At 60.9% G+C, this 57,671-nt stretch carries 47 protein-coding genes and 2 pseudogenes (2 of these 49 only partly in view); 15 read left to right on the forward strand and 34 right to left on the reverse strand.

The genetic code is table 11. From position 1 onward, the window contains the following. Positions 1-292, reverse strand: partial view of a helicase-related protein gene (locus tag QWJ46_RS08310; RefSeq protein ID WP_302750510.1) — the beginning only. It extends 2,888 nt beyond the left edge of the window; 292 of the gene's 3,180 nt are visible here — the first part of the coding sequence; its start codon is at positions 290-292; its stop codon lies beyond the left edge, outside the window. A 792-nt stretch (positions 293-1,084) separates the two neighbouring features. On the opposite strand from QWJ46_RS08310, the gene QWJ46_RS08315 reads away from it, so the two are divergent. The 3 genes from QWJ46_RS08315 (at position 1,085) to QWJ46_RS08325 (ending at position 1,873) form a co-directional block, all read left to right on the forward strand. Beyond that, a complete protein-coding gene (locus QWJ46_RS08315) occupies positions 1,085-1,240 on the forward strand; it encodes a DUF3309 family protein (RefSeq protein ID WP_003543790.1) in 156 nt (51 codons plus the stop codon). Between the two features lie 26 nt (positions 1,241-1,266). Continuing rightward, positions 1,267-1,527 (forward strand): glycine zipper domain-containing protein, encoded by a 261-nt coding sequence (locus QWJ46_RS08320; RefSeq protein ID WP_003543792.1) that lies wholly within the window; start codon positions 1,267-1,269, stop codon positions 1,525-1,527. 187 nt (positions 1,528-1,714) lie between these two features. Next, positions 1,715-1,873 (forward strand): hypothetical protein, encoded by a 159-nt coding sequence (locus tag QWJ46_RS08325; RefSeq protein ID WP_302750519.1) that lies wholly within the window; start codon positions 1,715-1,717, stop codon positions 1,871-1,873. Positions 1,874-1,942: 69 nt separating this feature from the next. Here QWJ46_RS08325 and QWJ46_RS08330 read toward each other — a convergent pair whose 3' ends face one another. Together QWJ46_RS08330 and QWJ46_RS08335 are read right to left on the reverse strand one after the other, a co-directional pair. Further along, a complete protein-coding gene (locus tag QWJ46_RS08330; RefSeq protein ID WP_184454615.1) occupies positions 1,943-2,668 on the reverse strand; it encodes a beta-ketoacyl-ACP reductase in 726 nt (241 codons plus the stop codon). A gap of 69 nt (positions 2,669-2,737) precedes the next feature. Continuing rightward, positions 2,738-3,919 carry an acetyl-CoA C-acetyltransferase gene (locus tag QWJ46_RS08335; protein WP_302750521.1) on the reverse strand — a complete coding sequence of 394 codons (1,182 nt, stop codon included), beginning with the start codon at positions 3,917-3,919 and terminating at the stop codon, positions 2,738-2,740. Positions 3,920-4,157: 238 nt separating this feature from the next. Here QWJ46_RS08335 and phaR point away from each other — a divergent pair, with 238 nt between their 5' ends. After that, positions 4,158-4,733, forward strand: coding sequence for a polyhydroxyalkanoate synthesis repressor PhaR (gene phaR, locus QWJ46_RS08340; protein WP_064805627.1), 576 nt, complete (start codon positions 4,158-4,160; stop codon positions 4,731-4,733). Here the strand turns inward: phaR and QWJ46_RS08345 are convergent. The 5 genes from QWJ46_RS08345 to mtgA form a co-directional block, all read right to left on the reverse strand. After that, complete coding sequence (locus QWJ46_RS08345) at positions 4,728-5,135, reverse strand: hypothetical protein (protein WP_184454619.1); 408 nt, start codon at positions 5,133-5,135, stop codon at positions 4,728-4,730. The two genes, phaR and QWJ46_RS08345, sit on opposite strands and share 6 nt — an antisense overlap. A gap of 141 nt (positions 5,136-5,276) precedes the next feature. Further along, positions 5,277-5,462 carry a 50S ribosomal protein L32 gene (gene rpmF, locus QWJ46_RS08350; protein WP_003543812.1) on the reverse strand — a complete coding sequence of 62 codons (186 nt, stop codon included), beginning with the start codon at positions 5,460-5,462 and terminating at the stop codon, positions 5,277-5,279. A gap of 156 nt (positions 5,463-5,618) precedes the next feature. Continuing rightward, entirely contained in the window at positions 5,619-6,266 is a 648-nt protein-coding gene (locus tag QWJ46_RS08355; RefSeq protein WP_302750620.1) for a glutathione S-transferase family protein, read from the reverse strand. A gap of 13 nt (positions 6,267-6,279) precedes the next feature. Next, positions 6,280-7,002 (reverse strand): DUF1868 domain-containing protein, encoded by a 723-nt coding sequence (locus QWJ46_RS08360; RefSeq protein ID WP_184454623.1) that lies wholly within the window; start codon positions 7,000-7,002, stop codon positions 6,280-6,282. Positions 7,003-7,098: 96 nt separating this feature from the next. Next, entirely contained in the window at positions 7,099-7,836 is a 738-nt protein-coding gene (gene mtgA / locus QWJ46_RS08365) for a monofunctional biosynthetic peptidoglycan transglycosylase (protein ID WP_184454625.1), read from the reverse strand. Positions 7,837-7,970: 134 nt separating this feature from the next. Between mtgA and QWJ46_RS08370 the strand changes: the two genes are divergently transcribed. Continuing rightward, positions 7,971-8,885 carry a polyprenyl synthetase family protein gene (locus QWJ46_RS08370; protein ID WP_184454627.1) on the forward strand — a complete coding sequence of 305 codons (915 nt, stop codon included), beginning with the start codon at positions 7,971-7,973 and terminating at the stop codon, positions 8,883-8,885. Between the two features lie 9 nt (positions 8,886-8,894). On the opposite strand, the gene hisC is transcribed toward QWJ46_RS08370, so the two are convergent. The 5 genes from hisC to QWJ46_RS08395 form a co-directional block, all read right to left on the reverse strand. Beyond that, positions 8,895-9,956, reverse strand: coding sequence for a histidinol-phosphate transaminase (gene hisC / locus QWJ46_RS08375; protein ID WP_302750622.1), 1,062 nt, complete (start codon positions 9,954-9,956; stop codon positions 8,895-8,897). 16 nt (positions 9,957-9,972) lie between these two features. Further along, entirely contained in the window at positions 9,973-11,223 is a 1,251-nt protein-coding gene (gene ispG, locus QWJ46_RS08380; RefSeq protein WP_302750624.1) for a flavodoxin-dependent (E)-4-hydroxy-3-methylbut-2-enyl-diphosphate synthase, read from the reverse strand. 96 nt (positions 11,224-11,319) lie between these two features. Further along, the gene (locus tag QWJ46_RS08385; protein WP_302750626.1) at positions 11,320-12,513 is read right to left on the reverse strand and encodes an MFS transporter; all 1,194 of its coding nucleotides are present in this window, start codon (positions 12,511-12,513) and stop codon (positions 11,320-11,322) included. Between the two features lie 61 nt (positions 12,514-12,574). Continuing rightward, on the reverse strand, positions 12,575-13,351 hold the full coding sequence (locus tag QWJ46_RS08390; RefSeq protein WP_302750627.1) for a DeoR/GlpR family DNA-binding transcription regulator: 777 nt from the start codon (positions 13,349-13,351) through the stop codon (positions 12,575-12,577). Positions 13,352-13,363: 12 nt separating this feature from the next. Continuing rightward, a complete protein-coding gene (locus tag QWJ46_RS08395; protein ID WP_302750628.1) occupies positions 13,364-13,642 on the reverse strand; it encodes a hypothetical protein in 279 nt (92 codons plus the stop codon). A 32-nt stretch (positions 13,643-13,674) separates the two neighbouring features. Here QWJ46_RS08395 and QWJ46_RS08400 point away from each other — a divergent pair, with 32 nt between their 5' ends. The 3 genes from QWJ46_RS08400 (at position 13,675) to QWJ46_RS08410 (ending at position 16,115) form a co-directional block, all read left to right on the forward strand. After that, positions 13,675-14,448 carry an amino acid ABC transporter substrate-binding protein gene (locus tag QWJ46_RS08400; protein ID WP_302750629.1) on the forward strand — a complete coding sequence of 258 codons (774 nt, stop codon included), beginning with the start codon at positions 13,675-13,677 and terminating at the stop codon, positions 14,446-14,448. Positions 14,449-14,676: 228 nt separating this feature from the next. Continuing rightward, on the forward strand, positions 14,677-15,357 hold the full coding sequence (locus QWJ46_RS08405) for an amino acid ABC transporter permease (RefSeq protein WP_064805609.1): 681 nt from the start codon (positions 14,677-14,679) through the stop codon (positions 15,355-15,357). Beyond that, the gene (locus tag QWJ46_RS08410) at positions 15,354-16,115 is read left to right on the forward strand and encodes an amino acid ABC transporter ATP-binding protein (RefSeq protein ID WP_302750632.1); all 762 of its coding nucleotides are present in this window, start codon (positions 15,354-15,356) and stop codon (positions 16,113-16,115) included. Before QWJ46_RS08405 ends, QWJ46_RS08410 begins: the two co-directional genes overlap by 4 nt. A gap of 104 nt (positions 16,116-16,219) precedes the next feature. Here QWJ46_RS08410 and QWJ46_RS08415 read toward each other — a convergent pair whose 3' ends face one another. From QWJ46_RS08415 to QWJ46_RS08425, 3 genes are all read right to left on the reverse strand, one after another. Beyond that, complete coding sequence (locus QWJ46_RS08415; protein ID WP_302750633.1) at positions 16,220-16,792, reverse strand: NADPH-dependent FMN reductase; 573 nt, start codon at positions 16,790-16,792, stop codon at positions 16,220-16,222. 189 nt (positions 16,793-16,981) lie between these two features. Then, the gene (gene pyc, locus QWJ46_RS08420) at positions 16,982-20,446 is read right to left on the reverse strand and encodes a pyruvate carboxylase (protein WP_302750634.1); all 3,465 of its coding nucleotides are present in this window, start codon (positions 20,444-20,446) and stop codon (positions 16,982-16,984) included. A 173-nt stretch (positions 20,447-20,619) separates the two neighbouring features. Then, positions 20,620-21,375 (reverse strand): LuxR family transcriptional regulator, encoded by a 756-nt coding sequence (locus tag QWJ46_RS08425; protein ID WP_184454646.1) that lies wholly within the window; start codon positions 21,373-21,375, stop codon positions 20,620-20,622. A gap of 384 nt (positions 21,376-21,759) precedes the next feature. Between QWJ46_RS08425 and QWJ46_RS08430 the strand changes: the two genes are divergently transcribed. Next, positions 21,760-23,523, forward strand: coding sequence for a glucan ABC transporter ATP-binding protein/ permease (locus QWJ46_RS08430; protein WP_302750636.1), 1,764 nt, complete (start codon positions 21,760-21,762; stop codon positions 23,521-23,523). A gap of 402 nt (positions 23,524-23,925) precedes the next feature. After that, a complete protein-coding gene (locus tag QWJ46_RS08435) occupies positions 23,926-24,273 on the forward strand; it encodes a VOC family protein (protein WP_302750638.1) in 348 nt (115 codons plus the stop codon). An 86-nt stretch (positions 24,274-24,359) separates the two neighbouring features. Here the strand turns inward: QWJ46_RS08435 and QWJ46_RS08440 are convergent, their stop codons facing one another. The 13 genes from QWJ46_RS08440 to QWJ46_RS08500 form a co-directional block, all read right to left on the reverse strand. Beyond that, on the reverse strand, positions 24,360-25,598 hold the full coding sequence (locus QWJ46_RS08440) for an OpgC family protein (RefSeq protein WP_302750640.1): 1,239 nt from the start codon (positions 25,596-25,598) through the stop codon (positions 24,360-24,362). A 101-nt stretch (positions 25,599-25,699) separates the two neighbouring features. Next, complete coding sequence (locus tag QWJ46_RS08445; RefSeq protein WP_302750642.1) at positions 25,700-34,219, reverse strand: glucoamylase family protein; 8,520 nt, start codon at positions 34,217-34,219, stop codon at positions 25,700-25,702. Positions 34,220-34,670: 451 nt separating this feature from the next. Then, positions 34,671-34,835: a hypothetical protein gene (locus QWJ46_RS08450; protein WP_020922541.1), complete on the reverse strand. Its 165-nt coding sequence runs from the start codon at positions 34,833-34,835 to the stop codon at positions 34,671-34,673. A 124-nt stretch (positions 34,836-34,959) separates the two neighbouring features. Next, a complete protein-coding gene (locus QWJ46_RS08455) occupies positions 34,960-35,151 on the reverse strand; it encodes a hypothetical protein (protein WP_302750644.1) in 192 nt (63 codons plus the stop codon). 162 nt (positions 35,152-35,313) lie between these two features. Next, on the reverse strand, positions 35,314-36,063 hold the full coding sequence (locus tag QWJ46_RS08460; RefSeq protein WP_184454658.1) for an ABC transporter ATP-binding protein: 750 nt from the start codon (positions 36,061-36,063) through the stop codon (positions 35,314-35,316). Further along, positions 36,060-36,893 (reverse strand): ABC transporter ATP-binding protein, encoded by an 834-nt coding sequence (locus tag QWJ46_RS08465; RefSeq protein ID WP_302750647.1) that lies wholly within the window; start codon positions 36,891-36,893, stop codon positions 36,060-36,062. Before QWJ46_RS08465 ends, QWJ46_RS08460 begins: the two co-directional genes overlap by 4 nt. Further along, complete coding sequence (locus QWJ46_RS08470; protein ID WP_302750648.1) at positions 36,890-37,825, reverse strand: ABC transporter permease; 936 nt, start codon at positions 37,823-37,825, stop codon at positions 36,890-36,892. The genes QWJ46_RS08465 and QWJ46_RS08470 overlap by 4 nt, the downstream gene beginning before the upstream one ends. Continuing rightward, complete coding sequence (locus QWJ46_RS08475; protein WP_302750650.1) at positions 37,822-38,889, reverse strand: ABC transporter permease; 1,068 nt, start codon at positions 38,887-38,889, stop codon at positions 37,822-37,824. Before QWJ46_RS08475 ends, QWJ46_RS08470 begins: the two co-directional genes overlap by 4 nt. A gap of 18 nt (positions 38,890-38,907) precedes the next feature. Continuing rightward, the gene (locus tag QWJ46_RS08480) at positions 38,908-40,551 is read right to left on the reverse strand and encodes an ABC transporter substrate-binding protein (protein WP_302750651.1); all 1,644 of its coding nucleotides are present in this window, start codon (positions 40,549-40,551) and stop codon (positions 38,908-38,910) included. A 60-nt stretch (positions 40,552-40,611) separates the two neighbouring features. After that, the gene (locus QWJ46_RS08485) at positions 40,612-41,709 is read right to left on the reverse strand and encodes a dipeptidase (RefSeq protein WP_302750652.1); all 1,098 of its coding nucleotides are present in this window, start codon (positions 41,707-41,709) and stop codon (positions 40,612-40,614) included. 166 nt (positions 41,710-41,875) lie between these two features. Beyond that, the gene (locus QWJ46_RS08490) at positions 41,876-42,901 is read right to left on the reverse strand and encodes an ABC transporter permease (protein WP_302750653.1); all 1,026 of its coding nucleotides are present in this window, start codon (positions 42,899-42,901) and stop codon (positions 41,876-41,878) included. 34 nt (positions 42,902-42,935) lie between these two features. Next, positions 42,936-44,477, reverse strand: a complete 1,542-nt coding sequence (locus QWJ46_RS08495) for a sugar ABC transporter ATP-binding protein (RefSeq protein ID WP_302750655.1) — start codon at positions 44,475-44,477, stop codon at positions 42,936-42,938. Between the two features lie 68 nt (positions 44,478-44,545). Continuing rightward, positions 44,546-45,475, reverse strand: coding sequence for a sugar ABC transporter substrate-binding protein (locus tag QWJ46_RS08500; protein ID WP_184454674.1), 930 nt, complete (start codon positions 45,473-45,475; stop codon positions 44,546-44,548). Between the two features lie 368 nt (positions 45,476-45,843). On the opposite strand from QWJ46_RS08500, the gene QWJ46_RS08505 reads away from it, so the two are divergent. Then, on the forward strand, positions 45,844-46,341 hold the full coding sequence (locus QWJ46_RS08505; protein ID WP_302750656.1) for a DUF1993 family protein: 498 nt from the start codon (positions 45,844-45,846) through the stop codon (positions 46,339-46,341). A gap of 82 nt (positions 46,342-46,423) precedes the next feature. Here the strand turns inward: QWJ46_RS08505 and QWJ46_RS08510 are convergent, their stop codons facing one another. Both QWJ46_RS08510 and galE read right to left on the reverse strand, forming a co-directional pair. Then, on the reverse strand, positions 46,424-47,986 hold the full coding sequence (locus QWJ46_RS08510) for an alkaline phosphatase family protein (RefSeq protein ID WP_302750657.1): 1,563 nt from the start codon (positions 47,984-47,986) through the stop codon (positions 46,424-46,426). Continuing rightward, positions 47,964-48,947, reverse strand: coding sequence for a UDP-glucose 4-epimerase GalE (gene galE, locus QWJ46_RS08515; protein WP_302750659.1), 984 nt, complete (start codon positions 48,945-48,947; stop codon positions 47,964-47,966). The genes QWJ46_RS08510 and galE overlap by 23 nt, the downstream gene beginning before the upstream one ends. Before the next feature lie 244 nt (positions 48,948-49,191). On the opposite strand from galE, the gene QWJ46_RS08520 reads away from it, so the two are divergent. Then, positions 49,192-49,836 (forward strand): ThuA domain-containing protein, encoded by a 645-nt coding sequence (locus QWJ46_RS08520; protein ID WP_302750660.1) that lies wholly within the window; start codon positions 49,192-49,194, stop codon positions 49,834-49,836. 62 nt (positions 49,837-49,898) lie between these two features. Here QWJ46_RS08520 and QWJ46_RS08525 read toward each other — a convergent pair whose 3' ends face one another. The 3 genes from QWJ46_RS08525 to QWJ46_RS08535 form a co-directional block, all read right to left on the reverse strand. Beyond that, positions 49,899-50,153: a DUF2934 domain-containing protein gene (locus QWJ46_RS08525; RefSeq protein ID WP_184454686.1), complete on the reverse strand. Its 255-nt coding sequence runs from the start codon at positions 50,151-50,153 to the stop codon at positions 49,899-49,901. A gap of 222 nt (positions 50,154-50,375) precedes the next feature. Continuing rightward, the gene (locus QWJ46_RS08530; RefSeq protein ID WP_302750881.1) at positions 50,376-51,788 is read right to left on the reverse strand and encodes an RtcB family protein; all 1,413 of its coding nucleotides are present in this window, start codon (positions 51,786-51,788) and stop codon (positions 50,376-50,378) included. 771 nt (positions 51,789-52,559) lie between these two features. Further along, positions 52,560-54,113: a TROVE domain-containing protein gene (locus tag QWJ46_RS08535; RefSeq protein WP_302750662.1), complete on the reverse strand. Its 1,554-nt coding sequence runs from the start codon at positions 54,111-54,113 to the stop codon at positions 52,560-52,562. A 211-nt stretch (positions 54,114-54,324) separates the two neighbouring features. On the opposite strand from QWJ46_RS08535, the gene rtcR reads away from it, so the two are divergent. From rtcR to QWJ46_RS08550, 3 genes and pseudogenes are all read left to right on the forward strand, one after another. Beyond that, positions 54,325-55,932, forward strand: a complete 1,608-nt coding sequence (rtcR, locus tag QWJ46_RS08540) for an RNA repair transcriptional activator RtcR (RefSeq protein WP_184454848.1) — start codon at positions 54,325-54,327, stop codon at positions 55,930-55,932. An 85-nt stretch (positions 55,933-56,017) separates the two neighbouring features. Continuing rightward, a pseudogene (locus QWJ46_RS08545) lies at positions 56,018-57,455 on the forward strand (DUF6880 family protein). Between the two features lie 91 nt (positions 57,456-57,546). Continuing rightward, a pseudogene (locus QWJ46_RS08550) lies at positions 57,547-57,671 on the forward strand (thioredoxin) (it continues 346 nt past the right edge of the window).

A 57,671-nucleotide genomic window follows, 5' to 3' on the forward strand; every position in this document is an offset into this window, starting at 1 on the left:
AGGCGGCTTTGGTCTCCCGCGGCATCGCCTCGACCGTGCAGACGGAAAAACGCGCATTGGGCGGCGAAATCTTTTCTTCGCCGGTGACCAGCGCCACGTTCTGCAAACCGACCTTCTCCACCACCCGCGTATAGACCTCGCGGGCCAGGAGCCTGAGCGGCAGGCCGATCACGCCGGTCCCGTGTGCGACCATGCGCTCGATGGCATAATGGGTCTTGCCGGTATTGGTTGGTCCAAGCACCGCGGTCACACCGCGCCCGCTCAGAATCATGGGCTGCGAAGTCAGAGTCATGGTCCATGCAAGTGAGGCAGGCGCGCCCCGGGAAAAGTTTTGCCATCTCGATGGAGGCACAGAACACATGGACAGCTGCCGCCGCAAACGCAAGGGCAGATTTCAAAATGCGCCGGGGATTGCGACCTTTGCGAGTCGTCTGGAAGGCCCGCATTTCCGATTTGGAACAGCGTGAGAACGAATCAGAGACGAATCGCTGACTCCTGCTGATTCAGCTTTTGTTCACGGCTAAGTATTGATTTTGAATCACTTTTTCCTACTAAATGCTGAATCGCGGGACTCTCTCCTGTTCGCAATTTTGTCGCGCTGCCGGCGGTCAGTCATGCGCTTTTCGCCAAGTGAAAAATCCGCCGAAATTAACCCTTCGATCAAATCCGGAACGAATCGGCGACGAATCGCCGACTGCGCTGTTTTCCCCTTTCGTTCACGGCCATATCTGGTGGCGTCGTGATGTTCCGCCGCTAGATGCGGGGCAGGCGGAAAGGTCTCCTCACGTCGGTGTTCCGGCGAGCAAATTCACACAGCCTTAAGCCTGGCAGGCTTGCGCCACTGGGCCGATCAAAAACGGAACGAATCACCGACGAATCGGAGACATCGAGACCTTCCCGCTTTGTTCACCGCAACATATTGTATTTAAATGCCTTTTTAACCATACAGGCGATTTGTGAGGGGTGACGGATCGCAAACCATGAATCGCCTTGCGTCCTAATTTACGCGCCCAACCGGGAACAAAAATCGCCAATGCGTGTTTCTTGTCCATCCAGATTGCGGATGAAATGAAGGAAAAACACCATGCTTGGCACGATACTTCTCGTTATCCTCATTCTGCTCTTGATCGGAGCTCTGCCAAACTGGGGTTATAGCCGTGGCTGGGGCTATGGACCTTCTGGCGGTTTGGGGCTAGTTCTCGTCATTATCATTATCCTTGTACTAATGGGCCGCATCTAAAGCCCGACAACCTGGGGAGTTACGACATGATGAAGAAGATTGTTCTTATCGGCGCGCTCGTGGGCGCTCTCGCATCCTGCACGGCGACCGAGCAGGGCACGGCGATCGGCGCCGGCACCGGCGCGGTCATCGGTGGTGCCGTCACCAACAGCTGGGGTGGTGCCGCCGTCGGCGCCGTTGCCGGCGGTCTGACCGGCGCTCTCATCGGCCAGTCGGTCGAACGCCGCGGCTACTGCGTCTATCGCGACCGCTACGGCCGCCGCTACGAGGCTCGTTGCCGCTACTGACCGTCAAACGCATATCGGACTTCCCAACGGGCGCTTCGGCGCCCGTTTTCTTTGCCGGCGGGTGTCAACGTGACGTTGACGATTGGTCGTGAAAGTCAAATCTACCGGCGCCCACTTGCTGGGCGCATATTTCCTTCGTGAGCGCAGGGCTGGCACGATGGCCCGAGGCACTGAAAGGAATATTCGCATGGACCAGATTGTCCTGAATTCCACCGTCGCTATTCTCGTCGCCGCGGCTTTCCTGACATCCGCGGTCTCAGCTCTTCGTAGCAGCGATCGCTCGCGGCAGCGAGTGCCGGTCAAGATTCGGGTTCAGCGGGATCGGAACACCGGCAACCGCTTCTGACCTCCCGAACAAAAAGCAAAGGCGCGTCCTGCAACGCGCCTTTGCAAATCGACAAACGTTCGTCCTGTCTTAAACGAAGAACTGCCCGCCATTGGCCGTCAGCGTCGAACCGGTGATGAAGCCGGCATCGTCGGAGACGAGGAAGGTGACGCAGCGCGCGATTTCTTCCGGTTCGCCGAGACGGCCGACCGGGATCTGCGGAATGATGCGTTCATTCAGCACTTTCTCCGGCACGGCAAGCACCATTTCCGTCCCGATATAACCGGGGCAGATGGCATTGACGGTGATGTTTTTCGCCGCGCCTTCCTGGGCAAGCGCCTTGGTAAAGCCGAGATCGCCCGCCTTGGCCGCGGAATAGTTTGCCTGGCCCATCTGGCCTTTCTGGCCGTTGATCGACGAGATGTTGACGATGCGGCCGAAGCTGCGGTCGCGCATGCCTGTCCAGACCTGATGCGTCATGTTGAACAGGCCGGTGAGGTTGGTGTTGATCACCTCGTGCCACTGTTGCGGCGTCATCTTGTGGAACATCGCGTCGCGGGTGATGCCGGCATTGTTGACGAGGATTTCGACCGGTCCGATCTCTCGTTCGACCTTGGTGATCCCTTCACCGCAGGCAGCGTAGTCCGAAACATCCCATTTGAATACCGCAACGCCGGTGACGTCGTGGAAGGCATGAGCCTTCTCGTCATTACCGGCATAAGTGGCCGCAACCCTGTAGCCGGCATTTTTCAGCGCCATGGATATCGCTGCGCCGATGCCGCGTGTACCTCCGGTGACCAGAGCCACTCTGCTCATGTTCCGCTCCCCCTCTGTGTTTTCGCCCGCTCGTGGCGGCATTTCAATCAATGACGGATCGTATGCTATTTAAAGCGCTTCAAAGCACATGGCGACGCCCATGCCGCCGCCAATGCAAAGCGTGGCGAGGCCCTTCTTCGCGCCGCGGCGCTTCATCTCGAACAGCAGCGTGTTGAGAATGCGCGCGCCGGAGGCGCCGATCGGATGGCCGATCGCAATCGCCCCGCCATTGACGTTGACGATCGACGGATCCCAGCCGAGATCCTTGCTGACGGCGCAAGCCTGAGCCGCGAAGGCCTCGTTGGCCTCGACGAGATCGAGATCGTTCACAGACCATCCGGCCTTTTCCAGCGCCTTGCGCGACGCCGGGATCGGGCCGGTGCCCATGATCGACGGATCGACGCCGGCCGTTGCCCAGGAAACGATGCGGGCAAGCGGCTGAATGCCGCGCCGGGCCGCTTCCGCCTCGCTCATCAGCACGGCGGCGGCAGCGCCGTCGTTGAGACCGGAGGCATTGGCGGCCGTGACAGTGCCATCCTTGTCGAAAGCCGGGCGCAGCTTGCCCATCGCCTCGAGGGTCGCGCCGTGGCGGATATATTCGTCGGCATCGACGGTCACGTCGCCCTTACGTGTCTGGATAATGTAGGGAATGATCTCGTCGGTGAAGCGGCCGGCCTTCTGCGCGGCTTCAGCCTTGTTCTGGGAGGCGACAGCGAACTGATCCTGCTCGTCGCGCGACAGCTGCCACTGCCGCGCAATATTCTCGGCGGTGATGCCCATATGGTAGCCGTGGAAGGCATCGGTCAGGCCGTCCTTGATCATCGTGTCGACCATCTTCATGTCGCCCATCTTCACACCGCCGCGCAAATGCGCGGCATGCGGCGCCATCGACATGGATTCCTGGCCGCCGGCAACGATGATCCTCGCATCGCCGGTGGCAATCTGCTGCATGCCGAGCGCGACTGCGCGCAGGCCCGAGCCGCAGAGCTGGTTGACGCCCCAGGCCGTCGTTTCCTTCGGAAGGCCGGCCTTGATCGCCGCCTGACGGGCCGGGTTCTGGCCTTCGCCCGCGGCCAGCACCTGGCCGAGGATCACCTCATCCACCTCGCCGGCGTCGACACCGGCTCGCGCGAGCGCGCCCTTAATGACGGCCGCGCCGAGTTCATGTGCGGGGACCGTTGCAAAAGCGCCGTTGAACGAGCCGACGGCTGTCCGACCTGCGCTGGCGATGACGACGGATGAATTGCTCATGGGGAGGCTCCTCGTTTTTCGTCCCACTTACATAAGGGGAAACTGGCAAAGCTTTGAGCACAAGTCAAACGCGAAGACCGGCCGCCGGCATTTTTCGCCGGCGGCCCGCAAAGCCAATTCGTATGATCTGTTAAAGGTTTGCCGCAACGCACAAAGAGATTGTCACCAGCCTTCTTTTGCGTTTACAGTCTGAAGTGGAGGAACATCCAAAAATCAGACGGGGGTTCAGGAGGCTGATATGGCGAAGAACGAGGGTCAGATAGTCATCAAGAAATACGCCAATCGCCGCCTATACAATACAGGCACCAGCACCTACGTGACGCTGGAAGATCTGGCGGAGATGGTGAAGAAGGGCGAAGATTTTACCGTCCAGGACGCAAAAAGCGGGGATGACATCACCCATTCGGTGCTGACCCAGATCATCTTCGAGCAAGAATCGAAGACCGGCAACACACTGCTTCCGATCTCCTTCCTGCGCCAGCTGATCACCTATTACGGTGACCAGATGCAGATGGTCGTGCCGAGCTTCCTCGAACATTCGATGCGCGCCTTCAGCGAGCAGCAGTCCCAGATGCGCGAACAGGTAAACCGTGCCTTCGGCGAAACGCCGCTCGGCAAGAACCTGCAATTGCCGATGCAGATGGTCGAGGACCAGGTTCGCCGCAATACCGAGCTGTTTCAGCAGGCAATGCAGATGTTCTCGCCTTTCATGACACCGCCGGCGGCCAAGGAGAGCCGCAAGGCCGAGGCCAAGGATATCGACGAGCTGAAGGAGCAGCTCCGCGCTCTCCAGAACAAACTCGACAACCTATAGGCCGATAGAGACATCCCGCCCGGCGCTTCGGATCGAAACGGCAAAACCGCCGATCACATCGATCAGAGCGATCGTCATCAAAATGAAGAACACTTGCGTCGCAGCGTCCTGGACGAGCAGAAACTCGACCAGGAAAGCGATGAAGACCAGCATCGACAATATGTGGTTGAGCAGGTTGCCAGGCCCGGTTCGGGTTGCTTTCAGGATTTCGAAGAACAACACGACAAGGGCGACGACGATGAAGAGATCGCCGAGCGCCATGCTCCAGATCGCGCCCGAGAGCATCGATAGCACGATGATGTCATGTTGTAAGGCGGCGATGCCGCCGCCGCCCATCAGGCCGAGCATCGCCAGATTGTAAAGAACAAACGGAATAATCATCAGCGGCATTGCGGTTACCATCGGCAATCTCCTTGCGCAGGAAGAATACTGCCGCAAACCGCTGTCCTACTGCAAGTCGTTGCAAATATTATCTTGCCGAAATGCAAAAGGCCGGCATGAAGCCGGCCTTGAAACTTGCGATCGGATGATCCAGATCGGAAATTATGCGCTTTCCTTCGGCGTCAGAACCTGGCGGCCGCGATACATGCCGGTCTTCAGATCGATATGGTGCGGGCGGCGCAGTTCGCCGGAATTCTTGTCTTCGACGTAGGTCGGAGCCTTCAGCGCGTCAGCCGAACGGCGCATGCCGCGCTTGGACGGGCTCGTTTTTCTCTTCGGTACAGCCATTTTTCTTACTCCACTTGCGGGCAAAACATTCCCACGGCCAGACTGGCGGCCGAAACGGACATGTCGCGATTTCGGAAATTTTGCGCGCTTATACATGCAAGGGGCGGCCTTGACCAGTCCCCATGCATATTTTTTGCGAAGCCGATGATTCGAGCCTCAGACCTCGTCGTCCGCCACGATCCAGGGCTCGGCACGGGCCGCTTCTTCCCATTTCCGCCAGGCCGAATGCGACTTCATCGTCTCCATATAGATGAGTGTATCTTCCCGGCTGACGAGATCATAGACGTCAAACCGGTTGACCACAGGCGCAAACATCGCATCCGCGCCACTGAAGCGCCCAAAGAGAAACGGTCCGCCGGATTTCTGAAGGAGGTCTCGCCAGATCGTCTCGATACGGCCGACATCGGCGTCGACGCCGTCAGGCAATGCGATCCCGCCTCTCGGCCGACGAATATTCATCGGGCAGGCATTGCGCAGGGCTCGGAAGCCTGAAAGCATTTCCATCGAAACAGAACGGGCGAGCGCCCGTTCGGCACGGTCGCGCGGCCAAAGGCCGGCATCCGGATAAAGCTCGGCGGCATATTCGATGATCGCCAGAGATTCCCAGATCTTCAAACCACCATGCTGCAGGACCGGAACCCGGCCGCTCGGCGATATCGCCTTGATATTGGGATTGCCGCCCGCATCGTCGAAGGGGATCAGGACTTCCTCGAAATCGACGCCGGCGCCCGTCAGCGCCATCCACGGCCGGAACGACCAGGAAGAATAATTCTTGTTGGCGATGTAGAGCGTCGGTCTGTTCATAGGCCTCTCCCGTTCAGGCATCGAAATCGAAGATCAACAGTTCGTGGAAGTGGTTCATGTCCTCGAACACGCAGAACGCCGGCGGCGCAAGCTCGAAAACAGGGGCCCTGCGGCGGATATCCTCGGCCACCTCGTCGAGCATTGCCTGCCATCGCGGCAAGGCTTCATCCTCCAGCCGCTCGATCACATAGGCGAAGGTGATGTGGAACTTGTAATCCATATGGTTGGGCTGGCGATAGCCGAGAAGATCGGCAAGCGCGTTGCGCCAGGCGCGCATGACCTTGCGGTCCTTCTCCGTCGCTCCGTCGACGAGCAGGCCCGACGGCCGGGCTTCGACGACGGCGACTTTGAAGGGCTCCGCCATCGAGAAACCTTCGAACCGCGCCGCCATGAGTTCGGTCATATCGTCGATCGGCGTCTCGAGAGGGAGGTCTATAGGCCAGCAGTCCTGCCGGCGCCTGGTCTCGATGACGCCCTCGAAAAGCGTCATGTGAAGGCTCGAGATCGGCGTGAAGAGAAATTGCGGCGCCTCGGGCATCGCCAGATATTTCTCACGCGCCTCTATCAGCGCCGTCAGCGTTCTTGAACCCTTCTCGGGGTGGCAGACGATGGTGTTGCCGGCTTCGGGCAGGAAGCCGCCGATCTTGCCATAGCGGCTGCCGAGATGGGAGGGCGGGTTCGAATTGTGTGTCTTCGAGTACAGCAGAAGCTCGGGAGAAAAGGTCGGGGCGGTCATGGGCGACTCGGGGGGCTCTGGTGGATTGCATTCGCCCATATGGCAGAACCAAGAATGTCAGATGACGGCCACCGCTTCTAATGACAAGTTATGATCTCACTCATAGATGCACTTGATGTAGTCGCCCGAACCCTGCGCGCGTCTCTCGATGACACCGGCTAGCCGGCGAAGGCCTCGTCCGGGCTTGCCTGCTTTGCGGTCGATCGGGTTCGGCAGCGAAACGGCAAGCAGCGATGCCTGGCGCCGCGTCAGCTTCGAGGCAGGTACCTTGAAATGATGCTGGGCGGCGGCCTCGATGCCGTAAATGCCGGGACCCCATTCGGCGATATTGAGATAGATTTCCATCAGCCGCCGTTTCGACAGGACGAAATCCGTGGTGACGGCGAGCGGAAGCTCCATCGCCTTGCGCACGAAGGAGCGGCTGTTCCAGAGAAAGAGGTTCTTGGCCGTCTGCATCGGAATCGTGCTGCCGCCGCGTGTCGCCTGACCTTTCAGCGTGTCCTCGACCAGCATGCGCATCTCCGCCCAGTCGACGCCGCCATGGAAACAATATTGCCCGTCTTCGGACATCATCACCGATTGCACCAGGACCGGAGAGATCTCGTCAAGCGACACCCATCGGCGGTCATAGCCGCGCAGCAGCACCAGATCGCGCAGCATCAGCGTCGAGACGGGATGGATGAAGGGCAGCAGGTAGAGGAAGATCAGCGCGTAAGGAAGGATCAGCACGGCCAGCAAGCCAAGAACGATACGCTTCAGCACAGGCCGATCTTCGAACCATCGCCGACGGGCCGGCATGTCGGCGATATCCTCTCTCTCCGTCGCTATATCCAATGTCCCCAGCCCATTTTGCTCCCTTTCGTTCTCATAACGCCTGTGAGCCGCTTATGCCAGAGCACAAGGGAAATCTTGCGGCAGTCATCGACAATTCCGTTGCAAGCCCCGATGCCCCATGCCAAACAGCGCCCATGGACGCGAACCGGGACACTTTCGAGACGAGGCTTAGCAACAACGCGCGAGAAATCGAGGCGCTGCTCGATACATTGCTTTCACCGAGCCCTCTTTCCGATGAAATCGTCAGGCCCGACACCCTGCGCAGCGCCATGCATTATGCCGTGCTGAACGGCGGCAAGCGATTGCGCCCATTCCTTGTTGCCGAAAGTGCGGCCCTTCTCGGCGGCGATGTGCAAGCGGCCCTTCGGGTCGGCGCCGCACTCGAATGCGTTCACTGCTATTCCCTCGTGCATGACGACCTGCCGGCAATGGATGATGACGATCTGCGCCGCGGCAAACCGACGGTGCACATCAAGTTCGACGAAGCCACCGCAATCCTCGCCGGCGACAGCCTGCTGACCTACGCCTTCGACATCGTTGCCGCGCCGGAAACGGCCCTTCCCGATACGAGCAAAGCGGCGCTGGTGCTTGCCCTCGCCCGGGCAGCCGGTCTTGGCGGCATGGCCGGGGGCCAGGCGCTCGATCTTGCCGCGGAAAAGCAGGCTCCCGACGAAGCCGGCATCATCCGCCTACAGGCGATGAAAACCGGCGCGCTGATCCGCTTCGCCTGCGAGGCTGGCGCCATTATCGCGGCAAGCCCGCCCGAAGATCGCCGTCGCCTGCGCGCCTTCGGCGAAAAGATCGGCCTCGCCTTCCAGCTGGCCGATGATATTCTCGACCTGACTTCGGATACTGAGACCATGGGCAAGGCGACGGGCAAGGACGCAGGCCGTGGCAAGGGCACGCTCGTGGCGCTCCACGGCATGGAATGGGCCGAGGCCGAGCTTCGTCGGCATGTGCACGATGCCGAAGATCTGCTTGCTCCCTACGGTGCTCGCGCCTTTGTTCTCACCGCCGCGGCGCATTTCATCGCCGACCGTAAGAGCTAAACTGTCGGATCAAGCCGCCAATATTTCCTTGAGAGCGGCAACCAGCCGCGCGCATTCTGCGTCGGTGCCGATGCTGATGCGCAGGAACTCCGAAATGCGCGGCTCGGCGAAGCGCCTGATGAGAACATCGCGCTCCCGCAAAGCGGCTTGAAGGGCTACGCCCGGCCGGCTTGCGTGCCTCACAAAAATGAAATTCGCCTGCGACGGCAGCACCTCGAAATCCAGCGCCTCAAGCTCCCGGACGAGGTTTTCCCGGCTGGTGATGATTTTCCGCCGGCATGTCTCGAACCACGCCTCGTCTTTGATCGCCGCCGTCGCGCCGACCTGTGCCAGGCGATCGAGCGGATAGGAATTGAAACTGTCCTTGACCCGCACCAGCGCCTCGATCAGATCCCGGTGCCCCAGGGCGAAGCCGACGCGTAGACCTGCGAACGAACGAGATTTCGACAAGGTTTGGATGACCAGCAGGTTGGGATAGCGAGAAATGAGCGGCACGGCGCTTTCCCCGCCGAAATCGACATAAGCCTCGTCGATCACGACGACCGCATCCGGATGGGCGGCAAGAAGCGCCTCGATCCCGGCCAGCGGCAGGCCGATACCTGTCGGTGCATTCGGATTGGGGATGATGATTGCGCCGCATGGTCTGTCGTAATCCGACAGCCGCATCCGGAACTGATCGTCGAGAGGTATCTCGATAGTCTCGACACCATATAGCAGGCTATAGGTCGGATAGAAGCTGTAGGTCACATCGGGATAGAGAAGCGGCAGATCGTGGTTCAGCAGCGCCTGGAACGTATGGGCGAGAACCTCATCGGAGCCGTTGCCGACGAATACTTGTTCGGCCGTCAGCCCGAAACGGGCGGCGATCGCCTCGCGCAACTCGGTGGCGGCGGGATCGGGATAGAGCCGCAGACGATCGTCCGTCGCTTGCCTGATCGCCTCGATCGCCTTTGGGGACGGCCCGTAGGGATTCTCATTGGTGTTGAGCTTGACCAGGCCGGGAATGCGCGGCTGCTCGCCCGCGACATAGGGCCGAAGCTTGCTGACGATATCAGACCAATACCGGCTCATTCGAATGCGCGGGCCTTCATTCCGCTGCCGTCCGCTGGCCGAAACGCCTCTCGATATAATCGACGACAAGCGCCTCGAAATCGGCGGCGATGTTGGGGCCGCGCAGCGTCAGCGCTTTCTTGCCGTCGATGAAAACCGGCGCGGCCGGCGTCTCCCCGGTGCCGGGAAGCGAAATGCCGATATCGGCATGTTTGCTTTCGCCCGGCCCGTTGACGATGCAGCCCATGACGGCGACGTTCAGCGCCTCGACACCGGGATATTTCTCGCGCCACACCGGCATGTTCTTGCGGATGTCGTTCTGGATGTTCTGGGCCAGCTCCTGGAAAACCGTCGAGGTCGTGCGCCCGCAGCCAGGACAGGCGGCAACGACAGGCACGAACTGCCGGAAGCCCATGACCTGCAGGATTTCCTGTGCCACCTGGACTTCACGCGTGCGGTCGCCGTTCGGCTCCGGCGTCAGCGACACGCGGATCGTATCGCCGATGCCGTGCTGCAGCACGAAGCCCATCGCGGCCGACGAAGCGACAACACCCTTGGTGCCCATGCCGGCCTCTGTCAGGCCGAGATGCAGCGCGTGATTGGAACGCTCGGCGAGCATGGAATTGACGGCGATCAGGTCCTGCACCTGGCTGACCTTGGCCGACAGGATGATGCGGTTGCGTGGCAGGCCGATCTCCTCGGCAAGGGCGGCGGAAAGCAGCGCCGACTGCACGATCGCCTCGCGCGTCACCTGCCGGGCCGACAGCGGCGACCCGGCCTCGGCATTCTGATCCATCAGCGCCGTCAAGAGATCCTGATCGAGCGAGCCCCAGTTGACGCCGATGCGCACCGGCTTGTCGTAGCGGATCGCCATCTCGATAATCTCGGCGAACTGCTTGTCCTTCTTATCCTTGAAGCCGACATTGCCGGGATTGATGCGATATTTCGCCAGCGCCTCGGCGCAGGCAGGATGATCGGCAAGCAGCTTGTGGCCGATATAGTGGAAGTCGCCGATCAGCGGCACGTCCATGCCGAGCCGCACCAGCCTTTCGCGGATCTTCGGTACGGCAGCCGCACTCTCGTCGCGATCGACGGTGATGCGCACCAGCTCCGAGCCTGCCCGGTGCAGGGCGGCGACCTGCGCAACGGTCGAATCGATATCGGCCGTATCCGTATTCGTCATCGATTGCACGACGATCGGCGCGCCGCCGCCAACGATGACGCCGCCGACATCGACGGCGACAGAAGCGCGGCGCGGTTTCGGATCAAAATCGGCGGCTGACAACATGCAGAGTTCTTGCATCCCTAAAAACAGTGCCTTTCAGGTGGATCAAGCCCGGCTGCTTGTCAACCGCCTCCCACATCACTTTTGTTCCGGGGCGGCTCAGTGGCCGCCTCCGGAAACCCCATCGGCGTAATGGGCCAGCTTGGAGAACACGAGAACGAACAGCAGCAGCACCGGCAACGCCATGAAGACAACGGCAAAGCCGATATGTTCGGCAACGAAGCCGATCACCGACGGCGCGACGAGCATGCCGGAATAGCCCATCGTCGTGACGACCGAGATGCCGATGCCGGGTTTGAGACCGGGAATATTGCCTGCGGCCGAGAAGGCGATCGGCACCATGTTTGATATGCCGATGCCGCAAAGGGCAAAGCCCAGAATGGCGATCTCGGCGTCCGGCGCAAGACTCGCAAGCAACATGCCGACGATGGCAAAGAGCGTGCAGATGCGCAGCGTCTTGACGCCCCCGAGGCGGTCGCGCACCAGATCGCCGGCAAAGCGCATGGTCGCCATGGTCGCCGAAAAGGCAGCGAAACCGAGACCGGAAAGCGCCACCGACGCATCCATGTCCTGGCGGAGATAGAGCGCACCCCAATCCAGAACCGCGCCTTCCGGCACCATGGAGAACAGCGCCATAAGTCCGAGCAGCCACGGCAGCGGCACCATCGGCAGCCTCGCCTTTTCCTTCTTGGCATCGGGATGGGGCGGATCCGCAAGGATCATCGGCCAGGCCAGAGCAAGGAAGATCGCCGCCAGCACCGTCGCGAGCTGGGCGTGGCCGAGGACGCCGAGTTTGGCGATCACGATGCCGCCGAGGCCCGAGCCGACCAAGCCGCCGAGGCTCCAGAAAGCATGGCAGGACGACATGATGGCGCGGCGCATGGATTTTTCGACAGACACCGCATTGGCGTTCATCGCCACATCCATGGCGCCGATGAAACCGCCAAACAGGAAGAGCGAGATTGCCGCGGTAATCACATTAGGCGCGAGCGTCAATGCAAGAAGCAGCGGCAGCACGCAGACGGCGGTTGCCCGAACAACGACCCGCGAGCCATGCCTGGCGATCTGCGCGCCGGCGATCGGCATCATGACCAGCGAGCCGACACCGAAGACGATGATCATCAGCCCGAGCTCGAATTTGCTCAGTCCGAGACGCTCGGCAAAATCCGGGATCTTCGGCGCCCAGCAGCCGACGACAAAGCCGTTCATGAGAAAGAGCAGGGAAACCGCTGCCCTGCTTCTGGTAATGAAGCCGCTGCGGACTCCCGACGGCGCATTCACATGACTGTCCATTTCGGTCTTCCTCGATCTCGGGCTTGGGAGCACCCGTTTTTCTAAACTCCGTGACGACGGCTCAGTTCGTTTTTTCGGCGATGACGGTCCGGCAGCCGCGCTCGCGATAACCCGCAAGAATGGCGGGATCGGCATCGTGCTCGACAACCAGGCATTCGCAATGCGCAACCGGAAGGATGCTGTGGGGCGCAGCCGTGCCGAATTTCTCCGAAGTTACCGCCGCCATAACCCGTTTGCTTCTCGATGCTGCAAACCGCTTGAATTCTGCATCCTCGAAACCGAAGGTCGTGATGCCGGCCTCGAGATCGATGCCGCAGGCGCCGAGAATGCAGAGATCGGGTGAAATCTGCTCCATATCCCGCAAGGCCTTGGCGCCGAGCGCGCCGCCTGTCTGCCGGTCCACCATGCCGCCGATCAGGATAACGTTGACGGCGGGCTTGTCGATGAGCGCTGCGGCGATCACCGGCGCATTCGTCGCAGCCGTTAGTTCGAGTTCGGCAGGTAGGGCATTGGCAATCGCCAAATTGGTGCTCCCGGCATCGAAAAACACGCAGGAACCGGCAACGATCTGCTTTGCCGCAGCCCGCGCCAAGGCCTGCTTGCGGTCGGCGGCAAATCCCGTGCGCTGCGTCAGGCTGCCATGTGCCGGCGACACCGGCAAAGCGCCGCCATAGACCCGCTCGCAGAGGCCTGCTGCCGCCATCTCGCGCAGGTCGCGCCGGACCGTATCCTCGGAGACGCCGAATTCGAGCGCAAGTTCCGCCGCCAGCACCCGGCCATTCAGCCGCAGCCGCTCGGAAATGACGCCCTGACGCTCTCGCAATAGAAAATCCTGCATGTTCCTACCGGATCAATCGCTTAACTGACGTGAACGTGCATAAACGCTTATGATCGTGCAGGCAATATGCACGATTGCACGTTTTCTGACGCGGTGAAACAAAGCTGCATCATTCACAGCGCACGGGCTTCGATGGTCGCTGAGCAAAGACTGCAGCGCGACCGCGGCGATGCGAATTTCATGGATTTCATGCGTGGAGGCGACCACTTGAGAAAAATATTTGCAGTCGCTGCTTTTATTCGCAGTTTTCTTCGCTTCCGCCGCCCTAGTTTTCTGCAAAGTATCGCTCATCGGATCACAATCTCCCAAGGATGGATAGAACAATGAACTGGTTGAAAACCGTCGCCGCCGTTGCCCTTATTCAGACCGCAGCCTTCCTGCCCGCCCATGCCGGCGAAAACCTCGCCGCCATCAAATCGGCCGGCGTCTTCAAGATCGGCACCGAGGGCACCTATGCGCCCTTCACCTATCATGACGAGAGCGGCAAACTGGTCGGCTTCGACGTCGAAATCGGCGAAGCCATCGCCGCCAAGCTCGGCGTCAAAGCCGAATTCGTCGAAGGCAAGTGGGACGGCCTGATCGCCGGCCTCGACGCCAAGCGCTATGACACGGTCATCAATCAGGTCGGCATTACCGAAGCCCGCAAGCAGAAATACGATTTCTCCGAACCCTATATCGCTTCCAAGGCCGTGCTCATCGTTCGCGAGGGCAACGACAGCATCAAGACCTTCGCCGACCTGAAGGGCAAGAAATCAGCCCAATCGCTAACCAGCAACTTCGGCAAGATCGCCACCGAATCCGGCGCCGAGCTCGTCGGCACCGATGGTTTCGACCAGTCGATCCAGCTCGTGCTGACCAAGCGCGCTGACGCGACGATCAACGACAGCCTGTCCTTCCTCGATTTCAAGAAGCACAAGCCGGATGCGCCGGTAAAGATCGCCGCCGAGCAGGAGAATGCCGATTATTCCGGCATCATCATCCGTAAGAACGAGCCGGAGCTTCTCGCCGAAATCAACAAGGCGCTTGCCGATATCAAGGCCGACGGCACTTACAAGAAGATCGCCGACAAATATTTCGGCCAGGACGTTTCGAAGTAAGCACCACTTGAAAAGAAGTCCCCTCCCCAACCCTTCCCCGGTCTGAACACCCACAAGGGGGGGGGCTTTAGTGGCGCACCGCCTCATTTCAAAATAACGTCCCGGCTTGCAGCTCCGTCGCTGTTTAATGCAGCGCGGGAGGCGGATTAAGCCCCTCCCCCTTGTGGGGAGGGGTTGGGGAGGGGTATTCCGAGATATCACCACTCAATCCATGAGAGGGAATGTCCCTTGGCGCACTGGCTCCAACTGATGGCGGAATCGCTTCCCTCGCTCCTCTGGGCGGGATTGATCTTCACCATTCCGCTGACGCTGCTCTCCTTCACCTTCGGTCTGATCCTCGGCCTGATCACGGCGATCGCCCGTCTTTTCGGTCCGGCGCCCGTCGCGGCGATTGCCCGCTTTTATGTCTGGGTCATTCGCGGCACGCCGCTGCTCGTTCAGCTCTTCGTGATCTTTTACGGCCTGCCGAGCATCGGCATCCTGCTCGACGCCTTTCCTGCCGCGCTGATCGGCTTCACCCTGAATATCGGCGCCTACAGCTCCGAAATCATCCGCGCGGTCATCTCCTCCGTGCCGAAGGGCCAGTGGGAAGCAGCCTATTCGATCGGCATGAGCTGGCGTCAGGCGATGAGCCGGACGATCCTGCCGCAGGCAGGCCGCGTCGCCGTGCCGCCTCTGTCGAACACCTTCATCTCGCTGGTCAAGGATACCTCGCTTGCCGCCGCCATCACCGTGCCGGAGCTCTTCCAGGCGGCGCAACGCATCGTCGCCACCACCTACGAGCCGCTGATCCTTTATATCGAGGCGGCGCTGATCTATCTCGTCCTCAGCTCCGTCCTCTCGCAGCTGCAGGTGCGGCTGGAACGTCGTTTCGCGCGTTATGGCGGCATGCTGGAGGCAAACGCATGATCGAGCTTTCCAATATCGAGAAGCGCTTCGGCGATGCCGTCATTCTGAAGGATATCAGCATCCGCATTCCCGAGGGCAGCGTCACCGCGCTCGTCGGGCCGTCCGGCGGTGGCAAGAGCACGCTACTGCGCTGCATCAACCTGCTCGAGATCCCAACTTCGGGCGCGATCCGCCTCGGCGAGGAAGAGCTTTCCTTCGCGCCCGGCAAACACTTGGGCTGGCGGGCGATCCAGAAAATCCGCCGTCAGACCGGCATGGTCTTCCAGAATTTCCAGCTCTTTCCGCATCAGACCGCGATCGAAAACGTTATGGAAGGTCTGGTCACGGTGCTGAAGTGGCCGAAGAAGAAAGCGCGCGAACACGCCATGGAACTGCTGACCAAGGTCGGCATGGCGCAAAAGACCGATGCCTGGCCCTCGACCTTATCGGGTGGTCAGCAGCAACGCGTGGCAATCGCCCGGGCACTCGCGCCGTCGCCGCGGGTGCTTCTCTGCGACGAGCCGACCTCGGCGCTCGATCCGGAACTCTCGGCGGAAGTGGTCGATGTGCTGGGTCAGCTTGCCCGCGAAGGCACGACGATGGTCATGGCCACCCATGATCTCCGGCTCGCCTCGAAAATCGCCAATGACGTCGTCTTCCTGGAGGCTGGAAGCGTGGTGGAAACGGGCAGCGCGAAAGCCATTTTCAGCGCGCCCAAGCGCGAACGCACCAAGCGCTTCATCTCGACGATCAACGCCGCCCATACTTATGATATCTAGAGCAATTCCGAACGCAAAACCGCTGCACACTTTTGCTGGAATTGCTCTAATTGTCTCACGTGAATCGTGATTCACGTGAGACGCTTTGATTTTAAGCCTCCGCCTCAGGCTGAGGTGACGACCGAACGCGCCGCCTTCAACGCATTGCCCCACCAGGTGAGCTGGTCGAGCTGGTTCTTCGCCGCCTCGTTGAGGTGCGGGTAATCGCCAAGGCTCTTGCCTTCCTTGAGCACGCTCAGATATTCGCTGAAAGCGATGTGCACGCCCGTTTTCACCGAGGCGGCGCCCATTTCCACGAAGATCAGGCGAAGCTGCTCGACGGCGCGCGCGCCGCCGACGCCGCCGTAACCGACGAAGGCGACCGGCTTGTGAATGAACTCGCCGAGATCGATAGCGTTCTTCAGAACCGCCGTCGGCGCATGATTGTACTCGGCGACGGTGAATATGTAGCCGTCAAATTCGCGCAGCTTCTTCTTCCAGTGCTCGGCGGTGTCGCTTTCCGCCGTGGTGGCGCGCTCTTCGCCAAAGAAATGCATGGGATAGTCGAGAAGATCGAGAACCTCGACTTCCAGATCGGAGCGTTGGCCGGCGAGCCCGGCAATCCATTTTGCCGGATGTTCGGCAAAACGGCCAATACGAGTGCTGCCGACAATGACGGCGATCTTCAATTTGCTCATGAAATCGTTTCCTGATTGATCTTGGGAGGGGCAGGCAGGCAAGTCTACGAAAAAGCCTCCCCGCCGGGCAAGGCGAGGAGGCCATTCGCTTTTCGAAAAAGCCGGTCTTTTAACAGCCTGGCTCTACACAATCGGGTGATCAGCCCGACCTGGCAAGGACGGGCGGACGAAACCTTTCGTGCCGTTCGCTCATCCGCCGTAAACCACGAGCAGGTCCTTCGCATCGATCTGGTCGCCGGCCTTGACCAGCACTTCGGCAATGGTGCCGTCCTTTTCCGCATGAATCGCGGTTTCCATCTTCATCGCCTCGATGGAGACGAGCACGTCACCGGCACTGACGGCCTGGCCCGGCGAGGCGAAGACGCGGCTGATGACACCGGGCATCGGCGCGCCGACATGGGCGGCGTTGCCGATCTCGGCCTTGCGGCGCACGGCCGCCCCGGTCGCCCCATGGGCGCGGTCAGGCACCTTGATGCGGCGTGGTTGGCCGTTGAGCTCAAAGAAGACGGTGACCATGCCCTGGCTGTCGGTGGCGCTCGTCGCCTGGTTGACGATGACGAGCGTCTTGCCCTTTTCGATATCGGCAAACAGCTCCTCGCCGTCTGCCAGCCCATAGAAATAGGCGGGCGTCGGCAGCACCGAAACCGGGCCGTAGGTATCGGAGGCAAGCGCAAAGTCGGTGAAGACCTTCGGATACATCAGATAGGAAGCGAATTCGAAGTCGCTGACCTCACGCTCCAGCTTCTTCTCGATGACCTTGCGTTCCGCATCGAGATCGGCTTCCTTCAGAAGTGAGCCCGGACGTACCGTATAGGGTTTTTCGCCCTTCAATGCCTTCTTCTGCAGCGCTTCCGGCCATCCCGACGGTGGCTGGCCGAGATCGCCCTTCAGCATCGACACCACCGATTCCGGGAAGGAGACTTCGCGGTCGGGGCTGACGACATCGGCGACCGTCAGGTCCTGGGAGACCATCATCAGCGCCATGTCGCCAACGACCTTGGAGGATGGCGTCACCTTGACGATGTCGCCGAACATCTGGTTGGCGTCGGCATAGGCCTGCGCCACCTGATGCCAGCGGGTTTCCAACCCCAGCGAGCGGGCCTGCTCCTTGAGGTTGGTGAACTGGCCACCCGGCATTTCATGCAGATAGACCTCCGATGCCGGCCCCTTGAGATCGCTTTCGAAGGCGGCATACTGGTTGCGCACCGCTTCCCAATAGAAGGAAATGCGGCGGATCCATTCCGGATCCAGGCCGGGATCGCGCTCGGAGCCGGAGAGCGCCTCGACGATCGAGCCGAGACAGGGCTGCGAGGTATTGCCGGACAGCGCATCCATCGCCGCATCGACGGCATCGACGCCGGCTTCGACCGCGGCAAGAACGGTCGCCGCCGCGATGCCCGATGTATCATGCGTGTGGAAGTGGATCGGCAGGCCGGTCGCTTCGCGCAACGCCTTGAACAGAACCTTCGCCGCCGCAGGCTTCAGGAGACCCGCCATGTCTTTCAGCGCAATGATATGGGCGCCGGCCTTTTCGAGCTCGACGGCAAGATCGGTATAGTACTTCAAGTCGTACTTCGGCCGCGCCGAGTTCAGGATGTCGCCGGTATAGCAGATCGCCGCCTCGCAGAGCTTGTTCTCCTCGGCAATGGCATCCATCGATACCCGCATGTTCTCGACCCAGTTCAGGCAGTCGAAGACGCGGAAGAGATCGATGCCGCCCTTGGCCGCCTGGCGGACGAAGTATTTGACGACATTGTCGGGATAGTTGGTGTAGCCGACACCATTGGCGCCGCGCAGCAGCATCTGCAGGAGCAGGTTCGGCGCCCCCTCGCGGATCAGCGCCAGGCGCTCCCACGGATCTTCCGTGAGGAATCGCATCGAGACGTCGAAGGTGGCGCCGCCCCAGCATTCGAGCGAGAGCAGGTTCGGCAGCGCGTGCGCATAGGTGCCGGCAATGCGGGCGATGTCATAGGTGCGCATGCGGGTGGCGAGCAGCGACTGGTGGCCGTCGCGCATCGTCGTGTCGGTCAGAAGCACCCGCTTCTCGTTGCGCATCCATTCGCCGAATTTCTTCGGGCCAAGCGTGTCGAGAAGCTGCTTCGTGCCATCCTTCACGCCGTTGCCATTGGCATAGGGCACCACCGGTCTGGCGGCATTTTCCAGCGGCTTCGGCCTGTCCTTGGCCTCGGGATGGCCGTTGACGGTGACGTCGGCGAGATAGGTCAGGAGTTTCGTCGCGCGGTCCTGGCGTTTGACCTGCTGGAAGAGCTCCGGCGTCGTGTCGATGAAGCGGGTCGTATAGCTGTTGTCGCGGAATTTCGGGTGGCCGATGATCGCTTCGAGGAAGGTCAGATTGGTGGCTACACCTCGGATACGGAATTCGCGCAGCGCCCGGTCCATGCGGGAAATGGCTTCCAGCGGGTTCGGCGCCCAGGCCGTGACCTTGACGAGCAGCGGATCGTAATAGCGGGTGATGATGGCGCCGGAATAAGAGGTGCCGCCGTCGAGGCGGATGCCGAAGCCGGAGGCCGAGCGATAGGCGGTGATGCGGCCGTAATCCGGAATGAAATTATGTTCCGGATCTTCCGTCGTCACGCGGCACTGCAGGGCGTGACCGTTGAGACGGATGTCTTCCTGCTTCGGCACGCCCGATTGCGGCGTGCCGATCGCAAAGCCGTCGAGGATGTGGATCTGCGCCTTGACGATATCGATGCCGGTGACGACTTCGGTCACCGTGTGCTCGACCTGGATGCGCGGATTTACTTCGATGAAGTAGAATTTGCCGGTATCGGCATCCATCAGATATTCGACGGTGCCGGCGCCGATATAGTTCGTCGCCTCTGCGATCTTCAGCGAATAGCCGGCAAGCTCCTGGCGCTGCGCTTCCGAAAGATAGGGTGCCGGCGCGCGCTCGACGACCTTCTGATTGCGGCGCTGAACGGAACAGTCGCGCTCGAAGAGATGCACGACATTGCCGTGGGTGTCGCCGAGGATCTGGCTTTCGACGTGGCGGGCGCGCTCGACGAGCTTTTCGAGATAGACTTCATCCTTGCCGAAGGCGGCCATCGCCTCGCGCTTGGCTTCGGTCACCTCCTTGGCGAGATCGGCCTCGGAACGAATGACGCGCATGCCGCGCCCGCCGCCGCCCCAGGAGGCCTTCAGCATAACGGGATAACCGATCTCGGCCGCCATTCTGGCGACTTCCTTCATGTCGTCCGGCAGCGGCTCGGTTGCCGGCACGACCGGCACGCCGACCGAGATCGCCAGGTTGCGCGCCGCGACCTTGTTGCCGAGCTGGCGCATCGTATCGGCCTTCGGACCGATGAAGATGATGCCGGCCTTGTTGCAGGCATCGACGAATTCCGGGCTTTCCGACAAGAGGCCGTAGCCCGGATGGATCGCGTCGGCACCGGAAAGCTTGGCGACGCGGATCACCTCGTCGATCGAAAGATAGCTTTCGATCGGCCCGAGATCACGCGCCAGATGCGGACCGCGTCCGACCTGATAGCTCTCGTCCGCCTTGAAGCGGTGCAGCGCCAGCTTGTCCTCCTCCGCCCAGATCGCCACCGTTTTTATTCCAAGCTCGTTGGCCGCGCGGAAGACGCGAATGGCTATTTCGGAGCGGTTGGCAACGAGTATCTTGGATATGGGCAAAACGGTCTCCTCCGTCGTTCAGACGCGGGCATGCTGCACCCGCGAAGAAAATTCTTAACTTCTTGTCACGGGAAGTTCAATTTCTCTTGCGACTGCGAAATGCACTTTCTCGCCATGCCAGGACATGTCGGCCGGCGGTATGCAGCGATTTCCACCGAGATGGATAGAAAAGCCTAGCTTATCAGACCGTGGCGGAAGGCAAGCGCCACTGCCTGCTGCCTGTTCTTTGCCTTCAGCTTGCCCTGCAGACCGTTCATGTACCAGTCGACGGTATGGTTTGAGATCTTCAACATTTTGCTGATCTCCATCGACGTCATGCCTTCGGCAAGATAGTGGAGGATTTCCATCTCGCGCCGCGTCAGCGGCGTCTCAGTCGGCAGCATCGTTTCCAGCGCCTCAGCCTCGCCTTTCAGGTCAAGCAATCGCCAGAAGGTCTTGCGCGCCACGGCCTCGAGCAGCGCGATTTCCACCGGCGACAAATCGATCGGCTTGCCGCCGAGGCTGAGGCTGCCGAGAATGCCGTTGCGCCCATGAATCGGAAAGAGATAGCCGTCCTCCAATCCGTGGCCGAAGGCATCGACCATCATCTGCTCCATGCGGCGCTGATGCGCGTCACCGTCGAAGGCTGCCATGCTCTCCCGCCAGCGGAAGGGCCGTTGCGCATGCGCGAGATAACGCACCATCGGATCGATCCGGACATATTTTTTTGCGGCATATATCTGTAGCCATTGTTCCGGCCAGCGGCCGGCAAGCGGCGCGGCGCGCAGTTCGATCTTCTGCTGCGCCGGGTTTTGCTGCAAATGTCGCAGCAGACCGTAATACTCGAAACCGGAACCGTGGAGGACCTGCTCGAGCTCGGTGACGACGGCGTCCGGATTTGGGCACTCTTCCAGAATGACAAGCAATTGAATTAAAGAATTAATATTCACAAATAGCGCCCTTTGTCCGGACCTGATGCCCGCATCCAGGCCGTTGGCGGCTGTTCAGATTGGTCGCGTAACGGTCTTCTTCAAAAAATGCAGTCTCTAATTTAATGCTGCGCTAAACATCGATTAAAATGCAAGCGCAAATTGTCGCGAGATATAATCATGGTGGAATTCCGGCGCCAGACCCCGCGCCGAAAAATCTGAGGAGCCCGAGAACGCCTCCGTTCTATCCTATTGAGGCGGCTTCAAATTCGTCGCAGCTGTGATCGTGCAATCAAGTTAACCACCCGGCGGGCTGAATTCCGAATACTCCGTTAATCGCCGGTTCAGGTAGCCTTTTGTAGCATCCCATCATTCCCGTTTTCGCAGATGCACAAGAGGTTAGACGTGTCGCTATTCAAGGTCTATGCAAGAGCTCTGCGCTATCTTGGCGCTTACAAGCTCCGCGTATCCCTGGTCGTTATCGCCAACATTGTTCTGGCGACCATCACCATTGCGGAACCGATCCTGTTCGGTCGCATCATCGATGCGATATCGGGCAAGGGTGAAGTCAAGCCCATCCTCTTCATGTGGGCTGGTTTCGCCGTGTTCAATACCGTCGCCTTCGTTCTGGTCTCCCGCGAGGCCGACCGGCTTGCCCATGGCCGGCGGGCAACGTTGCTTACGGAAGCCTTCGGCCGGATCATTTCCATGCCGCTTGCCTGGCACCATCAGCGCGGCACCTCCAACGCGCTGCATACACTGCTGCGTGCCTGCGAGACGCTGTTCGGCCTCTGGCTTGAGTTCATGCGCAATCACCTGTCGACGGTCATTGCGCTGTCCCTGCTGGTGCCGACGGCAATGTCGATGGACTTGCGCCTCTCCGCGGTGCTGATCGTGCTTGGCATCGCCTATTGGCTGATCGGCCGCGTGGTCATGAGCCGCACCAAGGATGGCCAGGCTTCGGTCGAAAACCACTACCATACCGTCTTCTCGCATGTCAGCGATTCGATCAGCAACGTCTCCGTTCTGCATAGCTACAACCGCATCGAAGCGGAAACCAAGGCGTTGAAATCCTTCGCCAACCGGCTGCTGGAAGCGCAGTATCCGGTGCTCGACTGGTGGGCGCTCGCCAGCGCGCTGAACCGCATGGCCTCGACCATCGCGATGATGGTGGTTCTGATCATCGGCACGATGCTCGTCCAGTCCGGCGAGCTGCGCATCGGTGACGTCATCGCCTTTATCGGCTTTGCCAACCTGCTGATCGCCCGTCTCGACCTGATGCGCCAATTCGCGACGCAGATCTTCGAGGCCCGCTCCAAGCTAGAGGACTTCTACACGCTCGAAGACTCGGTGCGCGACCGTGAAGAGCCGGCCGGCAATAGCGAGATCAAGAACGTGAAGGGTGCGGTCGAATTCCGCGACGTCTCCTTCGGCTTCGGCAACAGCTCGCAGGGCCTGCACAATGTCTCCTTCTCGGTGAAGGCAGGCCAGACAGTCGCCATCGTCGGCCCGACCGGCGCCGGCAAGACGACGCTGGTCAACCTGCTGCAGCGCGTCTACGACCCGCAGGGCGGCCAGATTCTCGTCGACGGCACCGATATCACCAAGGTGACCCGGAAGTCGCTGCGTCGCCATATCGCGACCGTCTTCCAGGATGCGGGCCTGCTGAATCGCTCGATCAGCGACAATATCCGCCTCGGCCGCGAAGGTGCGAGCGAGGAGGACATGCGCCGTGCGGCCGAAGCCGCCGCCGCCGCCGACTTCATCGAGACCCGTGAGGATCGTTACGATACCCATGTCGGCGAACGCGGCAATAAGCTCTCCGGCGGTGAACGTCAGCGCATCGCGATTGCCCGCGCCATCCTCAAGGATGCGCCGATCCTGGTGCTCGATGAAGCGACCTCGGCGCTCGACGTCGAGACCGAAGCCCGCGTCAAGGCCGCGATCGACAATCTGCGGCAGAACCGCACCACCTTCATTATCGCCCACCGCCTCTCGACGGTCCGCGAAGCCGATATGGTGCTCTTCCTCGATGATGGACGTGTCGTCGAGCAGGGTGGCTTCGATGAGCTCAGCCACAGCAACGGCCGTTTCGCCGCGCTGCTGCGCGCCAGCGGCATCCTGACGGACGAAGAAGTCCGCAAGGCCCACACCACCGAAGCCGCCTGAGCGCTTCGGGTTGCAGAATAAGGCCGGAAGAAGCGATCCTTCCGGCCTTTTGTTTGGTGATGTTTATACGCTACGCTTTAGGACTTTGCTTCCTCCCAAAACCGCTGCGGACGATATGCATTAGCCACATGCCGTGTGGCACCCCCCTCTGCCCTGCCGGGCATCTCCCCCACAAGGGTGGAGATTGGCAAGAGGTTGGATCATCCGTCCCTCTCTGCTCTATCAAATAACTCTACGGTCGTTGTTTGGGGAAGCCTTCCCGCCCAGCCAATCTCCCTCCTTGTGGGGGAGATGCCCGGGAGGTGCCGCACGGCACAGCCTCTCCGCTGAGATCAAGACAGATTGATCCCCCTACCGTTCTTCCCTAACCTCCTGCTGTCCCCAAGCACAGGAGAAAAACCCATGAAGGTCCTGCGTATTGTCGCCAACATCGAGGCGCCGGACATTACTCCGGCCAAACGCTTCTATGAGGATATTCTGGGGCTTGATCTGATGATGGATCTCGGCTGGATCGTCACGTTCGGCGCGAATACTTCCATGAAGGTTCAGCTCAGTGTCGCCAGCCAAGGCGGCTCCGGAACTCCGGTGCCCGATCTCTCCATCGAGGTGGATGATCTCGATGCTGCTTTCGAGGCGATGACGGCCGCCGGCGTTCCGATCGAATACGGTCCGGCCGACGAGCCCTGGGGCGTCAGGCGCTTCTACGTGCGCGATCCTTTCGACCGGCTGGTGAATATTCTCGTCCATTAAAGTTGAGCCGGCGGCATTACAGCGGGCCGAGGTGCGGGCTCATAGTGTTAGAGCGTCGCTCTTCAATCAGATCAGACCGGGGATTCCTATTTCCGATTGGTCCGGCGATAGGTATTCGCCGCTCCGCCGACTCGCACAGGCACAGGGACGGCGGCAATCTCCGTCACGAGCTTGTGCTTGATCTTGCCCAGCTGGCGCTTGTGCTCGAGGTAGTAGGCATAGGCGAATTGCGTCGCGATGCCCACGATCACGAAGAGCGGACCGACCAGCGGATCCTTGTTGGTGATATAGAGCACGACCTGGCCGATCATGGCGAGGATCGTGCCGGCAACGAAGATGTTCAGCGAATGGCGGCCGAGGATCGTCAGCGGGTGTTCGGCGGGGCGCCGCAGGATGCGCGAGAACGCCGGGATGCTGATGATGAGATAGGTCAGCGCCAGCACATGCAGCAGCCGCGGCAGCGACAGGAAGGTCTTGTCGAAACCGGTGATGACGGTGGGCAGGCCGAGCGCCGCCAGCGAATTGCCGAAAATCCAGAGATGGCCGGTTACCCAGACGAAGGACAGCAGGACATAGAAGGCGGCAGCCGCAAACAACAGCGGATGCCGCGGGATCGTGCCGCCGCGCTTGATATGCAGGATCGAAACAATTCCAATCGAAAACAGGAACTGCCAGGAGAGCGGATTGAGGAACCAGTAGCCCTCTATCAGCAAATTGTGCGGGGCCACCTCGTAAATGCCGGCCAGCAGCCAGACCGTGCCGGAAACGGCGAGCGCCAGAAGCGGGCTTCGCTCGTTGAGGAGCAGGATGATCGGCACCATCAGCAACAATGCGCCATACATCGGCAGGATATTGTTGTAGCCGATCTGGTGACCGAGCAGCAGCAGCGCCGGAATGCCTTCCTTCAGGTTCATCAGAACCGCCAGGATGTTGATCTCGACCAGCAGCCCCGGCCGGTGAAACAGCCAAGCACCACAGATGAAAAGCGCCAGCGTCATGAAGGTGGTGATCATATGCGCAAGGTAAAGCGTGAAGGCGCGCCGCGCCGCCTTGATCGCCGTCTTGATGCGGCCGCCCGGCTTGAAGCGGGAACCATAGGCGAGGCCGACGGCGATGCCGGAGATCAGGACGAAGGCCTCGGCGGCATCGGAAAAGCCGAAATTCTTCGTCGTCACATATTCGAAGATCTGTCCGGGAACATGATTGATGAAAATCATGATCAGGGCCAGGCCACGCAGCACGTCAAGCCTTGTGTCGCGCCCCGTCGCAGCAGCGGATGAGGAACTGCGCTCGGTGCCGATGGCTTCGGTCAGCGTGCTTGCCATATGGGTTTCTCCTGTTATCCGATTTTGCAAACGCGACGGCGGCCAAAAGGGTTCCTTTTGGCCGCCGCGAATCGCCGTGTTCTTCAGCGTGGAGAACGCTGTTATCCGAGCGGATATCCCTCTTCGGGATCGGTGACTTCGCTGCCGTTGATCGACAGAGTGTAGCCGCCGGCATTGGACGCTTTTGAGACCGAAATGCGGTATTTGACGCCGCCCCGCTCCACCTCCGCCGCAAAACCGTCCCATTCCGACGGGAGCGACGGACGCACATGGAGCCGGCCATCCTTCAACCGGATACCGAGAATGCCCTCGACGGCGGCCCGGTAGAGCCAGCCGGCCGATCCGGTATACCAGGTCCAGCCGCCGCGCGACGTATAAGGCTCATGCCCATAGACGTCGGCTGCCACGACATAGGGTTCGACCCGGTATTGTTCGGCCGAAGCCTTGTCGAGCGCATGCGTGATCGGATTGAGGATCTGGAAGCAGCGCAGCGCGTCGTCGCCACGCTTCAGCTCTGCGAGCGCCATCACCACCCAGGTCGCGGCATGGGTATATTGGCCGCCGTTTTCACGCACGCCCGGGGGATAGGCCTTGATGTAACCGGGATCCCTGGCGGAATTGACGAAAGGCGGCGTGAACAGCCGGATGATGCGCGCCTCCTCATCGACCAGTTGGTCGAGCACGGCATCCATCGCCTTTCCGGCACGAGCCGGGTCGCCCTCGCCGGACAGAACGCTCCAGGATTGCGCGATGGAGTCGATCCGGCATTCCGGGCTTTCCTTGGAGCCGAGCAACGCACCGTCATCGAATGTGCCGCGGCGATAGTAGCTGCCGTCCCACGCGGCAATTTCGAGCGCCTTCTTCAATTCGGCGAGATGGGCCGACCAGCGCTCCACCCGGGCCGTATCGCCGCGCTCTTCTGCATAGGGAATGAAGGCGCGCAATGCACCCGCCAGGAACCAGCCGAGCCAGACGCTGGTGCCGCGCCCGCCGATGCCGACGCGGTTCATGCCGTCGTTCCAGTCACCGCCGAGGAATAGCGGCAGACCGTTCGCGCCCTTGCGGGCGACGGCGAGATCGAGCGCCAGGGCCGCATGTTCATAGACACTCGCCTTGTCCTCCGAAATCTCCGGCTTGTAGAACGAGTCGTGCTGACCTTCGAGAAGAGCGGGGCCTTCCAGGAAGGCAAGCTCCTCGTCGAGTACGCTCTTGTCGCCGGTGACGCTGCAATAATGCTGGATCGCGTAGCTCAGCCAGACGACGTCATCCGAAATCAAGGTGCGAACGCCCGCACCCGTTCCCGGCAGCCACCAATGCTGAACGTCGCCTTCGCGGAACTGCCGTGAGGCGGCATTCAGAATCTGCCGCCGGGCGATCGAGGGTTCGTGCATCAGGAAGGCCAGCGTATCCTGCAACTGGTCGCGGAAACCGAAGGCGCCGCTTGCCTGGTAGAAGGCGGTGCGGGCCATGATGCGGCAGCCGAGGCTCTGATAAGGCAGCCAGGTGTTGACGAGATTGTTCATCCCGCGATCCGGCGTCGAGATCTGCAGCCTGCCGGTGAAATCCCGCCAGAAGGCGCGGTTTGCCTCGACCGCATCGTCGAACGAAGATTTGCGGATCTCGGCGATCAAGGCGCGCGCTTCTTCTTCCGTCGGGGTATCGCCGAGGAAGAAGGTGACGTCGCGCTCTTCGCCGGCCCCGAGTTCGATGTCGATCGCCAGAGCCGCGGCCGGATCGCCATCGAGATCGGTGACGCCCGAAAGCGGGGCTGCGGAGGTGACGGCCTGAGGCATCTGGATCGTGCCAGCCTTGCCGATAAATTCGCGCCGGCTAGCCGAGAAGCTTGAAAGCGTCTCGCTCGCCGCGAAGAAGGCGGTTCGGTTGGAAAAATCGATGCTGTAGGGATTGGTGGCAAAGAGCGCCCCCGTCTCCCCGTCATGGCTCGACAGGATGAAGGGTGCGGTGCGTCCGGGATTGCTGCCGAGAACCCATTCGACGTAGCCATAGAGACGCAGCTTGCGGCCGGTCGAACCGGTGTTGCGCAGGCGCAGGCGCTGCAGTTTCACCGGCTTCTCGCGGTCGATCGTTTGTGTCAGCTCGAGTGCAATTTCGTGCTGAACGGTGGAGAAGACCGAATAGCCGAGCCCGTGGCGGGCTTCGAAGCGGATATCCGGCCGGCGCGAAAGCGCTGCGAACGGCGTCATGACGGCGCCGCTTTCGAGATCGGCGAGATAGAAGGCCTCGCCCGACCGGTTGACCACCGCATCGTTCGACCAGGACGTCAGCTGATAATCGCGCGAATTGACGCTCCAGGTGAAACCTGCGCCTTCGGCCGACACGTGGAAGCCAAACCTGTCGTTGGAGATGACGTTGATCCAAGGCTGCGGCGTCGCATGACCTCCGGGCAAGCGAACGACATATTCGCGGCCGTCGCGGGCAAAGCCGCCGATACCGTTCCAGAAGTCGAGATCGCCTTCTTCCTCGATGAGGACAGCGGGCACGACGGGCGGCGGCACCGGCGCGACACGCTTGACCGGGACCTTGTTGCGCTCGGCCCGTTCCATCTCCTGCAGCTCCTCCTTGGAGGGGGCGAACAGTGCCACGGCGCGGTTGATCTGGTCGACCACCTTGCCGTTCTTCGCATGCAGGGTGACGCGGGAAGCCGCGATCAGTGCCTTGTAAGTTTCCTCCTCCATCAGGTCCTTGCGAACCGCGAAAATATGCTGGCGCAAGCCGTCGGCCTGACCCATGCGGCGTACGTTCTCGCACATGGCGTCGAGTGCGTGTTGCATGTCCTGCGCATAGGAAGAGGCGCGTTCGTTCATGATGACGAGATCGGCGGTGACGCCGCGCGAGCGCAGATATTCCTGCGCCAGCAATGCCTCGCGGGCGATATCGAGATCCATGTCGTCGTTGACGCGCAGCGTGAAGAGCGGGAAATCGCCGGAGATCGCCAGCGGCCAGAGCGCCGATTGCGATTGCAGGCCGGCCTCGACCGTCGCCTCATCCTTGCGCAGCTGCATGTCGGGATAGACGAGGTAGCGCCCGAGATGCTGGAAGGCGGCCGCCTGCTGCGAGGTGACGCCGACATGGCGCATCTGCACTTGCGTGCGCGTCCAGGCCTGGACGAGCTCATGGTTGAAGGCGTCGGGGTGACGGTAGCGATTGACCGCCTTGTCGACCTCGTCGCGGCTTGGCGCGGCGATCGTCCAGAAGAACACGCTGACCTTCTTGCCGGCCGGCACCCGCACCGTGCGGCGCAGCGACATTACGGGATCGAGCGTGAAGCCGTCGCTGCCGGAAAGGCTCGCGCCCGGATCGAAGGCCGCCGCATCGGCAAGGCTGCGGCCGCGGCCGATGAACTTGCGCCGATCGGTTTCGAATTCGGTGTGCCGGGTGTCGCCGGCATTGTCGACGATCAGATGCGCGATGCTGATGTTCGGCTCGTTCGGGTCACGCTTGTTGCGTTCGGCACGGATGACGTCGCCACGCTTGCCGATCTCGGTCTTGACGAACATGCGGGCGAATGCCGGATGCGCATTGTCGGTATCGTCAGAGGTAATCACCGGTTCGAGATAGGACGTGACTTCGATGAAACGATCTTCCGTGCCCATGTTGAGCAGGGTAACGCGGCGGGCTTCGGCATCGTGCTCTGTGGCGATGATGCACTCCACCTCGCTCGTCAGATCGCCGACCGTCTTGATGAACTGCGCCTTCTCGTCGGCGAATTCGACCTTGATCTTTTCGCCCTCGACACCCTTCGGCTCCGCTGTCGCCGACCACCATTCGTTGGTGGCGGTATCGCGCAGGAAGATGAAGGTGCCCCAGCGGTCTTCGGTCGGATCGGCCTTCCAGCGGGAAACGGAAAGACCGTTCCAGCGGGAATAACCGGCGCCCGTCGCCGTCAGCATCATGGAATAATGGCCGTTCGACAGGAACACGAGCTCGCGGTCGCGCGAAAGCGGATCGCTGATCTTCCTGATTTCCGGCCGCATGAGATCCTCCTGGATGCTGGCCGGCGTATCGGATTCATGCTTGCCGCTCATGACGGGAATGTCGCGCGGCGCCTTTTCCTGCAGCAGAAGCTCCGCCGCCTCGATCACCGGATCGGAGTGGAAGAGTTCGCGCAGATGGCCGTTGAAGGCGACGTTGGCAACGGCCGCGATCGACATGCCGTGATGGTGGGCATAATAATTGTAGACCACTGCACATTTCTTGCCTTCCGGCACGCGCGTCGGGGTGAAATCGACCGCGTCGTGGAAGCCGAACTTGCCGAGCGCGCCGACCTTGCGCAGTCTCTGCAGGTTTTCGAGTGCGCCCGGCGGGTCGTACTGGCTGGCCAGCAGCGAAGCATAGGGGGCGATGACGGCATTGTGGCCGAGGCCGCGCTTCAGACCGAGCGTCGGCACGCCGAAATTCGTGTACTGGTAATTGAGATTATGGTCGCGGGCATTGAAGGCCGCTTCCGAAATGCCCCACGGGATACCGAGCTTGCGGGCATAATTCATCTGCTCGACGACGACCAGATTGTTCGTCTGGTTGAGAATACCCCCGCCACGCTCCTGCATGACGAGCGGCGGCATCAGATATTCGAACATCGAGCCGGACCAGGAGACCAGCGCGCCGCGTGATCCCACCGGCACGACCTGGCGGCCGAGACGGTACCAGTGTTCCGTCGGCAGATCGCCCTTGGCGATGCCGAAGAGACTGGTCAGGCGGCATTCCGAGGCGAGAAGGTCATAGCAGGCCTGGTCGAGCTCGCCGCTTTCGACGCGGTAGCCGATCGACAGCAGCCGGCGTTCCGGCCGGAACAGGAAGCCGAAATCCATCGAAAAGGCGAGATCGCGGGCCTTGTCGCGCAATGCCACCAGGCGCGGCCGGAGCGCGTCGACCTTGGAAAGATCGAAGGTGCTGTCTGATATATGCGCCTCGCAGACCTTCACCAGGGATGCCGCCCATTGGGTGACTTCCTCGCTCTGCTTCGACTTGACCTCGTGGTCGAGATTGGCGGCGAGCTTTTCGATGTCGCGTGCGAGAACGGCAAGGTTGATGATGCGGATCGAGGCGAATTCGTGCTCGCGCTTGACGGCGGCAAGCGCATTCTGGAAGCCGACGATGCGCTCTTCCAGGCGCCGGCGCAGCGGGCGCACGGTCTTGCGGTCGTCGGGCAGGTCCGCCAGCACTTCGCCGAGGATGCCGGCCGTGTCGCCGACACCGTCGAGATTGCCCTGCATGTGGGCCGACGGGGCCTCCGCCCAGTTGCGGCAGGCCGAAGAAATAGCGATCAGATGGCCGGCGAGATTGCCGCTGTCGACGGCCGAGACGTAACGCGGCCCGAGCGTCTGCAGCGTATCGGTGTGATACCAGTTGAACAGATGGCCGCGGAATTTCTCCATTTTGTCGATCGTCGCGATCGTCTGCTCCAGCCGTTCGAGCGTCTCCTCAAAGGAGAACCAGCCGAAATGCCGGCCGGAAACGACGGAGAGCAGGTAGACGCCGATATTGGTCGGCGAGGTGCGTGCCGCCACGATGACGTGCGGCGTTTCCTGGATATTGTCCGGCGGCAGATAATTCTGCTCGGGGGTGGTGAAGGTCTCGAAATAACGCCAGGTGCGCCGGGCGATCTTGCGCAGCTCGCTCGACACGGAATCGGCGACCTCGAGCCGGTCCTCGGTCTCGGCCGACTGGCTGACATACCAGGCGACGACAGGCGAGAGGATCCATAAGAGCGCGAAGGGGATGCCGACGAGGAAGGCGTTGCCGCCGGGAAGGGCTGCGAAACCGAGCGCCAGCAGCGCCAGTACCGGCGCATGCCACATCTGCTTGTAATAAGAGGCGAGGGTGCCTTGCCCGCCGGCCTGGACGCTGGCGGCGGTTCGCCACTGCAGCATCAGCTTGCGGCTGACGAGCAGCCGGTAGAGCGAACGGCCGATCGCATCCGCCATCATCGCCACCGAATCGGCGATGAAGACGATTCGCAATGCGACCTGCGCATTGGCGGCGGTGATATCCGACCAGACCGTATAGAGATGGGCGCGGGCGACGATATCGCTGGTGCGCGGGATGATGCCGTTGATGAGTGATAGCGTCGGCGCCACGAACAGGCAGAAGATCAAGAGAATCTGCCAGACGAGCGCGCCGAGCGGACCCATGAAATACCAGCCGAGAACGGAGGCGAAGAACCAGGCGATCGGCGTCAGCGAACGGCGCAGATTGTCGAACATCTTCCAGCGGCCAAGCGCGGTCACGCCGTATTTCGGATTGAACATATAGGGCAGGAGCTGCCAGTCGCCGCGCGCCCAGCGATGCTGGCGCGAGGTCTCCACCTCGTAGCGGATCGGGAAATCCTCGACCAATTCGAGATCGGTGACGAGCGCACAGCGCGCCATCGAGCCTTCGAGAAGGTCGTGGCTGAGCACCGAGTTCTCCTCGATGCGGCCCTTCAGCGAGGCTTCGAAAGCATCGACATGATAGAGACCCTTGCCGGTGAACGTGCCTTCGCCGGCCAGATCCTGATAGACGTCGGACACGGTGAAGACATAGGGGTCGAGACCGCGATTGATCGAGAAGACGCGTTGGAAGACCGAGGCATCCTTGCCCGTTGTCAGCGACGGCGTGACACGCGGCTGCAGCACGCCGTAGCCGCTTTCGACGCGTCCGGTCTTCGGATTAATGACCGGGCGATTGATCGGATGGTAGAGCTTGCCGACGAGCTTGGTGACGGCATCGCGCATCAGGCGTGTGTCGGCATCGAGCGTCATCACATATTGCACATTGGCCGGAACGGTGTTGGCGCCGGGCAGATAAGTCGTGTCGCGGTCGCCGCGCAGCAGCATGTTCAGCTCGTGCAGCTTGCCGCGCTTGCGCTCCCAGCCCATCCATACGCCTTCCGAGGGGTTATAGAGGCGGCGGCGATGCAGCAGGTAGAAGCGGGTTTTGCCGTCATAGGCATAGCGGGCGGAAAGATTGGCGATCTCGCGTCTTGCATAATCGAGAACCTCGAGATCGGCAGGCGTTTCCTCGGCATCGCTGTCGGGCCAATCGCTGAGCATCGCGAAATAGATCTCTCCACGCGGATTGGCGAGATAATGAACTTCGAGATTGCGCACCTGATCGTCGACGCTGTCGCGGTTCGAGATCAGGCAGGGCACGACGAGCAGCGTGCGCGCATCCTCCGGAATGCCTTCCTTGAATTCGTAGCCGACGAGGCGGGCAGGCGTCACGAAGAAGGACAGCAGGGTATTAAAGAGACCCGTTGCGCCCTCCGAGGCCGGCAATGAGAACATGATCAGCAGGATTGCGATTTCGATGGCGCCCATTCCGGCACTTGCCATGAACCTGCCGACGATCGCCATGGCGATGATCGTCAGCAGCATGACGGGCAGCGCGATCGACAGCCAGTTGAACCGGCGCACGGCGCGCACGAAGTGCTGGGTGATCGTCGGGCGATAATTCGCCCGCGCCTCGAGCTTCGGCCGTTGCGCGCCGGACAGGAAGCCGCCGACATTCGGCTCATGCTGCTGCGGCTCGTCGGACGCCTTGGCGGCGTCGGTCATGTCGAGCGCCAGCTGGGCGATTTGCATTTCGGTCAGCGGCGAGCGCTTGGCCAGTTTCTCGATCTGCTTGCGGTATTTGTTGCGCGAGCCGGAATCGAGGATGCCGTAATCCGAATGTTCCCAGAGCAGCTTGTCGACATGGCTGACCTGCTCGACCCAGACCGACCATTCGGTATCGTCGATCTCGCGCAGGCTGCGGATGATGTTGCCCATCGTCACGTTGCCGGAAGACAGACGGCTGTGTTCGGCGGTCGTCGCCTCTTCGGTATTGCGACCGAGCTCTTCCAGGCGTTCATCGAGCCAGGTGATTGCCAGGCTCGACGTCTGTGAGCCGTCACGCAGGCGATAGAGGAACTGCGTCGAGAAGGTATTGTCTTCGGCAAGCGGTTCCAGCGTCTTCAGATAGGCGGCAGCCTTGGCCGGATCGGTCAGGCGTACCAATTCGTCGGCCGCCTCATTGGCGCGGCGGCGCAGGCGGCGGCTGGTTTCGACACGACTCGAAATGCGGCGAAGGTTTTCCACCAGCACATAGCGCACCAGCGAGGGCAGAGCCCAGAGTTCACCGATCCTCAGCGTCTCGCTGGTCTGGAAGCCGTCGACCAGCGCCGTCAGGCTTTCCTGCGAGATCGTGCTGTGGGTATGGGCAACGTAGAGCCAGGCAAGCACCAGCGTGCGCGGAATGTCGACGCCGCCGACGCGCATGGTCGGCAATTCGCGGTAGAAGCGGCGGGGAAAGTCGCGACGAACCTCCTGGATCGCCTCTTCGACGATGTAGTGATTGTCCAGCAGCCATTCCGCCGCCGGCGTGATCGTCTCTCCGGCCTCGACGTCGGTTGCCGTGGTGCGGTAGACGCGCAGGATTTCCTTCTCGTTTTCCTTGTGGCGCGCGAAGAAATCAAAGGCGGCGAAAGCCGGCAGCTTGTCGACGCCGTTGACGGCGACGGCTTCGCCCATCGCCTTGATGTCCTCGATGGAAAGATAGGTCGAGCGGATCGAATCATTGTGATCGATCTGCTTCGTATCGGAGTCGCGTGGAAGGCTCGGAGAAAGATTGGCAATAGACATGGGTTCGGTTCTGGATCCAAACAAAGTTATGGCTGTTTTGCTCAGCCTTTTGCACTGCTTATCATGACTGCTACATGAACGGGGCCCGATTCTTCGAAGATCGATGAGGCCGGGGTGAATGACGTCTGGGCCAAGCGATGTAACCGGGCGTAGCCTTGGTCCAGCGCGAAGGTCGATCAATACCCTCTCCGCAAAACCATGGCGAAAAGTTGGACACTCTCGCGATAATTCAAGTCAAAAGTCGTGGGCCGAACGAGCCGGCGCGCTTGCGGCGCAAGGCAGAGCGCCGAGCATGTCGCCACTGGCGGACTGGCAGGAGCTTTTCGATAAGAGGAAGGTTCGCCAGATCATCGTCTGGCCGCGCTTTGATCGGGCTTGCCCAAGCGCGGAAACGCGCCGCATGGATGGGCGCAAGCAGCCCCGGCACGTGCCGAGGCCTATCATCTGCCGACTATCCGAGGACGCCGCAGACCATTGCCACCACGAACAGGAATGCCGCGGTGAAGATCGTCCCATGGAGCACCGTCTGAAGCCTGTGGCGCGTCGCGTGCGGCTTCTTGGTGGCTACCGAACCATAGTGGTTCACGTGAGTATGCGAAATACCCAGCTCTGCCATGTGTCGCCTCCGTTGTTCTCGTGCGGCCGGTTGTGCGGCTCGCTGTTATATTTCTTATTCCCTATCAGGTAGGTAGAGATAAATTTCCGTCCAGAGTGAGCGGAAGAGAAAATTCAACCGCTCTTTAGCAGAGCGTGCGCCATGCCCAGATCAAAGAGCGCTCGATGGCGTTCTCGTTCTGCTGCAGATTGGAGGTCTCGGTCCCGATCAGGCGCCGGTCCTGTTCCGCCGGTATGGAGACCGTGATCTGTTCCTTGCGATCGGCTCTCGCGGGAGGATCGAGATAGCCCATGGTCATCCCACCGAGAAAGAACATGCCTCGACCTCCATCGATCACGAAAGCTAACAATCGTTAACAGGATCATGACAGAAGCGGGGCGGCTGTCAATAGTCTAGTCGAATGGTCGTCTTTTAAGGGAGCATTATCCTTAACGCCGCCACCAGCCTTTTCTTTTCAATGGCTTGAAATGATTGCCTTTCAGGCTTTGACGAAACCCTTGCTCGCGATCATCAAATTTTTCGTGTAATCCTCCTGGATCGCGCCCCGCGCCAGCTCTTCCGAGCTCAATCGTTCGACGACGGCGCCGTTGCGCATCACCGCGAGCCTTTCGCACATATGGGTGATGACGCCGAGGTCATGGCTGACCATGACGAAGGTGAGCTTGCGGTCGCGGCGGATCTGTTCGAGCAGGTTCAGCACCTCCGCCTGCACCGAGGCGTCGAGCGCCGACGTCGGCTCGTCGAGCAGCAGGATCGACGGTTGCACGATCAGCGCCCTGGCGATCGCCACACGCTGTCGCTGACCGCCGGAAAGCTGATGCGGATAGCGGAAACGGAAACCATTGCCGAGGCCGACTTCGTCGAGCGCGCGGGCAATGCGCTTGTCGCTGTCGGTAACGGCGTGGATCGCAAGCGGTTCGAGCAGCAGCCGGTCGATCGTCTGGCGCGGATGCAGCGAGCCGTAGGGATCCTGGAAGACCATCTGCACGCGCCGATAGAAGGCCTTGCTGCGCTTTGAACCTTTCAGCTCTTCGCCGTCGATGCGGATCGCGCCGCCGCTGATCGGCGCAAGTCCGGCAACGGCGCGCAGCAAGGTCGATTTTCCCGACCCGGATTCACCGACGAGGCCGAAGGATTCACCGCGCTCGACGCTGATGCCGACATCCTTCAGCGCATGAAAATCATCGTAGACGACGCTGAGATTGTCGACATGGAGGGCTGCGCTCATGCCGCCCACTCCGGCTTGCGGTCGAGCACCGGCAGCGGATGGCGGTTCGCGCCGATCTCCGGCATGCAGTTCAGCAGTCCCCTGGTATAGGGATGCTGCGCATGTTTGAGATCGGCGGCCGCGAGCTCTTCGACGATCTTGCCGGCATACATGACGATGACCCGGTCGCAGAAGGAAGAGACCAGTCTCAGATCATGGGAGACGAAGATCAGCCCCATGCCACGCTCGGAGACCAGCCTGTCCATGATCCGGAGCACATCGAGCTGCACTGTCACGTCGAGCGCCGAAGTGGGCTCGTCGGCAATCAGCAGTTCGGGTCCGGCAATCAGCATCATGGCGATCATGGCGCGCTGTCCCATGCCGCCCGAAACCTCGTGCGGGTGCAGGTCGAAGACGCGTTGGGGGTCGCGGATCTGAACCGCTTCCAGCATGGCGAGCGCCCGTTCGCGCGCCTCCGCCTTGCCGATCTTCTCATGGGTGCGCAGCGTTTCGCAGATCTGCCGTCCGATCGTCATGACGGGGTCGAGCGAATATTTCGGATCCTGCAGGATCATGGCGATGCGCTTGCCGCGCAACCTGCGCCTTTCGCCGGCGGATGCCTTGAGGAGATCGATGCCGCTGAAATCGAGCCTGTGGGCCGTGACGATTCCGTGTTTCGGCGTCAGCCCCATGATCGCCCGGCCGGTCTGCGACTTGCCGGAGCCGGATTCGCCGACGATGCCGAGCCTTTCCCTGCCGAGCGTGAAGGAGACGCCGCGCACGGCCTCGATCACGCCGGTGCGGGTGGGATAACTGACCTTGAGCCTGTCGACCGTCAGAAGTGTCGTCATTGGCCGCTCTCCTTCGGATCGAGCGCGTCGCGCAGGCCGTCGCCCAAGAGGTTGAAACCGAGGCTGACGATGAGGATGGCGATGCCGGGCATGGCCGCGACCCACCACTGATCGAGGATGAAGCGCCGGCCGGAGGCGATCATCGCGCCCCATTCCGGCAGCGGCGGCTGTGCGCCGAGACCGAGAAAGCCGAGGCCGGCCGCCGTCAGGATGATGCCGGCCATATCGAGCGTCACGCGCACAATCAGCGAGGAAATGCAGAGCGGCATGACATGGCGCACGATGATGCGAAACGGCGAGGCGCCCATCAGCTTCACCGCCGAGATATAGTCGGAACGCCGGACCGTCAGCGTCTCGGCGCGAGCGATGCGGGCATAGGGCGGCCAGGAGGTGATGGCGATGGCAATGACTGCGTTCTGGATGCCCGGGCCGAGAGCGGCAACGAAGGCGAGCGCCAATACCAGCTTCGGAAAGGCAAGAAAGATATCGGTGATGCGCATCAGCGTCGCATCCACCCAGCCGCCGGCATAACCCGAGACCGTGCCGACGATCAGCCCGATTGGCGCGGAGATGATGGCGACGAGCGCGACGACGAACAGAGTCAATCGCGATCCATAGATCAGCCGTGAATAGATGTCGCGGCCCTGATCGTCTGTGCCGAGCAGGTAGCCGCTCGTTCCCGGCGGCAGCAGGCGGGCATTGCGGAGATCGCCGACGACGGGGTTGTGTGTGGCGAGGAAATCCGCGAACGCGGCGACGAGGAGCAGGGCGATGATGATCAGCAGGCCGACAACGGCGAGCCTGTTGGCCGTGAACTGCCGCCAGGTGACGTAAGCGCGGCCGAGACGGGCCTGCCTGCGCGATTGCGGCCGGTCGGAAAGCAGCCATTCGCGGCGGCTCATCGCAGGAGAGGGGCTGGCAGGAGCCGTCATCGATTTCGCGTCCTCGGATCGAGTGTCCGGTAGAGAAGATCGGACAGAAGGTTGATGCCGATGAAGATCGTCCCGATGACGATCGTGCCGCCGAGCACGGCGTTCATATCGGCGTTCTGCAGCGAATTGGTGATGTAGAGCCCGATGCCCGGCCAGGAAAAGACGGTCTCGGTCAGCACCGATCCTTCGAGCAGCCCGGCATAGGAAAGCGCGATGACGGTGACGAGCGGCACGGCGGCATTGCGTAGCGCATGGCCCCAGATCACCCGCGTTTCCGAAAGCCCCTTGGCACGCGCGGCTACGATATATTCCTGCGAAAGCTCGTTCAGCATGAAGCTGCGGGTCATGCGGCTGATATAGGCGAGCGAGAAATAGCCGAGCAGCGAAGCGGGCAGGATGATGTGACGGAAGACGTCATAGAAGACATCCCATTGCCCCTGCCAGGCGCTGTCCAGAAGATAGAAGCCGGTGATCGGCGTGAACGTATATTCGAAGACGATGTCGATGCGGCCGGGAAAGGCCACCCAGCGCAGCTGCGCATAGAAGATGACGAGCGAAATCAGCGCCAGCCAGAAAATCGGCACGGAATAGCCGACGAGGCCGATGACGCGCACGATCTGGTCGGCGATGCTGCCGCGGCGCACTGCAGCGAGAACACCGAGCGGCACGCCGACGCAGGCGCCGATCAGCGTTCCCAACGTCGCGAGCTCGATCGTCGCCGGCATGACCCGGCGAATGTCGACCATGACAGGATTGGTCGTCAGCACCGAATTGCCGAAATCGCCGGACAGGATGCCTTTGATATAGATGTAGAACTGCTGATAGAGCGGCAGATTGAAACCCATCTCCTGGCGCACCCGCTCGACGACGTGGGTAGGGGCGCGGTCGCCGAGGATGGCGAGCACGGGATCGATCGGCACGACGCGGCCGATGAAGAAGGTGACGGCCAGCAGGCCGAGATAAGTGGTGACGGCGGCGAACAGGAACCGCCCCAAAGCCTTCGCGAAGGCGTCGGCACGGCCCTTGCGGAGCCGCGCCTCCCGTGTGGTTTCGATGGTGCTCACGCCGTTAATCCCGCCGGATTATTCCTTGGCGATCGGACCGACGAAGTTGGTGTCGAAGCTCGGCCCCAGCTTGAAGTCCTTCAGATTTTTCCGATATCCGGCAACCTCGGTCTGCTGGAAGATGATGACGAACGGGCTGTTGGCGAGGAACTTCTTCTGGATATCCTCATACATTGCCGCGCGCTTGGCGTTGTCAGGTTCGAGCAGAGCGGCCTTTGTCTGCTTGTCCAGTTCCGGCGCCTCCCACGTATTGCGCCAAGCGAGCGTCTTCACCGTGCCGGCATCGGAATTGTCCGGGTTGCTGGTGAAGGTGTCGGCATTGGAATTCGGATCGAAATAATCGGAGCCCCAGTTGCCGATGTACATGTCATGGGTACGGGCGCGATATTTGGTCAGCGTCTGCTTGCCGTCGCCGGGGATGATTTCCAGCTTGACGCCGGCCTGTGCCAGCGTCTGCTGCATGGATTCGGCGATGCCGGTGACCGGCTGCGTGTTGCGCACGTCCATCGTCACCGAAAAGCCGTCGGGGACACCGGCCTTGGCAAGCAGCTCCTTGGCTTTGGCGACATCGAGCTTGTAGGGATTTTCATCGAGCGCACCGAGCTGGCCCTTCGGCAAGAAGGTCTGGTGGATCTCGCCGATCCCCTTGATCAAGGTCGCGCCGATGGCGTCGTAGTCGACCAAATATTTGAAGGCCTCCTGGACCTCGGGCTTCTTCAGGTTCTCGTTCTTGCTGTTCAGGCTGACATAGTAGATCGTGCCCTTCGGCGCGCTGGTCGTTGCCAGATCGGCATTCTTGGAAACGGCGTCGATATCACCCGGCTCGAGATTGCGGGCGATGTCGATATCGCCGGCTTCGAGCGCCAGCCGCTGGGCCGAACTCTCCTTCATGTAGCGGTAGATGACGCGGTTGAGCTTGGCCTTGTCGCCGTAATAATTGTCGTTGCGTTCCAGCACGACAACTTCGTTTGCCCGCCATTCGCGCAGCTTATAGGCGCCGGAGCCGGCATAGCCGGTCTTCAGCCACTCATTGCCGAAGTCATTGTCGTATTTGTGCTCGGCATCCGGCGTCACCGCCTTCACATGTTCCATCACCAGCTTCTTGTCTACGACGGAAGCGACGGTCGCCGTCAGGCAGTTGAGCACGAAGCTCGGCGCATAGGCCTTGTCCACGGTGAAGACGAAGGTATTGGCGTCGGCCGCCTTGGCCTTTTCGGTGACATTGTCGCCGGTCAGGCCGAACTGGGTGAGGATGAAGGCCGGGCTCTTGTCGAGCTTGACGGCGCGTTCGAAGGACCAGGCGACGTCTTCGGCGGTAATCGGGTTTCCGGAGGCGAATTTCAGACCGGGTTTCAGCTTGAAGGTATAGGTGAGGCCGTCATCCGAAACGCTCCAGCTCTCGGCAAGATCACCCTTCACCTTGGACGTGTCGGCAAGATCGAGGCGGACGAGCAGGCTGTAGCTGTTGCTGGTAACCTCCGCCGTCGAAAACTCGAAAGCTTCGCCCGGATCCATGGTGATGATGTCGTCTATGGCAACACCCTCGACCAACGTGTCCTTGGGCGTTTCGGCAAAGGCGGCGGGTGCCGTCATCATCAGAAGCGAAAGGGCGGCTCCTGCGGAAAGCAGGCGGAAATTGCGGCTGAGCTTGGTGATCATCATGGTCTGTTCCCCTGTTCTTGATTGATTACGAAGCGTTTTGTCGGTCATATCCCATTAAAACTATTGTCCGTTTTCAGTGCGTCCAGAGGCGCGCGGCGCTTTAGGCGCGGTCTCCCGCCAGGCTTGCGCCAGAATACGAAGCCAATTTTCACGGGCAAGTTTCGTGAGATCGGCCTCACCATATCCAACCTCCCGGAGAGCGGCAATCAGCTTCTGATTGCCGGCCGCGTCGCCGATTTCCTCAGGAATTGTGGCGCCGTCGAAGTCCGATCCGAGCCCTACGCAATCGATGCCGATGCGGTTCACCAGATAGTCGATGTGGCGGATCATATCGGCAAGCGGCGTATCGCTGTCCGAGCGGCCATCGGGACGCAGCATGGCGGTGGCATAGTTGATGCCGACGAGCCCGCGGCTTTCGCGGATAGCATCAAGCTGCCTGTCCGTCAGATTGCGGGCGACCGGCGTCAGCGCATGGGCGTTGGAATGGCTGGAGACCAGCGGCTGGTCCGTCGTCTTCGCCACGTCCCAGAAACCTTTTTCGGTGATATGGGCAAGGTCGATCACGATACCGAGGCGATTGCATTCCCGCACCAGCTCGAAGCCGGCATCGGTGAGGCCGGGCGCCGTATCCGGCGACATCGGAAAGGCGAAGGGCACGCCGTAACCGAAGACATTGTGCCGGCTCCAGACCGGCCCGAGCGACCGCAGCCCGGCTGCATAGAATACCTCGAGCGCCGCAAGATCGGCGCCGATCGCCTCGCAGCCTTCCATATGCATGACGGCGGCAAATATATCGTCCGCCATGGCGCTGCGGATATCCTTCACCGTCCGGCAGAGCCGCCAGGCGCCGGCCTGGTCGAGCCGCAGCGCGATCGCCGCCATCTCAGTGGCTATGGCAAGGGAAGGCAGCGGATCGAGAGGCGCCGCCATTGGCGTGATATAACGGCCGTCGGCATCCGGATCGGCAAAGACCAGATCGCCGGAGGGAATGTAGATCGCGCAAAGACCGCCTGAAAGGCCGCCCTCTCTGGCCCTCCGCGCATCGATATGCCCGAGCGTCGTGCCGTCTGCGAATTCCGTGATCGGGTCGCTGCCGTCTTTTGAATGTGTCCAGAGTCGAAGGAGAACGTCGTTGTGGCCGTCAAATACGAATTGCATCTGTCTTCCTGCGCTGCCCGAGGCGGGCGTATGACCTGGCAGAATAGAAAAGCTGGCGGGATTCGCCATCCTTTTTTTAAAAAATCTGTGGTCGTCTCCAAGAGCTTCGCCGAAATGGAAACGGGGGCCGAAGCCCCCGCAAATGATCGGTTCGCACTGCCTGAGATCAGTGCTTGCGCCTTTTCTTCTGCCTGTAGACGTCGATGACGACGGCCGCGACGATGATGAAGCCTTTGACGATCTCCTGGTAATAGGCGTCGATCCTGAGGAAGGTGAAGCCCGAGGTCATGACGCCGAGAATGATGGTGCCGATGACTGTGCCGGTGATGCGCCCGACGCCGCCAGTGAGCGAGGTGCCGCCGATGACGGTCGCGGCGATCGCGTCCAACTCATATCCGACGCCCATGCTTGCCTGCGCGGTTTCCGCACGCGCCGCCGTGACGATACCGGCGAGACCAGCAAGCAATCCAGCGATCACATAGACTTTGACGAGGTGCGCTTCGATGTTGATACCGGAAACGCGGGCGGCCTGGGGGTTCGCGCCGATGGCGTAGGTGAACTTTCCATAGCGGGTGTAGCGCAGCGCGATATGGAAGATCAGTGCAACGACGAGGAAGACGACAACCGGCCACGCCTTCGTTCCAATGAAATGAAACTGCTCGGTGATGCCGGAAACCGGCTGTCCCTTCGTATACCACTTGGCAACACCTCTGGCGGAAACGAACATGCCAAGCGTTGCAATGAACGGCGGGATCTTCGTATAGGCGATGAGCGCGCCGTTCGCGAGACCCGCCGCCGCTCCGATCAGCAGACCGATCACGATGGGCACGAGCGCCGGAAGATCGGTCAGCGAAGGGAAGACGGCCCGCCCCCAGGTGGAGGACTGAGCGAAACTGGTTGCGATCATCGCCGTCATGCCGACGACGGAGCCCGATGATAGATCGATGCCGCCTGTTATGATGACCTGCGTAACGCCAACGGCGATAATGCCGATGACGGAGACCTGCAGGATCATGATTGTCAGGCGCTGCGAATTCATCAGGAAGCTTTGGCCGATGAACATCCAGCCGAGCGCTTCATAGATGAGCGCGATGCCGACAAGCACCAGGAAGATGCTGAGTTCCGGCGGCATACGCCGCCGTCTCTGCCGGGTTGCGAGCGGGGCCGTACCCTCTGCTGCCTTGGTACTCATATCAAACCTCCCTTAGGCGATCGCAAGCTGCGCATTACCGCGCAGCCAGCTCCATCACCTTGATCTGCGTTGCTTCATCGCGATTGAGGAAACCGGTCACCAGGCCCTCATGCATGACCATGATGCGGTCGCTCATGCCGAGAACCTCGGGCATTTCGGATGAGATCATGATGACTGCCACGCCGTTTCGCGCCATTTCCGTGACCAGCCGATGGATTTCCGCCTTGGCGCCGACATCGATGCCGCGTGTCGGTTCATCGAGGATCAGGATCTTCGGATGGGTGAGCAGCCAGCGCCCGATCAGCACTTTCTGCTGATTGCCACCCGAAAGATTTTCCACCCGCTCGTAAAGATTGGGGGTTTTCACGCGCAGCCTTTTCGCCATGTCTTCGCAGGTCGCCTCGAGCGCTCCTTGCTGCACGAAACCACCCTTGACAAATTTGTCCTGCAGGACGGCGATCTGCATGTTTTCCAGGATATCCAGGATCAATAGGCAGCCGGTGTCTTTGCGATCCTCCGTCAGGAATGCCATCTGGTGACGGATGGCCTCGGTCGGCGAGGAAATCGTCACCGGCTTGCCGAACAGTTCGATCGTGCCGGAGCTTGCCGGCGTCACGCCGAACAGCGTTTCGGCGACATTCGACCGTCCGGAGCCGACGAGGCCGGCCACACCGAGAATCTCGCCGGCTCTGACCTCGAAGGAAACATTGCGGAAGACGCCCTTGAGACAGAGGTCTTTGACGGAGAGCACGACCTCGCCGATGGGCACCTCTTCCTTCGGAAACATCTGAGTGATCTCGCGCCCGACCATCATGCGGATGATGTCGTCGCGGGTGACGTCGGTCGAGGCATGCGTGCCGATATATCGGCCATCGCGGAAGACGGAAAACTCGTCGGCGATCTCGAAGAGCTCGTTCATCTTGTGGGTGATGTAGACGATGCCGATGCCCTCAGACCTGAGATCGCGGATGATGCGGAAAAGATGCTCGACCTCGCGCTCCGTGAGGGCCGAAGTGGGCTCGTCCATGATGAGGACATCGGAATTATAGGAAACCGCCTTGGCGATCTCGACCATCTGCCTGTTGGCGACCGAGAGGTGCCGGACTTCGATATCGGGATCGATATCAATATTGAGCCGGGCAAACAGCTCCTCGGTCATGCTGTGCATCACGCCATGGTCAATGAAACCGAAGCGGTTCTTCGGTTCGCGGCGGATCCAGATATTTTCGGCAACGGTCATGAACGGCATCAGGTTCAGCTCCTGATGGATCATGGCGATACCGTTCTCCAGCGCATCGAGCGGAGATTTCAGCTGGATCTCGACCCCTTTGAGGCGAATATCGCCTTTATCGGGCGTATAGATGCCGGCGAGAATCTTCATCAATGTCGATTTGCCGGCGCCGTTTTCACCCATCAGCGCATGCACGGAGGCGCGCTTCAGCCGGAACTGCACGTCATCGAGCGCGACGACACCGGGAAATTCCTTGCGAACGCCCTCGGCGCTCAGCAGATATTCCGCATTCGGAACTGCGCCGCTCGCACGCACGGCGGCCATGGTTGTCGGGCTGACGGCCATATCATCTCCTCCAAATACGGACAGGCGGAAAGGATGCGGGCAGAGCCCGCATCCTGTTGGCACTCGTCTCAGTTCTTGGTGACGAAGTCCTTGACGTTTTCAGGCGTGACGAGCTGGAAGGGAATGTACACCTTCTTCTCGGTCTTTTCGCCCTTGGCGATCTTGAGCGCCGTGTCGAGTGCGCCCTTGCCCTGGCCGGCAGCGTCCTGGAAGACGGTGACGTCGAGGTCGCCTGCCTGCATGGCGGCAAGCGCGTCCTGGGTGGCGTCGACGCCGCCGATGACGACCTTCTTCATATCCTTGCCGGCTGCCTTCAGTGCCTGGATGGCGCCGATCGCCATTTCGTCGTTGTTGGAGATCACCGCGTCGAACTCGATGCCGCTAGAGAGCCAGTTGGTCATCAGGTCGGCGCCCTGGGTGCGGTCCCAGTTGGCCGTCTGCTCTTCGACAATTTCAAGGCCCTTGCACTCGTCGGTCTTGACGACGTCGTGGACGTCCTGGGTGCGCATGCGGGCAGCCTGGTTGGAAAGCTCGCCCATGATGACGACGGCCTTGCCCTTACCACCGAGAATGCGGCAGATTTCCTTGGTTTCCAGCGTGCCGGATTCCTGCTCGTTGGAAGCGACGAAGGCCTGCTTTTCCGGAAGCGTGTCGACGTTGACCGGCTGGCGGTTGACGTAAACCAGCGGAATGCCGGCATCGGCGGCAAGCTTGGACATTGCCGTGGTCGCGTCGGTATCGACAGGGTTGACGATGATTGCATCGACCTTGGAGGCGATGAAATTCTGGATCTGGCTCTGCTGCTTGGAAACGTCGTTCTGCGCGTCTTCGACCTGTAGCGTGACGCCGCTCAGGGTTTTGGCATAATCGGTCATGCCGTTGCGCAGAACGGTCAGGAAGTTGTCGTCGAACTTCGCCATCGACACGCCAACCGTTTCCGCGTGGGCGGCCGTCGACATGACGAGCGCCATCGCAGTGCCCAGGATAAACTTTTTCATTTTTACTTCCTCCACAAAGCGGTGCCCGGCTGCACCCTCCTCACGCCGGAGCTCCAGGCATCTGCCCTGAAGCCGCAATTTGCTGCGCCACCTCTCCCGCGGCGTTCCGAAAACGGAACAAACAAACCGTAAAATTTGTTATGCGGAATATTCATTCCATTTTCTGGGAGCGACGTCAAGCCTCTCTTTAGCGGCACTCGGGATATCGATGGGGCAATGCATGGGAATTGCGCGCGGCACACGCGTGCGGCGGCATTGCGCACGAAGTGGGCAGCCTCCATCTATGGGAAAGTCGAAGACAGGCTCACCGCCGCAGGCCCTTCGACATCCGCCGCGGCCGCCCATTGAAGATTTTGGAGACAGGACTGATGTCCATTTCGATCTATCGCCTTACCGTTCCGATGTTCCAGCGCGGCCTCGCCAGCCTGAAGACCTATCTCGACAAGGCTGAAGCCTATGCGAAGGAAAAGAATATCGATCCCGCCATACTCGTCTCCGCCCGGCTTGCGCCCGACATGCTGCCACTCGCCGGTCAGTATCAGCGGGCCAGCGACAGCGCCAAGTTCACGCTCGCTCGTCTGACCGCAACCGACGCGCCGAAGTTCGACGATAACGAGACGACGATCGAGCAGTTGCGCGAGCGCCTGGCAAAGACCGAAGCCTATCTCGCCACCTTCTCGGCGCAAGCGCTGGAGGGCGCGGAAAGCCGCCAGATCACTCTGCCGGGCAAGAGCGGCATCGTGCTGCCGGGTGACGAATACATCACCACCTTCGCCCTGCCGAACTTCTACTTTCACGTCGCTACCGCCCACGCCATCCTGCGCAATCAGGGCGCACCGATCGGCAAGCGCGATTATCTCGGTTGATTCAAGGCAATTCCAGCAGCGGTTTTGCTGGAATTACCCAATAAAGAGAGCATTGCCGTCATTCGAAGAAGACGGAGATGCTCTACCGGGGTCGGTGTGTCACCGGCCCCTTTTCCGTCAGCTCGGTATAGGCAAGCGTCTGGTCGAGATGTCGCGCTCTCAGCGAGAGCAACTTCTCGGCATATTCAAGCCGGATCGCCGCATAGGCCGGATCCGCCGCGACGTCGTCGAGTTCCATCGGATCATTGCTGAGATTGAAGAGCAGCGGCGGCAGTGCGGCAAAATGCACATATTTGAACCGATCGTCGCGGATCACGGCGAGATTGCATTGGTTCGGCCTCAGCCCGAAATGCCGCTCCGTCTCACCTTTGGCAATGTCGCGGAAATCGAATTCCCAGAATATCGCGTCGCGCCAGCCTTCCGAGCGCCCGCCCATGATGAACGGCATCAGCGACCGGCCGTCGAGCCCGTTCTTTGCCCCAATGCCGAGCCTTGCGCAAAGGGTGGGAAAAATATCCGCGGCGCTGGTGAAATCGTCAACGATCCTGCCGGCCGCATCGTTTGCGGGATCGCGGATGATCAGCGGGATATGGTAACTGCCATCGAAGAAACCACCCTTGCCGAGCGTCCAGTGGTCTCCCGCCATCTCGGCATGGTCCGAGGTGAAGACGACGAGCGTATTCTCCCAGGCGCCCGCATCCTTCAGCGCCTGCCAGATCCGGCCGAGCTGCGCATCGACCTCTGAGATCATCCCGTAATAAATCGCCCGGATCGCCGCGAAGTCCTCGCTGCTCCAGGCGCTGAGCGGCCCTTGCGCCCCGTGAATGAAGCTGCCTTTGTCGGTGAGCGACATGGCATAGGCGAGATAGGGATGAGCTCGCTGCTCCGCTTCGGGGTTTTCCGCACGCGCAAAGGCCGGCCCGTCATCCGGCTTGTACATCCGGTTGAACGGCGCCGGCACTGAGAATGGTGGGTGCGGACGCAAGAAGGAGACATGCGCAAACCACGGCCGGTTCTGTTCGCCCATCCAGCGAATGAACTCGCCGGCCAGGAAGGCGGTCTGGGTCTCATCGCTTGAATAGGCTGGCGCCGCGTCGGAAATTTCGCCGGCTCTAGCACCGACGGGAGTGTGGATGTCGCGGCTGACGGCATTCGCATGGCCACGTGACTTGAGCCATGAGAGCCATTGCCGCTCATGCTCGGGCAGGAGTTGGCGAGCGATAAAACCCGGCAACACGCCTTCATAGGTGGTCAGATGCGGGTCGGCCGCATCCATGCAGCGCGGATCGGGCGCCGTGTCGGTATAGCCGAACAGCGTCGGGTCGTATCCCGCCCGCCGGGCCGCCAGCGCCAGATTGTCGAAGCGCGCGTCGAGCGGCGAACCATTGCGGCAGACGCGGTGGTTCATCTGATAAAGGCCGGTATAGAGCGTGGCCCGGGCCGGCGAGCAGGGGGCCGCCCCGGCATAATGCTGCCGGAAGAGCGTGCCTTCGCGTGCCAGCGCATCGATGTGAGGTGTTTTCACACAAGCATGACCGACCGCCGATAGGCAGTCGCCACGCCATTGGTCCGCAGTGATCAGCAGAATATTGGGCCGGCGGAGCTTCTCAATGCGTTTCGGCTCAATGCTGGTTGGATTTTGCATGCCAGTTCCAGGCGGAACTTATGATCTCGGACAGATCATACTGCGGCACCCAGCCGAGCACGTCGCGCGCCTTGTCGTTGTTGGCGACCAGCGTATGCGAATCCCCTTCGCGCCGGCCGATATATTCGACCGGAAAGGGGCGGTTCGATACGTCCTCGATCGCCCCGAGCAATTCCCTGACCGTCGTGCCCGTGCCGGTGCCGAGGTTGAGCGCGACGGAATCGCCGCCCTTCAGCAGATATTCGACGGCGCGCACATGCGCGTCGGCAAGATCCAGCACATGGATGTAGTCACGCACGCAGGTGCCGTCGCGCGTCTCGTAGTCGCTGCCGAACACCTTGAAACCCTGGCGACGGCCGAGTGCGGCGTCGATCGCCAAGGGAATCGCATGTGTTTCCGGCTGGTGCCATTCGCCGATCCGGCCTTCGAAATCGGCGCCGGCCGCATTGAAATAACGCAGCACCACCGAGCGCAGGTCCTTGTACTGGTCGTAATCGGCAAGCGCCTGTTCGACGATATATTTCGTCCGGCCGTAGGGATTGATCGGCACTTGCCGGTGCGTCTCGTCGAGCGGCACGCTCTGCGGCAGGCCATAGGTGGCGCAGGTGGAGGAGAAGACGAAGGCGTTGATGCCGGCCGCTTGCGCTGCCGAAAGCAGCGTCAAAGTGCCGATGACATTGTTTTCATAGAAGGAAACCGGATCCTTGACCGACTCGCCGACCTCGATCAGCGCCGCAAAGTGCAGGATGGCCGCCGGCTTGTGTGTGGCCAGCACCTCGTCCAGCCGGGCACGATCGCGAATGTCGCCCTCTTCCGCCGGCCCCCATTTGACGAACTCGCGATGGCCGTTTGAAAAATTATCGAAGACGACAGGCCTATAGCCCTTGCTCGCCAGGTCGAGGCACGTATGCGAGCCGATATAACCGGCGCCGCCGACCACAAGAACCGTTTCACCTGCCATGCACCACCTTTAATCATCAGTGAGAGATGGAAGAAACCTAGACGAGATACACGTCAATAAAAAGAAGGAACTGCGATTGGCACGAGCGGACAATACGTCAAATGCCGAAACCGGCGGTTTGCGATTGGCCGAAACGGCAAAATCGATCAATTATTCGCGTGATTTGCATGACCGCCCGATTTAAGCGGCTTGTATCATCGGGTGATGATCAACGATCCACAGCAATCAGTCAGGGAGACCGGGAATGAGGAAGGCATTGATCGTCTGGGGCGGCTGGCAGGGCCATGAGCCGGAACAATGCGCCCATATAGTCGCCGATCTCCTGCGCGAAGACGACTTTGCGGTGGAGGTGACCGGCGATCTCGGCATATTCGGATCTCCGACCCTGGCCAAGGCAGATCTGCTGGTGCCCATCATCACCGGCGAAACGCTGGAAAAGCCCCACGCTAGCGCCCTGGTCGAGGCCGTGCGCGGAGGTCTCGGACTCGCCGGCCATCACGGCGCGCTCGCCACCTCATTCAAGGAAAGCGCGCCTTTCCGCTACGTCTCCGGCGTCACCTGGGTCGCCCATCCCGGCAACATCATCGATTTCCGTGTCGCCGTCACTCGCCAGGACGATCCTGTCATGGAGGGCATTCCCGACTTCGACTACCGTTCGGAGCAATATTATCTGCATTATGATCCGACGGTCGAAATCCTTGCGACCACCACTTTCACCGGCGCCTACGATCCGGCGGCGCGCAACGTGGTGATGCCCGTCGTCTTCAAACGCCATTTCGGCGCCGGCCGCATCTTCTATTCCGCTCTCGGCCATGTCGCGGCCGAGTTCGACCATCCCTATATGCCGCTCATCCTGCGGCGCGGCCTCGGCTGGGCCGCCCGCCAATAGTATCAGGACGACACATTGCCGCCTCCGGCGGTGTGAGTGCTTCAATCTGACAGGAAAATGTTTTAACGCGCCGCTTTCAGCTGCAGATCGTGCTCGACGGCGGGGGCCGCTCCGTCATAGACCCGCATCAGCCGCCCGGCCGCCTTCAGCTTCTCGATAAGGTCGTTTCCGTCGGGCGAGGCTTTCGTCAGTTCCAGCTGCTCGAATTCCTTGAGCGCCTGCATCCAATGGCTTTCCCCGCGGCCTTCCGGCCTGCCTTCCGATTCCCACAGCGAATAAGCGCGCTGGCTGACCCAGGCGTCCTTATTGTGACTCATAACAAAACCCCAGCCGAAAATTTGGACGCAAATATCGAGTGCCGACAAGGTGCCAGACCTGGCTTTAGGAGTGGTTACGAGGCAGCGTTATTTTTTAGATAATGCGAAGAGATGCGGATACTTAGGCCTTGATAAAGTAATATAAATCGGCGGCCGAATGGCATGCACCTACTGCTGCGGCCCTTGCCGATATGGCAAAGGCCGCAGCATTGCCGCAGGCAATCAACGGCGTTCCCGTTTACGACGCCAGGGTGCATCCTTCTGCCAGTCACCGGCCATGATGCTTCCATAGGGAATGACCTCGTCAACCACCTCGGCCAGACCGTAATGCTCGATCTGGGCACGCACATTGGCGGCAGACTTGTAGGCGCTCGGCAGTTCCGAGGCGTCGGCAAAGCCCGAGAAGAAGCGAACGTCCAGGCCCGCGGTCTCCTTTTCCAGGATCGCCGCCAGGTTGTTCGGGCTCAAGCCGCGGGCATCGGCGCCATATTCTTCCGCCAGGCGCCGCATATGGGCGCTGCGCGAAAAGTTACGGCCGGCGCCATGCGGCGAGAAGCCGAGGCCATGGGCGGCGTTGGAGCCGCGGACGATCAGGATCGGTTCCGCCATGTTGAGCGGAATGATCGTCAGATCGGTCGCATCCTCAGCCCATTTGTCGAAGGCGGGCGTCGCTCCCTTGCCGTGATAGAAGAGGCCGTCCGATTTCCGGAAAACGAAATTGTGCTCGTTCCAGAAACGATCGGCCACTTTTGCCGAGAGCGCCTCTGCTGCCATGTCATGCACGACATAGTGGTTTTCCCTCGTCCACTGCCTGATAGTCTGCAGAGCCGACCAGTAGAGCTCGCCCTCTTCGGTGTCGGCGGGGATCCAGGCATTGTCCCGCAGCGTTTCCGGCGAGATCTGCTCGCGGAAGCGGTTCGCCGTCTTCATGCCCTTGTCGTAGAGCCGGGCACCCGGCGCACGCGACCCGTGATGGGTGACGAGTGCGGTCTCACCGGTCGATTTCATCGTGCCGACATAGGCGAAGTGATTGCCGTCGCCCTGGGTGCCGAAATGTTCGATGCCGGCACTGAGCGCCCCGTCCCGCAGGAACGGGTTCTGCTGGAAGGCCGACAGCGTCGCTTCGGAAGGCTTGATCTGCGCGCCGCGCGGACGGCCCCCGGGACCGAAATGCGTCACCGCATGCACGGCGTCCAGAAGTGATTTCGGATCGACATCCGGGAAGATCGAGATCGCCATGGAGCAGCAGATATCCGCCGAGTGCATGCCCGGATGGATCGCCTCCGATGCCACGACGCCACCAACCGGAATGGTGCCGATCGGCCCGGCCGGGCAAGCATCGGGCATGATCGCTGCAGCCCGGATGACCGGCGTGCGTGCAAGCGCCCGCATCGTGGCGTTGACCTTCTCGACATTGTCCTGCTCGAAGGTGTTCTCGGCGCGGATATTGGAATAGATCTCGATATCGTTATTCGCCCTCAAGGCGAGCGTCGGCGCCGGCTGAAAGGCCCTTGCCGCTTCGAGCGCCTCTGCGGCCGAACCGCCTTGGCTCAAAACCCTGTTGGCCGCATCGAGGGCAGGGCGAAACCACTTGCCCTGGCTCATGCCTGCGTCGATCAGATCCTGTCCGCTCATTATCTCGGTCATCTTCTTTTCTGCGTCTGCAGTCCTTCTTCTTCGTTACGTTTGATGCTCGCCTGGGCGACGATTTTCCCGGAGACCTTACCGCACGCATTCCATCACCGATGGCGCGATGCGGCCCTGTAGTCCGACCGGGGGCATTCGCCCAAGTTTCTTGCATCCCGGTGACAACACGTTGGCGGGATGATTGCTGAGCTACACGTCCCTTGCGGGAGATGGGATAATTTGAACATCCGACCTCTCCGCCGGAGATCGGCGGAGTGCTCTTTCCTGTAGTCCTGCCGGCATTCACCAGGCATTACTTGCAGCGGCGACAAAGGTGGACGAAACCTGTGTGGCCCCCGCTCGTGCCAGAGTGCGCCGCCAAGGACAGGAGTCGAACCTGTCGGGCCGCCTCAGGGTGGAGGCTGTAGTTCCGTCCGGCATTCGCCGCTGCAGTTTCGGTCATGGCGACAAGTCTTGAGGAAACATCTTGCGCATCCTCCTCCCTTTCGGGATTTGGGCGACAAGGCGGGCCTTGAACCCGCGCCCTTTCGGGTTACCGATGTAGTTTCCCCGGCATTCGCCATGTGGTTTGTATGTCATTCGATTGGTCCGTGACGACGAGATATGGTGGAACACCCGCTCTATCCGCTGAGCTACGGGTCCTTATTTTTGGGGGGACCCGACGGGATTCGAACCCGCGACCTGGAGAGTGACAGTCTGTAGTTCCATCCGGCATTCGTCACGGTGCCTCGCGCCGTTCACTGGCGGCGCGAGGCAATTTCAAAGATCGGTCGCCTCGATTCTGCGAACCCATTCGCCCGGACCGGACTTGCCGGCCGCGAAGCTGGCAATGGCTCCGTAGACGGCATCCGAGAAGCCGCCGATGTTCAGCACGTCCTCGGCCCTGGCTGGCGTCTGGACGTAAGGCTGGATGTCGAGGCAGACCAGCTTTGCAGCCGGGTTCAGCCTCTTGATCCGCGCCCATTCGACCATCATCCCGGTCGCCTGGCCGTGCCCCTGCGCATCCATCCAGGACTGGTTGTCCGAGACGAAGACCACGAGGTCGACCGCCGCCTTCTCCTTTGCCAGCAGCCGCAGCGGCGCAGAGCAGTTCGTTCCGCCGCCGCCGACCGCCGCAAGCTTCGCCGCATTGGTCATCACGCTGTCACGCCCATTCAGGCGGACGTTTACGACGTCCTGTTCGAACGGGATGATACGCGCATGCCGGTTACGTCGAAGGAACGACGCAGCCATGAGTGCTGCGATATCGATGCAGCGGACGGCTGATGTCGCGCCCTTCCGGTAACCGGTAACGGGGGACGACATGGAGCCGGAAACATCCGGGCAGACCACGACATTGCCGCCGATGGTCGGCACGCTGGAGATTGCCACCTCCATCGCATCCTGCAGAGCATCCGCAACGACAGCCGGAACCGACCGGTTCGCCATATGCCACGCCACCATCAACTGGTAGGGGAAGACACGCGCCTTCCGCACCGCTTCCGGATCGGCGATCCGTGCAGCAAGCCGTTCGGCCATGCCATCCAGCTCGAACACCCCGTTTCGGGCAAAGGTGTTGAGGTTCTGGCGCACCATCTGCCACGAGCCCTTCAAGGCGATTTCCGACCACTGCTCCTTGCTCAAACCAAGCGAGGTCAACATCTGGAACGGCACGGGCGGCAGCGGCAAGCTGCTATCGCGCTTGAACGCTTCGAACGCCTTTGCCTCCGCCGGCAATGCGGCGATATCATACGGCTTGCCAATCGCCCAGGCGTAGAGCGCCTGACGTTTCGCATCCCGCGGCTTCGGATGCACCATCCGGATCACATCCGGCAGCGACGGATCATTGCCGACCATCGCCTGCAGGAACTGTTCCGTCGTCACCCGGTCGAACCAGGCCTGGACCATCTTCTTCGGCCGCGATCCGAGCGATTTCCGGCCGGTGACACCCGACCGCATGACCTGCACGAAGCCGCGCAACATCTTGCCGCTCTTTACCACACGCGGAAAAGCTCGCGCAAAGGCATCGCTTTCGAGGCCCGAAAGCATCGCCAGCAGCATGACCGGCATGTCCTTTATATGGCCCTTGTCCGCCGCGTAGACCGCGAGCTTTGCCAGGAATTCCGGCTCGACCTCCGCGCCAAGGCGCATCACGGCATCGAGCTGTTCCCCGGGATCCGCATAGAAGGTGTCGCTGAATGTTCCGGTGACGGCATATTGCGCCAGGGCCTCACGCGGCGAGAGAGCATAGGCTGCTGCGCCTTCGTGGTTGGTCGTCGTCGTGCCGGCGAGCAGCTTTCCAAAATAGGATTTGAAAATTGCCTTGTTCACCATGGCAGCACCTCTTTGATTTGGTTCTGCCTCATACAATTCAAGTGGCGTGCCAGTTTCTAAGAACTGCGGCAAGCCTCCGCAAATCCGTTCATAAATCTTTGATTTATAATAGTAAAAATTATCAGAGAATTTCTGCCCTGCAAAATTGCCAAGTTCGAGAAACCGGAATAGTCTATCTCATAATATATGTCTTTATAATTTTGGATAAATGATGAAGCGCCGTGTCGCCATCAGCATTCTTGGAACGACTCTCGACGTGGGCCGGCGTGAAGACCGATGGACGCGCTGGCGGCCGAATGTCGGCCTTTGCCAACAGACCGGTCTTTTCATCGATCGGCTGGAACTGATCCACGACAACCATTCCGACTGGCTGGCCAAGACTGTGATCAGGGATATCGAGACGATTTCGCCCGCGACGGAGGTTCGCCAGCGCATCATCAATCTGCGGGATCCCTGGGACTTTTCCGAAGTCTATACGAGCCTCAGGGATTTTGCCCGCGACTACAGTTTCGATCCCGAGGCCGAAGACTATCTCGTCAACATCACCACCGGCACTCACGTCGCCCAGATCTGCTGGTTCCTCCTGACCGAAGCGCGCATCATCCCCGGCAGGTTGCTGCAACTCTCTCCGCCGCGCGAGCGCGAGCCGGGACAGGATTTCGCGGGAACCCATCGCATCATCGATCTTGATCTCTCGCGCTATGACGAAATCGCCAAGCGCTTCGCATCCGAACAGGCTGATGCCGCCTCGTTTCTGAAATCCGGTATTTCGACGCGAAACCCCGCCTTCAACCGAATGATCGATGAGATCGAGCGCGTTGTCATCCGTTCTACCGCACCCGTCTTGCTGACCGGCCCGACCGGCGCGGGAAAATCCCAGCTTGCCAAGCGCATCTACGAACTCAAGAGGGTCGAGCGAAAGGTCAGCGGCCCCTTCGTCGAGGTCAACTGCGCAACGCTGCGTGGGGATCACGCCATGTCGGCGCTTTTCGGCCATGTCAAAGGCGCCTTCACCGGCGCCGCAGGCGAACGGCCCGGCCTGCTGAAGTCGGCGGACAAGGGCGTGCTCTTTCTCGATGAGATCGGGGAACTCGGCCTCGATGAACAGGCCATGTGCCTGCGGGCGATCGAGGAGAAGCGCTTCCTGCCGGTCGGCGCGGACCGCGAAGTTTCCGCCGACTTCCAGCTTCTGGCGGGCACCAATCGCGATCTCGGTGACGCCGTCCATCATGGTCAATTCCGCGAAGATCTCTTTGCCCGGCTCAATCTATGGACTTTCCAGCTGCCGGCGTTGCGCGAGCGCAAGGAGGATATCGAGCCCAATCTCGATTTCGAGCTTCGACGGTTCCTTGAACGTGAAGGGCAGAACGTGACGTTCAACAAAGAGGCGCGAAGCCGCTATCTCGCGTTTGCGACCGGCTCGGAGGCTGTCTGGAGCGCGAACTTCCGCGACTTGTCCGCCTCCGTCACGCGCATGGCAACGCTCGCGCCTCAAGGCCGAATCACCGTCGAGGTGGTCGACGATGAGATTCGACGCCTCAAGGCCGCCTGGCGCGGCTCGTCGGGACGCCAATCCTCCGACGACATCCTCCTCGACCTGCTCGGCGAGGACGCCACTGCCCGCCTCGATCGTTTCGACGCCGTTCAACTCGCCGCCGTTCTTCGCACCTGCCGCGAGCATGCCAGCGCCAGCGCGGCCGGCCGGGCACTGTTTGCAAACTCGCGCCTGGAAAAGAAGAGCAGCAACGACGCCGATCGCCTTGCCAAATATCTCGCGCGCTTTGACCTGAAATTCGAAGACGTACGGAAACCGCACTAGGATTATCCCAACGCCTTCCCGCTCGGCACCTTGGACGGATGTGAACGCTGAGATACTGTCGGGCTGGAAACGATAGCGACGGTCCATGGCAGCAAAGACGACTCTCAACGCAAAGAATCTGGAGGCCCTCGGTGCGCAGCGGCTCGCCGAATTGCTGATCGAAATCAGCACCGGCAGCGCCGCCCACAAACGACGGCTTCGAATGGAGCTTGCCGGTAACCACGGCGGGGCGGAAGTGGCTCGTGAGGTGCGGAAACGCCTCGCCAGCATCGCGCGAGCCCGCACCGTCATCGAATGGTATAAGGTGAAGACTGTTAACGCCGACCTCGAGACGCAGCGGTCCGCGATCGTCACCGTCGTGGCTGCCGACGATCCGAAGTAAGCGTTCGATCTCATCTGGCAATTCCTTGCTGTCGCCGACACGATATTCGCGCGATCCAACAGCGACGACAGAGCGTTCATCGAGACGTTCCATCAGGCATGCGCCGATGCCGGCGTCATCGCCAGCTCCGCTCATATCGGTATCGCCGTCCTTGCCGACAGGATCTTCACCGCGCTGCAGGATAACGACTACGGCCAATATGATCCGCTGATCGGCGAGATGGCTCCGGCGCTGGGCAAGGACGGCTTGGAACGTTTAAAGAGCCTCCTGGTGCAATGGTCGAACGAACCGGAGGAGAAGCCTGCCGATGCCGACCGGGAGATTTTCGGCTGGGGCGGCAACCGGCCGATCTACAAGGGCGAGATCTACGCCAACCATCGGCAACGGAGGGCACGCATCGCTCTGCAGGAAATTGCCGATGCCCAGAATGATGTCGATGCCTTCATTGCCCAGCAGCCGGAAGAGACATTAAGCGCGCCGATGGTCGCAGCCGAGATTGCCCACCGTTTGCTTTTAGCTGGACGCGCCGGGGAAGCATTGGAGATTTTGGACGCCGCCGATCACAGGGGGTGGTTCGAACTGCCTTTTGAATGGCAGTATGCCCGCGTCGAAGCACTCAATGCCCTGGGACGGGGGGGAGGAAGGGCAGGCTTATCAATGGCAATGCTTCGAGCAGTCGCTGAATGGCGATCACCTTCGCGCTTTCCTGCGAACGCTCGCCGACTTCGACGATATCGAGGCCGAGGAGAAGGCATTCGCCTTTGCGCACCGCTTTCCGGAGGTTCATCGAGCCCTTGCCTTTTTCCTCACCTGGCCCGCGCCTGCCGAGGCAGCAAAACTGATATCTACGCGCCAGGCCGAACTGGACGGCGACCTCTACGAGCTGATGACGCCGGCCGCCGAGATGCTGCAGGAGAAATACCCGCTCGCAGCAACCGTGGTGCTGCGGTCGATGATCGGCTTCGCCCTCGATGAAGGCCGTTCCAGCCGCTACAAGCACGCCACGCGCCATCTTGCGGAATGCGCGTCGCTCGCGCCTCATATCGACGATTTCGGCAGCGCCCGACCTCATGACACCTACGTCGCGGAATTGAAGCGTCAACATGGAAAGAAGCATGGTTTCTGGAGTTTGATCCGTTAAATTGCATACCCGATTCACGAAAGGAAAGGACATCGTCATGACCGATACTTCGTGGCACGCAGATCCCCTGAGCTAGGGCAATGGCCCATGGATCTTCGAAGCCTTCCTCGAACCGACGGACCCTTATTCGGCCAAGGCATTCAATAAGCTGGACACTCTTCTCGATCAGGCCGGCGAAAACAGATCACGGTGAAGATCCGCCTGCAGTCGCAGCCT

It is taken from the genome of Rhizobium sp. CBN3, assembly GCF_030518245.1.
Taxonomy (GTDB): Bacteria; Pseudomonadota; Alphaproteobacteria; order Rhizobiales; family Rhizobiaceae; genus Rhizobium; species Rhizobium aethiopicum_A.

Bases quoted from the DNA above. Each gene is read 5' to 3' on its own strand.
- QWJ46_RS08315 (WP_003543790.1), top strand. From the start codon at position 1,085: ATGCTTGGCACGATACTTCTCGTTATCCTCATTCTGCTCTTGATCGGA.
- QWJ46_RS08320 (WP_003543792.1), top strand. From the start codon at position 1,267: ATGATGAAGAAGATTGTTCTTATCGGCGCGCTCGTGGGCGCTCTCGCA.
- QWJ46_RS08325 (WP_302750519.1), top strand. From the start codon at position 1,715: ATGGACCAGATTGTCCTGAATTCCACCGTCGCTATTCTCGTCGCCGCG.
- QWJ46_RS08330 (WP_184454615.1), bottom strand. From the start codon at position 2,668: ATGAGCAGAGTGGCTCTGGTCACCGGAGGTACACGCGGCATCGGCGCA.
- QWJ46_RS08335 (WP_302750521.1), bottom strand. From the start codon at position 3,919: ATGAGCAATTCATCCGTCGTCATCGCCAGCGCAGGTCGGACAGCCGTC.
- phaR (WP_064805627.1), top strand. From the start codon at position 4,158: ATGGCGAAGAACGAGGGTCAGATAGTCATCAAGAAATACGCCAATCGC.
- QWJ46_RS08345 (WP_184454619.1), bottom strand. From the start codon at position 5,135: ATGGTAACCGCAATGCCGCTGATGATTATTCCGTTTGTTCTTTACAAT.
- rpmF (WP_003543812.1), bottom strand. From the start codon at position 5,462: ATGGCTGTACCGAAGAGAAAAACGAGCCCGTCCAAGCGCGGCATGCGC.
- QWJ46_RS08355 (WP_302750620.1), bottom strand. From the start codon at position 6,266: ATGAACAGACCGACGCTCTACATCGCCAACAAGAATTATTCTTCCTGG.
- QWJ46_RS08360 (WP_184454623.1), bottom strand. From the start codon at position 7,002: ATGACCGCCCCGACCTTTTCTCCCGAGCTTCTGCTGTACTCGAAGACA.
- QWJ46_RS08370 (WP_184454627.1), top strand. From the start codon at position 7,971: ATGGACGCGAACCGGGACACTTTCGAGACGAGGCTTAGCAACAACGCG.
- hisC (WP_302750622.1), bottom strand. From the start codon at position 9,956: ATGAGCCGGTATTGGTCTGATATCGTCAGCAAGCTTCGGCCCTATGTC.
- ispG (WP_302750624.1), bottom strand. From the start codon at position 11,223: ATGTTGTCAGCCGCCGATTTTGATCCGAAACCGCGCCGCGCTTCTGTC.
- QWJ46_RS08385 (WP_302750626.1), bottom strand. From the start codon at position 12,513: ATGGACAGTCATGTGAATGCGCCGTCGGGAGTCCGCAGCGGCTTCATT.
- QWJ46_RS08390 (WP_302750627.1), bottom strand. From the start codon at position 13,351: ATGCAGGATTTTCTATTGCGAGAGCGTCAGGGCGTCATTTCCGAGCGG.
- QWJ46_RS08395 (WP_302750628.1), bottom strand. From the start codon at position 13,642: ATGAGCGATACTTTGCAGAAAACTAGGGCGGCGGAAGCGAAGAAAACT.
- QWJ46_RS08400 (WP_302750629.1), top strand. From the start codon at position 13,675: ATGAACTGGTTGAAAACCGTCGCCGCCGTTGCCCTTATTCAGACCGCA.
- QWJ46_RS08410 (WP_302750632.1), top strand. From the start codon at position 15,354: ATGATCGAGCTTTCCAATATCGAGAAGCGCTTCGGCGATGCCGTCATT.
- QWJ46_RS08415 (WP_302750633.1), bottom strand. From the start codon at position 16,792: ATGAGCAAATTGAAGATCGCCGTCATTGTCGGCAGCACTCGTATTGGC.
- QWJ46_RS08435 (WP_302750638.1), top strand. From the start codon at position 23,926: ATGAAGGTCCTGCGTATTGTCGCCAACATCGAGGCGCCGGACATTACT.
- QWJ46_RS08440 (WP_302750640.1), bottom strand. From the start codon at position 25,598: ATGGCAAGCACGCTGACCGAAGCCATCGGCACCGAGCGCAGTTCCTCA.
- QWJ46_RS08445 (WP_302750642.1), bottom strand. From the start codon at position 34,219: ATGTCTATTGCCAATCTTTCTCCGAGCCTTCCACGCGACTCCGATACG.
- QWJ46_RS08450 (WP_020922541.1), bottom strand. From the start codon at position 34,835: ATGGCAGAGCTGGGTATTTCGCATACTCACGTGAACCACTATGGTTCG.
- QWJ46_RS08455 (WP_302750644.1), bottom strand. From the start codon at position 35,151: ATGTTCTTTCTCGGTGGGATGACCATGGGCTATCTCGATCCTCCCGCG.
- QWJ46_RS08460 (WP_184454658.1), bottom strand. From the start codon at position 36,063: ATGAGCGCAGCCCTCCATGTCGACAATCTCAGCGTCGTCTACGATGAT.
- QWJ46_RS08465 (WP_302750647.1), bottom strand. From the start codon at position 36,893: ATGACGACACTTCTGACGGTCGACAGGCTCAAGGTCAGTTATCCCACC.
- QWJ46_RS08470 (WP_302750648.1), bottom strand. From the start codon at position 37,825: ATGACGGCTCCTGCCAGCCCCTCTCCTGCGATGAGCCGCCGCGAATGG.
- QWJ46_RS08480 (WP_302750651.1), bottom strand. From the start codon at position 40,551: ATGATGATCACCAAGCTCAGCCGCAATTTCCGCCTGCTTTCCGCAGGA.
- QWJ46_RS08485 (WP_302750652.1), bottom strand. From the start codon at position 41,709: ATGCAATTCGTATTTGACGGCCACAACGACGTTCTCCTTCGACTCTGG.
- QWJ46_RS08490 (WP_302750653.1), bottom strand. From the start codon at position 42,901: ATGAGTACCAAGGCAGCAGAGGGTACGGCCCCGCTCGCAACCCGGCAG.
- QWJ46_RS08495 (WP_302750655.1), bottom strand. From the start codon at position 44,477: ATGGCCGTCAGCCCGACAACCATGGCCGCCGTGCGTGCGAGCGGCGCA.
- QWJ46_RS08500 (WP_184454674.1), bottom strand. From the start codon at position 45,475: ATGAAAAAGTTTATCCTGGGCACTGCGATGGCGCTCGTCATGTCGACG.
- QWJ46_RS08505 (WP_302750656.1), top strand. From the start codon at position 45,844: ATGTCCATTTCGATCTATCGCCTTACCGTTCCGATGTTCCAGCGCGGC.
- QWJ46_RS08510 (WP_302750657.1), bottom strand. From the start codon at position 47,986: ATGCAAAATCCAACCAGCATTGAGCCGAAACGCATTGAGAAGCTCCGC.
- galE (WP_302750659.1), bottom strand. From the start codon at position 48,947: ATGGCAGGTGAAACGGTTCTTGTGGTCGGCGGCGCCGGTTATATCGGC.
- QWJ46_RS08520 (WP_302750660.1), top strand. From the start codon at position 49,192: ATGAGGAAGGCATTGATCGTCTGGGGCGGCTGGCAGGGCCATGAGCCG.
- QWJ46_RS08525 (WP_184454686.1), bottom strand. From the start codon at position 50,153: ATGAGTCACAATAAGGACGCCTGGGTCAGCCAGCGCGCTTATTCGCTG.
- QWJ46_RS08530 (WP_302750881.1), bottom strand. From the start codon at position 51,788: ATGAGCGGACAGGATCTGATCGACGCAGGCATGAGCCAGGGCAAGTGG.
- QWJ46_RS08535 (WP_302750662.1), bottom strand. From the start codon at position 54,113: ATGGTGAACAAGGCAATTTTCAAATCCTATTTTGGAAAGCTGCTCGCC.
- rtcR (WP_184454848.1), top strand. From the start codon at position 54,325: ATGAAGCGCCGTGTCGCCATCAGCATTCTTGGAACGACTCTCGACGTG.